The organism is Flavobacterium sp. AK-345, from assembly GCF_058310175.1.
In genome coordinates, this window is record NZ_JBZEER010000010.1 from 57,672 (window position 1) to 115,342 (window position 57,671).

Sequence of the window (57,671 nt, forward strand, 5' to 3'; positions counted from 1 at the left end):
TTGCAATGCTGCATTTGTGGTTTGTGCATTTTGCTGTTCTCCACGAAAGTTATAGCGGCCCTGAAAACTAAATTTAGCCGGCAGTTTAATCTGCGTACTTAAACGTCCTGTAAAAGTTTCTCCGTTATAATCAAGGTTTTTTTCCTGATAATTTCCTTTTTGTACAAAGCTGTAAAAGTTCATTTCTACATTTATCTGTAACCATTTTAATGGATTGTATAATGTAGAAAGTTCAAAACCAGTGCGCGTTTCGTAGTCAATATTAATTGGTGTTGTATAAAATATATCATTCTCACGGTAAGTAAAATCCTGAATATAATTTTTTTCTCTCTGATAATAAACGGAAGGATTCAGGGTTAGTTTTTTCCAGGTTTTAAGAAAACCCAGTTCAAATGCATCGGTATAAGAAGGATTAAGATCTGGATTTCCAATATATTGTGCGTTTAAATCCGTCAGTTCATTAAAAGGATATAAAGCATACAAAGCCGGGCGGTTAATGCGTTTGCTGTAATTAAGCTGCAAAGTCGAAGTCTCAAATTTATAACTCATATTAACAGTAGGGAATAGTTTTGCATAATTTTTCTTGTCGTCATATGTGTTTTTAATATCTGTAATAGAAATTTGGGTTAGTTCTGTACGCAAACCCAGCATGTAATTGAATTGGCCTGTTTTGTTGCTAAATTGAGCATATGTGCTGGAAATGGTCTCGGTATATTTCAAATTATTATCAATGTTTTGGTAAATTGTCCAGTCATTTTCTTGTTGCTGTTCGGCCAAAAAATCACTGGAGACTTTGCGAATCTCACTTTTTATACCAAATTCAAATACCGAAACACTATCAATAGGTTGTATAAAATCACTCTGAATAAGTAAATCTTTACTATTGCCTATTGATTTTGTTCTAATTCCAGGATAAGTTACTGGAGTTGGAAATAAACGCTCTGTTGAAAGATTCCAGTTTTTATCACTGTTCCACCAATCGTATTGAACGTTAATAGTCCATTTTTTTGCCTCTTGTTTAAATGTTTGTGTATAGTTAAATTCTAATTGATTGTAATCCCTTTTTTCCAATGATTTGCCTTGTCTTATTAAAGTGCTATCCAGGCTCGTATCGTTGCTGTAATCGTATTTTAGGTGAGTTTTATCATTATCATGTGTGGCATTCTTTAAAAAAGCTGCGGTAATAGTGTGGTGATCGTCAAAAAAATAATCAGCCCCAAGATACATCAGTTTTCCATCGTCGTGACGGTCTTCATTTTGCACACGGTTCATTAGACTTGGCGTGCCATTATTAATAGTGGACTGATTTGTTGTATACAAACCAACGTAATCAGATGAGCGAATGCTGAAATTTGAAAAAATATTGATTTTATCTGATTTGTAGTTGATACTTGGATTAAGACGGCTATCATTTGGTGAACCGGCCACCAATCGTACCTGACCATTAAAACCACTTTTTTTGTTTTTTTTCAATATAATATTAATAATTCCTGCAGAACCAGAAGCATCATATCTTGACGAAGGATTCGTAATAACTTCTATACGATCGATTTGGTCGGCAGCGATTTGATCAAGCGCGTTGGTTTGGGTAAGACCGGATTGTCGTCCATTAATAAGGACTAATACACTGCTGTTGCCACGAAGACTCACTCCGCCGGTTGGACTAACTGCAACAGACGGTACTCCATTTAAAACATCATTGGCAGAGCCATTTTGCGAAAGCACATCTTTACCAACTTCAAAAACCTTTTTATCCAGTTTTAAACTAATGTTTGGTTTTTGACCATTAATCTCTACGGCATTCAATTGAACTGCATCAGTAGCTAAACCAATAGTTCCTAATTCTATTTTTGCTTTACCCGAAATAATCTCCAATGGCTGCGTATAATTTTGATATCCCATAAAACTAAAAGAAATGGTCATTTTTCCTATTGGCAATTTTTCTAAACTAAAAACGCCATGCTCATCAGTAACACCAATTAGTACTGTTTTTAAGGCGCTGTCTTTTACCGCTATTGTTACATACGGCAATGCTTCTTTGGTGGTATTGTCCTGAACTTTTCCGGAAACAGTGGCTTGCTGCGCATTGGCCAAAAAGTGAAATAGTAAAATTAAAATACTGGTTATTAGGGTTTTCATGTTGATTGGTTATATAGTACAAGATTAGTTGATAAAATAAAATGAGACCTTTTAAAACATGCAAACGGCTCTAAGAGCTTTTGAAATGCATTTCTCAATTCGATATTTATTCTATCTTTATCTTATGTATCGACTGACCTTTTTTAGCGCTTTTTTACTGCTTTTGTTTACCTCGTGTAAACAGTATACTGATTATGTGAAATCGGATGCATCTTATTCTTATTATGTTAATGAAGATCGTGTACAAGATTATCTGGGTAAATCTGCAGAAGATCTTTTTAAAGTTCAAATACCGGTAAAGTTGATTAAACGTGATAATAATGCCGGACCATTAGGTTTACAGGTGAATGGTTTTGGTGCTTTTGATGTTTATTGGGATGGTATTTTTGTGGGAAGCAACGGTAAAATGGTCCAATCTGGTCAGCCCGAAGTAGCTGGCACTGAAACGACGTATTATGAAATACCCGAAAAAAGAGGCAATATTGGCTTGCACATGATCACTATTATTGGAACACAAACGCAATTGCGAGAAGCAAATCGTGGAATTGATATAAGACTCGAAAGCTTTTTAAGACTTCATCGCTCGCCGCTTATTGTAATGTCTTTTATGAATCTCATGGCAGGAGCTTTTCTTATTGCTGCTATTTATTATTTTTTTCTATACATAAACAGCACTCGTAAAGAAACAACTGTTTTGGTTTTTGGCATAATTTGTCTGCTTTTCTTCTGTCTTTTAATTATAGAATATGTCAAATTTTATGTAGACATTCCATATACTCAATTTTATACCCGTTTACAAATCGTGGGCTTGCTCACCTTTGCCATTTCAATTCTGGTTCCGTGGTATTTTATGCTGCAGTTTGACTTCAAAAAAAAGCGGTTGTTTTTGTTTCTTTTGTTTACCAGTCTTATTGTAATCTATATTACTAATTATGGACATTATGATATAACGGCGATTTATTTTAGCTATGCCATGTGTCTTATTTCTATTATTATAGCAGCAAATGCCACATTCCGAAAAATCAAAGGCGGATCGATTGTTGTCGCGGGCTTACTGGTAAGTGTTGTTGTTAATCGCTATATTTTCTATGATTTTGGATTGTTTATCGGTTTTACCATTATCGTACTTTCTATGTTGTATCTTCATACCATTCGGGCAAAAGCAATCGAAGAGGCTCATAATGCATCCTTATTACTTTCGTCAAGATTGCAGTTAGAACTGATCAAGAAAAATATTCAGCCGCATTTTCTTCGAAATACTTTAACCTCGTTGATCGATTGGGTTGAAGAATCACCACAGCAAGGCGTTGTATTTATTCGGGCACTGGCAGACGAATTTGATATTATGAATGCCATTTCCGAAGATACACTTATTCCTATTAGACAAGAAATTGAATTGTGTCGAAAACATCTGGAAGTAATGTCTTTTCGTAAAGAAGTTTGCTATGATTGGGAGGAAAAAAATATTGATGAAAATGAAGAAATTCCGCCTGCGATTATTCATACCATTATTGAAAACGGAATTACACACAGTTTACCACCCAAAAAAGGCTGTATTTGTTTTTGTTTAAGTTTTACAAAAGAAAAAAACTATAAAGAATATACATTACAAACGATTGCAAAAAACCGAAAAACTAGAAAAGAGAAAAGTAACGGAACAGGTTTTAAATATATCAGTGCCAGATTGAATGAAAGTTACGGTACCAACTGGCATTTTGATTCTCATGAAGTAGAGGAAGGCTGGATGACAACAATTAAAATTTTTGATAAAAGATGAAGATTCTGATTATTGAAGACGAGGCCAGAATTGCCAAACGAATAGAAAGAATGACGCGGGATTTTTTTGATAAGGAGACCGGGATTTTACTTTGTGATTCAGTTGAAAACGGATTAAGTATCATTGACCAAAATTCAATCGATTTGCTATTGCTGGATTTGAATTTAAACGGCGAAGATGGGTTTGATGTTCTGCAAAATGTGGTAGCAAGGTCATTTCAAACCATTATTATTTCGGCTTATACAGATAAGGCAATTACAGCATTTGGTTATGGAGTTCTGGACTTTGTAGGCAAACCCTTTGATGAAAACAGATTGACACAAGCTTTTAGACGTTTTACTTCACCAGAAAAACAACCCAATGGAGATCTTCAGTTTTTAGCAGTAAAAAAAGGGAAAACCATTAGACTGGTCTCCATTAAAGATATCCGATACATTAAAGGCGCGGGAATTTATACCGAATTGCATTTATCAGATAACCGTATTGAACTTCATGATAAATCTTTAGAATCTCTGGAAAAATTACTTCCCTCAACTTTCGAGCGAATACACAAATCGTTTATTGTCTGCTGGAACGAAGCCGATAAACTCATTGTAGAACCCGGAGGGAAATACAGCATGTTACTTAAAAATGCCGAACTTTTGCCTGTAGGCCGATCTAAGTACAAGGAAATTCGCCATAAAATGATTTGATTTTGTTATCTCAAAACAGGAATTTTCACAAAACTATCGGTATACCATTTTATTTGCAAAGGCACTTTTGCATCTTTAATAGTTTCATCGCTTACTTCTTTATCAGTTCCATAATTTAATTGAGAAAACGAATTTTTATTTACATCGATAACAATAAGCAATCTGCTTCCTTTGCTTAATTGCTTGCTTACCAAATGCGTATTCGAAAAAGAAATTGTTTCAATAGCATCAGGCTTTAGCAATTGTCTTTTTTCAATATTTTTTGCATAACTGGCGCGGCCAATGTAATAGGACAAATGAAAATATTCGCCATTTGGCAATACTTCATAAACAGTTACACCCAAATCAACATCTCTTTTATTGATACTTATTTTTAATTCTCCTAAAAAGGAACCGTTTACAATTACAGGTTCTTTTAATGGATCACTTATAAAACGAAATCCACTCGTTGTATCAATTTCTTTTTTAATTATCGGATCTGGATAATAATCGTTATTGCTGCTTTTCTGTCTGTCAGCAAGATCTATTTGTTGTAATAGAAAATCATTTTTACCGGATTTTTTAGAGTTTGCCGTATAAAAATTTCCGGACTTAGTATTTGTTAAATAAAAAGTCAGAAAGCCGTTGTGCATTTTATCTATTGAAGGAGCACTTCGCCATGAGTTTGCGCCCATAACTTCATAATTGATTTTATCTTTTAGCACTTCTGGTTTAGTTCCGTTCTTCAAAATAAAATCAAACCATTGATACGTAATTTTTTTGATATCGATTAATGCCAACGAATCAACTTTATAATCATTTATAACAGCCTCACCGCCAATTTGGGTTCCAAAATGCCCGTATGGACCAATAATTAAATAAGCCGGCGTATTGGGATTGTATTTTTGAAGTTCTCTTAAATAATATAAACTTGAATTTTGAGAATCGTTATAATAGCCATCAAAAGCTAAAACGGGAATATTTATTTGTGCAAAATCTAATTTGTACGGAGCCATTTTTTGCCAGTAATTATCAAATGCAGGATGACTTATCCATTTTTGAAACAATCTATTTGGTTCGCCATCAATACTGTCCAGTTTTTTGTAGGCCGTACCGGATTCCCACCATTTCGATTGCATTGTTCTAAAACGCTGCCTGTTATTTCCCGAAACCGTATCTAAATATTTATTATTGCTAACATAAAAAGCCCACTCGTAATTTGGATTAATAAAAATATTATTTTCCATTGGCAAACCCATTCCGGGTCTGTTAGCAACATAAGGAACAATTGTTTTTAATGCCGGATGAACTGTTTTGCAAGCCGCCCATTGCGTAAAACCATTGTAACTGCCACCAAACATTCCAACACTTCCGTTGCACCATTTTTGTTTGCTAATCCAGTCAATGGCGTCATACACATCGGTGTTTTCATTCTCGTACGGATTTATTTCATTTGGACTAAACCGTTTTCCTCTGCTATATATCATTATACCAACATAACCATGATCTGCAGATTCTTTTAAGGTTTTTAGATCTCTGCCTTTGTCTCTGACATAAATTGTATATTGAAGAATTACCGGTTTCGGAGTAGTATCTTCTTTTTTGCGAACAATTATGGCTGATAAAATCGCGCCATCACGGGTTTTTACCGAAACGCTATCCTGAATATCATAATCGCTTGTTTGGCTCGTCAATTTAGTAGCCTTTCTTTGCTGAGCCGATAAATTGAGAACAACTAAAAATAAACTTATAAATAATAGGATTCTTTTATTGCACATAATTAGAAAGTTAAATGAATTCTAATTAATAGACAACAATTATTGAAAAGTGTTACAATTAAAGCAGATGTTTAGCTATAATTAACTTTGATTTTAGAGCCGGTTTTTTGTTTTAAGCTGTTTTGACTATATTTACTTCATACAATAAATCTTCACAATGAAAATAAATCTTCTGCTATATATTCAATTCTCATTCATTTTTGGATTTTTTTTCTCTGCAATTTCCATGAATGCTCAACATGAAGCTTATTCAAGCCCGGTAAAACACGAGATTGCAGATACGACTTTTGTGAATTTAAAAGATTATAGCAAAGATTTTATCTACGACATGAAATATGCAACTGAAGATAATTTTCTGAAAGCCAAAGTATATGATTGCGCCGAATGTGTTTTACGATTAAAAACGGTGCAGGCGCTAATTGCTGCCAATAAAGATTTTATGAAAAAAGGTTATAAAATAAAGCTGTACGATTGTTACAGACCTTTATTTATACAAAAGAGAATGTGGGAAATTGTATCGAATCCGGAGTATGTCGCAGATCCAAAAAAAGGTTCTATCCATAATAGAGGAGGTGCGGTTGATATTTCTATTGTTGACGCCAATGGAAAAGAAGTTGATATGGGAACTCCTTTTGATTTCTTCGGAATTAAAGCAAGTCACAATTATACCAAACTTTCAAGCAAAATAAAATCAAATCGTGCTTATCTTAAAAAAATAATGATTGCCAATGGCTTTAATTCATTCGATTCAGAGTGGTGGCATTATAATTTAAAAACCGGTTTAAAAGATAAGGTTTCCAATCAAAAATGGGATTGCGAATAACTATTCCGCATATCCAGATATCCACAAAAGTATTTTTTGTTATTCATTTAAGAAGTTTATCGCTTCTTAGATACTATTATTAATATCAATAAAATATTCAACTCGCTTAATCGTAGCAGACAATTTTTAGTTCTTTAAAATTGTTTTCCATGCACATAAAATTTCTTTAATTACTCCGTATTCTATTTTTTGTCGTGATTTATATCTGTTTATAAAACTTGAAGATATAATAATTTGATTTTCACTTATATAGGATTAAACTTATGTATTGAGATGTAAAAAAAAGTTAATTCTAACAAATTATTATTTCGGATGTTAAAAAAGAGAGAATAATCTTATTTTATCTGTCAAAGTGCATAATAATATACTGAATTATATATTATTGATTAATTTTTTTTGGTTAATTTCATCATCCTAGTTTTTTAACTACCTATATATTAGATAGTTGTGATTTTATATCCTCCTTGGAAAGAATGCTTTGACTAGCTCCTTTAGTCAGATATGCTTCTGTTTTTGTATAAGCCTCATTATTAACAAAAGTTTTTTTAACCATTAAAAAAAATTATTATGAGACTAAAATTATGTTTATTGCTCGTTTTTATTATTACTTTTTCCTGGGCGCAGACCACGAAAACATTTGTCACCAATGGAGCATTTCCTGTTCCTAATGGTGTAACTTCTATTAATGTAAGTGCATGGGGCGGAGGAGGATCCGGTGGAGGTGCGAGCGGTGCCGGATTGCTTTTAGGAAGAGGTGCTGCCGGTGGAGGTGGAGGTGCCTTTGCAAGCTCCACACTTACAGTTACTCCCGGAGCTACCTTGAATGTAGTGGTGGCTGGTCAAACTTTGGGAGCTTCCGGAGCTAATGGCACAGCAGGAGGCAATTCTACCATTTCAGGTTATGAATCTTTATTTCTAGCCGCTGGTGGTTCAGGTGGAGGAGCAAACAATGCAGGTGGAACACCTGTTGGTGGCATTGGAGGAACAGTTGCCAATTCTAAAGGAACAGTTCGTTTTGCAGGAACTTCAGGAGGCAATGGCAGTACCTCACTATTATCATTATTGCTTTCTTCAGGAGCTGGTGGTGCGGGGGCCAACGCAGGAGGCGCGGGAGGTCCGGGGTTATCGAGTCTAATTTTGGGTACTGCACCCGGAAATGCTGGTTCATCTCCAGGTGGCGGTGGCGGTGGGGCAATAAATTCTGCATTAGGTGCCGCTCAAGTTGGAGGAACTGGTGCGGCAGGTCAGCTAACTATTTCTTATACGTGTCCCACTTATAATGTTACCAGTACAACAGCAACTAATGTGTGTGCTTCTAGTGGTACAACATCAACAGTAACGTTAACTTCTGGCGCATCATCATTACCGGTTGGTAATTACGTAGTGACTTATAACAGAAGTAATCCCAGTGCTACAGCATTAACAGCAAATTTAACAGTAAGCACAGCAGGCACCGGTGTTTTTACGGCAGTAGGATTAAATACCGTGGGTTCTAGTACCATAACAGTAACCAAAATTACTTCTGCGACTTGTTCTTCAACTATTACTTCTAATAATACAGCCACAGTAATTATTTCGCCTGCAACAGTTGGCGGAACAGTAACAGGCGGAACAACAATTAATGCAGGAAGCACAAGTGGTTTATTAACTTTATCCGGTCATACAGGATCTGTGGTTAAATGGCAGTCAGCTGTAAGTCCGTTTACGACATGGGTTGATATTGCTAATACAAATACAACTTATACTTCAGGAGTATTAACAGCAACTACGCAATTTAGAGCAGTTGTACAAAGTGGGACTTGTGCAGCAGCAAATTCTGCTGCAACAACGGTTACAGTAGTGCCTTTACCTACTATAACGGGATTAGCTGCAAGTAATGTATGTACAAGTGCTAATGCACAAAGTACGGCGTTAAGTTACAGTGCAACAACGGGATCTCCAATTACCTATAGTATTGTTTGGAATTCTTCTCCAACAAATAGTTTTGCAGCTGTTACAGATGCAGCATTGCCATCTAGTCCAATTACGATTGCAGTTCCTGCGGGAGCTGTTGCCGGAACTTATACCGGAACATTGACTGTGAAAAATGCAAATGGTGGTGTAAGTACAGGTTCAGTTTTTACTGTAACCGTAAATGCAACTCCAACAATTGAATTTGATGGAATATTTTCTGAAGTTTGTGCAAACAACACTTCGCAAATATCAACTTTATTTTATAGTGCTTCTTCCGGAAATCCTACAAGTTATGCTATTGATTGGGACAGCACAGCAAATGCAGCTTTCTTAGATGATATTCCTGATACTCCAAACATTTTTGATCCAACTGGTAGTAAAATCCAAATCGAAATACCAGCAAATGTTTTGCCGGGAACCTACGAAGGATTATTTATATTGAGAAATGAATTTTGCAGTTCTCAATATCCGGTAACTATAACAATAACTCCAGAAACTGTTGGCGGAACAGTAACTGGTGGCACAACAATTAATTCTGGTGAAACAAGTGGTTTGCTGACTTTATCAGGTCATACAGGATTCGTTCTTAAGTGGCAGTCAGCTGTAAGCCCGTTTACGACATGGGTTGATATCGCAAATGTAAGTTCTATTTATTTTTCAGAGGCATTAACAGAAACTACACAATTTAGAGCTGTTGTACGAAGTGGAAATTGTGAAATTGTAAATTCTGATCCCACAACTGTAACAGTTGAGGATTTACCAACTATAAGCGGATTAAGTTCAGATAACGTATGTTTTAGTTCTAATCCGCAAAGTATACTGTTAAATTATACTGAAACAACCGGATCACCAGTTACCTACAGCATAGCATGGGATTCTTTTGCTCTGGTACACTTTACAAATGTTACTGATGCAGTATTACCGCCTGGTGCAATTACGATTCCAGTTGCTGCCGGAACTCCTGTTGATGATTATTCCGGTTTGTTGACCGTAAAAAACGCAAATGGTGATGTTAGTATTGGTACGGCTTTTACTGTATTTGTAAATGAAAAACCTACAATTACAACAAATGGAACAATCTCTCCGGTTTTTACAAGTACCAGTTCACAAACAACATCATTGGCATATACTGCAGTTACAGGAAACCCTACAGGATATTCTATTAATTGGGACGTTTTTTCAACTAATAGTCCAATAGATAATCAAGGTTTAACTCCATTCACTTTTGCTCCGGGCGGGGGCGTAATCAATACAATTGAAATATCTCCAAATATTCCGGAGGGAAGCTATGTTGGACTACTGACTATTTATAGCGGAACTTGTAAAACGGATCTAGCAGTAACAATAATAGTTAATGATGCGGTTGTACCACCAACAATAACATTAGCAGAATCAACAAATACTGTTTGTTCAAGTAATGATCTGCAAGGAACAGCGTTAAGCTACAGTGCAACAACGGGATCTCCGGTCTCTTATAGTATTGTTTGGGATTCTTCTCCTGCAAATAGTTTTGCAGCCGTTACAGATGCAGAATTACCTGCCAGCCCAATCAAGATTCTGATTCCTGCGGGAACTGGTGGCGGAACTTATACCGGAACATTGACTGTAAAAGATGCGAACGGTGTGGTAAGTACAGGTTCGGTTTTTACAGTACCTATTAACCAATCACCGGAAGTTGCAATTACAACTACACCAGAAACATCTGGATCTTTGGGGAGTATTTTTGTAGAAAATTTACCTGAGGGTAATTCGTTGGTAGCGATTAGTCCAGGCGGAACAATTTACGAATCAAATACAGGTTCTTTACTTATTGATAATCTGTCATCCGGTACTTATCTTCTAAAAATAATTTCAGAGCAAGGTTGTGATCAGGACGTAACAGTTGGAGTTCCTTATCAATTTTTCGCACCAGAAGGCGCAAAATCGGCAAACAATACAATTTCAATAGCTTCTAAAAACAAAGTGATTAACGTTGAAACTTTCAATGAAAATATTGATGAGGTTCTTGTTTATGATATGTCAGGTAGTTTACTCTACAAAAAAGAGAAAATTGGCGATTCTAAATTGGTTATAGATAATTTAACCAACCGTCATCAGATTTTGATCGTCAAAGTTGTTTTAGATAATAATCGAACTGAGACAAAAAAAGTAAGTTATTAAATTGAATTCAGGTTAAAATTTAAAAACCATTCCGTTTTGCGGAATGGTTTTTTATGAGAAATAGCGAATAGTTATTCAACACATCGAATGTTTTCCATGAAGTAAGTATCCGGATGATATACTTTTTTGTTCATTTCAGAAGTTAATTCGCTTCTTACGATATAATCTTCAATATCAGTTAAATATTTAATTCGCATAATCGTAACAGGAGATTTTTTTAGTTCTTCAAAATTATCTTTCATAAACATGAAAATTCCGGTAGTTACCCTGTTATTATATTCTTTATCGCGAATAAGAGTTCCGCAGTTTTCCTGATCGATATGAATTAGCGTTACAATTTTACCGTTTTGTAATTGTAAAAATACTTTTGAGTTTTTGTCAAAACAATTTGCTTTTACAAAATCTTTGCTTTTTTGAATCAATTGCAGGTTTAAGGTTGGTAAACCATCAGTTTGTGCCAACGAAAAGAATACATAATTTGAAGTTCCGCCAAAGTTTTTTTCGCTTATCATGTATTCGTTTGTAACTTTATAAGTACCAATAGAATCAGATACATTTGCACTGTATTCACATGGTTTTTGGGCAAAAGCAGTAAAGGTTAATAGAAAAAAAGTTAATGTAATTAGTTGTTTCATTTTTCAGTTATTTTTCTGCAAATTAAAACTATTTTGTTATCATTTTTATCTGTTGTAAAAAAACAATACAAATTTCCTCCATTTTTTATTTTCCACTTTTTTCTAATGTTTTCTACCGTGTCCGGAAAATTTCTTGTGGTAATATTTGCCTGCTGATTTAAGAGTTCCGTTTTCATATCATTTTTGCTGTATGAAATCACTTTTTCAATTTCAAAAGCTCTTCCCGGAAAATCAATCAATTCATCAGAAGTATATAAATGAGAATGTTTATGCAGTTTATTTATTTGGAAAGAAGTACTAACTTCATCAAAACCACCTGATTTCATAATGGCAGAATTGGGTTCGTATAGAAATTTTTGCGGTAAATGATAAAAAGGCAAATCTAATTGGTCGCCCAAAATAAATTCAAAAGTTTCAGTTTTGTCTTTTAAAATGTTCGCTGTTTTGATGGTTATTTCGCCTGAATAATGATTGTGAATTTCAAAAAGCAATTCTTTTACTTCATTTTCCAAAGCAATAATATGAATGTTTTTTACGAATTTCAATTCAGATAAACCTGCCGAAATATCTAATAAAGGCGCTGTTTTAATTAAAATTGAATCACTTTTTTCGAAATAAAAATCTAAAGATTCCGGAACATTTGGCAAACAGTCTTTCAGCATAAAAACTTTGCCTTTTGCATCATTTCTTCGAGAAGGATCAATATAAATCCAATCCCACTTTTGCTCTAAATTATTTAAAATAGTTGAAGAATCATCCGCATAAAATGTACAATTATCAACTTGTAACTGCTCAAAATTGTGTTTTACAATAGCCGATAAATCTTCGTTTATTTCGCAATGTGCAACAGTTTTAAAGTTTTTAGAAAAATAATAATCATCAACACCAAAACCTCCTGTAAGATCAATTAAACTTTCACCCGAAATTAAAGAAGCTTTATAAGCCGCTGTTTTTTCTGATGAGGTTTGTTCTACAGAAATCTTGCTTGGATAAATGATATTTTCTGTTGAAAACCAAGTTGGTAATTTGTCTTTTGCTTTTGATTTGGCTTCAATTTGATTTAAAATTAAAATCCATTCTAGTTCCGGAAAAGGATTTTTCTGAAGCGCTAATTTTGTAATCGAAACACCGCTATTTTGGGTAATAAATTCTTGAATATTTTTGTTTAAAATAGAAGTGTTCAATGCTAAATTCTTTCGGTTAATACGGAGACAATTTTGTTGTCAGGAAAAAATTCTTTCAAAATTACTTTCACCATTGTAAAAACCGGAATTGCAATAATCATTCCTACGATTCCAAAAGTAATTCCGCTAATTAAAGTAATCAGGAATATTTCTAACGGATGCGAATTTACACTTTTTGATGAAATTATCGGCTGGCTAATATTATTATCAATTGCCTGAACAATCATAAAACCGATGATTACATAAATAGTTTTTGGTAAAATCTCTGTTTGAAAATCGCTTCCAATCATGCTAATCATTGTCAAAAGTCCTGCTAAAACAGTTCCAATAATTGGCCCTATGTACGGAATAATATTTAGTATAGCACATAGAAAAGCAATTACGAAGGCATTTCTGTTTCCAAAAATCATTAAAACAATTAAATACAAAATAAAAACAACCGTTAATTGAAGCAGTAAACCAATAAAGTAACGGGTTAAAAAGTGATTGATTTTAGTAACAGAATTGATGATTTTATCTTCATTATTATCTGGCAAAATTTTTCTGGCTGTCGATTTAAAATTATCCTGATCTTTAATAAAGAAAAAAGTAATAAAAAATACAGAGACTAATCCCATTCCCATATCAGCAACAAATCCTAAAATAGAATTGATAAATCCTGTAAAATAACTAAAACTAAGCATGGATGTTATCTTAGATTCTTTCAGTACTTTGTTTAAATCTACGTGAGGAATGTTAAAGTAAGTTTCAATGCTTCGTTCGGCTTCTAAAAATTGCGCCTGTAAATGATTTGTATCTAAAAGAGATAAATTATTGGCTTGTGAAATAATCAACGGAACAAACAAAAATATAAAACCAATCATTGTTAATATGAAAACAATTATGGTAGTTGTGGCAGCCAATGAGTTACTGAATTTTAATTTATTTTTTAAAAACTGAACTAACGGATTGGCTATCAAACATAATATCAATGAAATACATAAATAGACAATTACGGTTTGAATTTCGTATAAAAAATATAAAATTATACCAACAACCAGGATAGTGGTTAAAGCTCGTAATATTCCATTAGAAATAATTTTTGATGTGATCATGATTCAGTTTTAGATTATAAATATAGGAAAAAGCTTTTATATTTCAGGGCGAAAACAAAAAAAGCGAGATATATACTATCTCGCTTTTAGTGTATGAAATTGAATATCTTTTAGATACCAAATGCAGCTCTTGGACCTCCGGTTACAAAAATCGCAGCCATTCTGCTTTTTTGTCCGTTAGAGAACATGTACATTGCATTATCATCAACATAATCCATGTAGTTCATTGTCATTTCTACTGGAGTTCCAGAGCAAGTACTGTAGTGAGGATAAGCCGGTACACCATAGTTTTCTTCGTTATGAGTTGGAGTATCAGATACTAAATCGCTTCCGCAAGTTGCATCTCCCCAAATGTGACGTAAGTTCATCCAGTGACCTACTTCGTGAGTAGCTGTTCTTCCTAAATTGAAAGGAGCATTAGCAGAACCAGACAAACCAAAATATCTAGGATCAACTACAACTCCGTCAGTAGAAGAAGCTCCACCAGGAAATTGAGCATAACCTAAAATTCCGCCACCAATAGTACAAGACCATAAGTTAAGCTTTGTAGTTGGAGAAGTTGGTGCAAGACCTCCCTGAGCCGTTTTTTTCATGGCATCATTTGTTCCCCAAGATGTTTTTGTGGTTGATTTTCTAATTACCTGATCTAAAACAAATGAAATACCAACATTTGCTTTAACACCAGCAAATAATGCAGGAACGTTTCCGTAATCAGAGTTTAAGGCATTAAAATCTTTGTTTAATACATCGATTTGAGTTTGAATCTGTGCATTCGAAATGTTTTCTGCTGTTGTTCTGTATAAAACATTTACAACTACCGGAATTTGAACTTTACCATTTACAAGTTTGCCTGTAAGTAAAGCTTTGTTTGTAAAAGCTTCAATTTCATTCATTCTGATCGCCAACGTTGGATCAGCTTTTAATTGAGCTTCTAAAACTTGTTGAGAGGCACATCCTCTGTGGGCAATTGCACTTACATTTGAACCTGCTGATTCTGTTGAATCATTTTGACAAGAAAACAGCAATAGGGCTGTAACTGCGGATAAAAAAACTTTTTTCATAATAATAGGGGTTTTTGTTATAATATTGTTGATTAGTTAAACAATATCGCAATTTTATAACAAAAGTTTTAAGTAGCAAAATATTTACAAATAATTATTTGTGAGAATTTTACAATCCCTTATATAATCTAGTTCTTACAAAAATTTAACTAAATTTATTAAGAAGTAATTTCGTACAAAGCTATACTTGTGGCCTGTACGACATTCATCGAACTGTTCTTTCCGAACATATTTATGTGTACAATTTGGTTCGAAATTTTTAAAAGTTCATCTGATATTCCGTCAATTTCGCTTCCTACGATCAATGCAATTTTTTGATTGTCAGGAATTGCAACTTCTTTAAGAGGCTTGCTGCTGCTTGCAATTTCCAGAGCGATAATTTCGAAGTTATTTGAAGTTAAATAATCGACAACTTCAGCCGTTTGTTCGATTACAGTATGCGGCACATAAAGATGTGTGCTTCTTGACGTTTTATTAATTTTTCGGGGAGTCAGCGGAATATCTTTTCCTAAAAAAATAATATTTTCTACGCCAAAAGCTTCGGCAATTCTAAAAAGAGAACCAATATTTTGTTGAAAATAAATATGATCACAAACCAGCGTTATCGGAAACGTTTTTCGCTCAAATTGATTTTCTTCGTGAGTAAGCTGCACTTTGTAAAGAATTAAGAATTAAAAATTAAAAATTGAGAATTAAAAATGTGAAACCGCAATTTTTATGTTAGTTTGCTTTGTAAAAAAATTGATTTCTGAATATTTAAAATTCAATCAAAATTTTATTTTTCAATGAGTTATAATTAATTATGCCAATGAGTTTTAATTAATCCGTTGGGTGTAATGTCAAAAAAAAATAATTAAACACATAGAAACATAGATTTTATATTTAGAAATAAGTAAACCAAAAAGAAACTCGTTTCTTCACACATAGCTCTATGTTTGTTAATGCGAGTGAAAGGCCTTTTTGAGCTCAATAATCTATGTTTCTATGTGTTAAAACAATTGCACCCAACCGGTTTTAATTCGTAAAAATATAATTGATGATGTTAGCACCCATTTTTAGTGCTTTATCTCTCGCTGCAAGTGGATCGTTGTGTACTTCTGCATCTTCCCAGCCATCACCCAAATCGCATTCGTAAGTATATAATAAAACCAGTTTGTTTTCGATAAAAATGCCAAATGCCTGAGCACGTGTTCCATCGTGTTCGTGAATTTTTGGCAAACCATTCGGAAAAGGAAATGGCTTTTGAAAAATAGGATGATTTGCGGGAATTTCAATCAAATTATTATTTGGGAATATCTTTTTGATTTCTTTTCGAATATATTGATCCATTCCGTAATTATCATCAATATGAAGAAAACCTCCGCCAGTAAGGTAATTTCTTAAGTTTTCGACATCAGTATCGCTAAAAACCACATTTCCGTGACCTGTCATATGTACAAAAGGATACGAAAGCAAGTCAGGATTTCCCGGCTCAACCGTTGATGGTTTCGCTTTTATTCTCGTATTGATATTTGAATTACAAAACTGAATTAAGTTAGGCAAAGAGGTTGGATTTGCATACCAATCGCCTCCGCCGCTGTATTTTAATAAAGCTATTTCCTGAGAAAAAGAAGGAAGGGAAAGAAGGAATAATAAGTAAAATATTTTTTTCATTTAATTTATATTTTTTGTCTTTCGACAGAAATCTTTACAACAAACTCTGCAGTAACCTTTGTCAAAGTTCAAAACGTTGACAAAGGTTTTACGTAACCAATCAGCTAAACACTCTCATTAAAAAAAACCACACTATGACACGCCACAACAGCAGCAGTTTCAGTGCGTAAACGTGTATTTCCTAACATTACCGGCTGAAAATTATTCTCTATGGCCAATGCAATTTCTTTTTCAGAAAAATCGCCTTCGGGACCAATTAATAAGGTTACGTTTTCGTTTGGTTTTAAAACTTCTTTTAATGATTTTTTATCGGTTTCTTCGCAATGTGCGATCAATTGTAAACCTTCGTTTTTTTGTTTGATGAATTCCTTAAACGAAATGGCCTCGTTTAATTTTGGCAAATACGTTTCATTCGATTGTTTCATCGCCGAAAGGATAATTTTTTCAAAACGTTCTTTGTTAACCACTTTTCTTTCAGATCTGTCGCAAAAAATTGGCGTGATTTCCTGAATACCAATTTCTGTAGCTTTTTCTAAAAACCATTCAAAACGATCGTTCATTTTGGTTGGCGCAACCGCCAGATGCAAACGGAATTTTGGTTCCGGAGATTTTGTTATTGAAAGTACTTCAACAATACATTTATTGTCTGAAGCCAGTGTAATTTCTGTTTCAAAAACTAAACCTAAACCGTTTGTAACGTGTAGGATATCTGAATCTTTTTTGCGTAATACTTTTATAATGTGACGGCTTTCTTCTTTATCAAAAGAAAAAGTTTCGGTCGTTTCATCTATATTCGGATTGTAAAATAATTGCATAATTAAAATTGAATTCGTGCTTTTGAAACTACTGCCTGAGTTTCAAAGCGATTTGATAAATATTTTTGATATCCTACAATTCCAATCATGGCAGCATTATCTGTAGTGTATTCAAATTTTGGAACAAAAGTTTTCCAGCCGTATTTGCCTTCGCTTTCTTTCAAACGCGTTCTGATTCCGGAGTTTGCCGAAACACCGCCGCCAATGGCAATTTGCTTAATTCCGGTTTCTTTTACCGCTAATTTTAATTTGTCCATCAAAATTTCGATAATTGTATATTGAATAGAAGCACAAATATCATTGAGGTTTTCTTCGATGAAATTTGGGTTTTCTAATTTTTTCTTCTGAATAAAATATAAAATTGCTGTTTTTAAACCAGAGAAACTAAAATCCAGTCCGGGCACTTTTGGTTTTGTAAAAGCAAAAGCTTTTGGATTTCCTTCTTTCGCATATTTATCGATCAAAGGTCCGCCGGGATAGGGAAGTCCGAGAATTTTTGCACTCTTGTCAAAAGCTTCTCCAACTGCGTCATCAGTGGTTTCACCGATAATTTCCATGTCAAAAAAACCATTTACTTTTACAATTTGTGTGTGGCCGCCACTAATGGTCAGGGCCAAAAACGGAAATTCAGGCTTATCAAAACCTTCTTCATCAATAAAATGTGCTAAAATATGTGCATGCATGTGATTTACAGCAATTAGCGGAATATTTAATGCTAATGAAAGTGATTTGCTAAAAGAACTTCCTACCAATAAAGAACCCATCAAGCCAGGTCCTTGTGTAAAGGCAATGGCAGTTAATTGTTCTTTTTGTACATTTGCTTTGCGAAGTGCAGCATCAATCACAGGAACAATATTTTGCTGATGTGCTCTCGAAGCCAACTCAGGAACAACGCCGCCGTATTGATTATGAATTAGCTGGTTAGCCACAACATTTGAAAGTACTTTGTCGTTATGTAAAACTGCAGCCGCAGTATCATCGCAAGAACTTTCGATGGCAAGAATAAAAACCTCTGAATTTTGCATATAAAGGCACGAATTTTGGATTATATTTGACAAATCAAATTTTTAAATTTCTTTGATTGAAGTAGAAGCCAAAATTAAAGAATTTTTATCAAAAACAGTCGTTCTTTGTCTGTTCAAAGTAAATTTAAAAGAAAACTAAAATTAAAGAGCTATCAAAAAAGTAAAGAAAATAATATCACGAACCCTAATTGGGTTAATTTTACTTTTGTTGGCATTGGCTATAACACTTTCATTGCCTATTGTGCAAACTAAAATTGCACGATATGTTACAGATTCTTTAAATGAAGATTTTAAAACAGATATTACGGTAGATAAAGTTGCCATCAATATTTTTGGCGGAGTTAAACTAAAAACGGTCCTGATTCGTGACCATCATAAAAAGACTTTAATCTATTCAGACATTATTAGTACTGATATTTTGAGTATTAAAAGACTTCTTGATGGTGATTTGATTTTTGGCGATCTTCGTTTAACGGGTTTGATTTTTAATTTGAAAACCTACAAAGGCGAAAACGAAAACAATATCAATAAATTTATTCGCTTATTTGATTCTGATAAGCCTTCGAAAACCAATAAACATTTTTTACTGACGGCCAAAAATGCCTATATCTCAAAAGGTACTTTTTCGGTTGTGGATGAAAATAAGAAAAACCCACAATTCCTTGATTTTAAAAAACTTAACGCTTATATCAGTGATTTCAAATTATATGGACCGGATGTAAATACGACTATTCACAGGTTTTCTTTTCTGGATCATCGTGGTTTGTATGTTTCTAATTTGGCGGCAAAATTCAGTTATACCAAAAAACAAATTAAGCTTGAAAACTTAGCCATAAAAACCAAAAGATCATCAATTTATGGTAAAGCAATTTTAAATTATAAACCAGGAGATTTTCTTGCTTTTACAGATAAAGTTAAGTTCGATGTTGCGCTTGATTCTGCTTCAATTGCTACAAATGACATTCGTTATTTTTATGACGGATTGGGTAAAAATCAACATTTTAAACTTAGATCTAAGATAAAAGGAACCCTTAATAATCTTAATTTAAAAAAGCTTAGACTTTCTGATACAAACGGTTCAAGAATTATCGGAAACATTAATTTCAGAAATCTTTTAGGCACAAAAGAGCAAAAGTTTGCAATGGAGGGAAAGTTTGACAGACTAACTTCCAGCTATGATAATTTAGTGGTTTTGATGCCAATTGTTTTAGGAAAAAAACTTCCTAAAGAGCTTAAGCGAATTGGTAAATTTAATATTGTTGGAAAAGCAAAGGTTTCGACAACAGAATTAGAAAGTGATTTTAGAATTGCGACAGATTTAGGAAATGGTCAGGTAGATTTGCATCTGAACCACATGGATTTTATTGATAAAGCTTCTTATTCGGGTAATATTATTTTGGATAATTTCGATGTTGGCGCATTATTGCAGCGAAAGGATCTCGGTAAGACTACTTTAAATTTAGATGTTGATGGCATTGGTTTTACAGAGAAATATCTAAACACAATCATAAAAGGTGATATTACAAAACTGGATTATAATAAATACACGTATAATAATATTGTAGTAAATGGTAATTTTAAATTGCCTTATTATAAAGGACAAATTTCTGTCAATGATCCTAATTTGACTTTAACATTTGATGGTTTAGTTGATTTGAGCAAGCGTGAAAGTAAATATGATTTCCACATCAATATTGAAAATGCCGATTTGAAAAAACTGAAGTTTGTAAACGATTCCATTTCTCATTTTCAAGGCGATGCAGTTGTCGAGGTTACAGGAAATTCTATCGAAAATCTTCAGGGAAATATTTATATAAAAGATGCAGTATATCAAAATCCAAAGTCTACTTATGCTTTTGATGAACTAACAATCAATTCTAGTTTTGATGCTGATAAATTGCGTACCATAACTATAAATTCTACAGATGTAGTTAACGGAAAAATTGTTGGTAAATTTCAGTTTGCTCAGTTAGATAAATTGGTAATGAATTCCGTAGGAAGTCTTTATACTAATTATAAGCCTTATAAAATTAAAAAAGGACAGTTTTTGCGTTTCAATTTTCATGTTTATGATAAAGTTGTCGAAATGCTTTATCCTGAAATTAATATCGATTCATCAACTGTTGTACGCGGAAGAATTGATGCCGATTTAAATGAATTTAAGTTTCGATTTAAATCACAAAAAATTACAGCGGCAAAAAACACTTTTGATAATATCAGAATCAATATCGATAATAAAAACCCGCTTTATAATGCATTTATAGAGTTGGATAGCATTAAAACGCCTTATTATAAAATCCGAGATTTTAATTTAATTAATGTAACTTCAAAAGATACTTTATTTGTGCGCTCAGAGTTTAAAGGAGGCGAAAAGGGCAATGATTATTTTAATATGAACTTGTACCATACTATTGATAAAAACAAAAACAATATTGTTGGTATCAAAAAATCTGAAATGAAATTTAAAGATTATTTATGGTATTTAAATGAAGAAGACGGATCAGATAATCAAATTATTTTTGATAAAAACTTCAGCAACTTTAATATAGACAATATTGTTCTTTCGCATGAAGATCAGAAAATTGACTTAAACGGAGTTATAAAAGGCACCGATTATAAAGATTTAGTACTGAATTTTGAAGATGTTGATATCAATAAAATTACACCGCTCACTTCGAAGTTTGTCTTTAATGGTAATTTGAACGGAAGCGTCAATTTTAAACAAAACAAAGATGTATATCAGCCCACGGCGTCTATTGTCATTGACCATCTTAACTTAAATAAAACGGAACTTGGAACATTAAATTTTGATATTTCCGGAGATGAGAGCCTGAGAAAATTTACCATAAATTCGTCTATACAAAATGGTTTTACAGAATCGTTTAGTGCCAACGGAAATTTTTCGATAGAAAACAAAGAGACTTTTCTTGATTTAAAGCTAAAACTCGAAGGATTTAATCTGGCAACTTTAGGAACGGTTGGTGGAGATGTTTTGTCGAATGTGAGAGGAAGTGTTTCCGGAAATGCGGCTGTTGTTGGTAATCTTAAAAAACCTGAAATCAATGGTAGATTATATGTAGAAAAAGCAGGAATGACAATTCCGTACCTTAATACAGATTATGAATTAAGCGATCGAACAGTTATTGATTTAACTGATGAAAAGTTTTTGTTTAGAAATAATCAGTTAACAGATACTAAATATGGTACGAAAGGATTACTGAACGGAAGTATCGAACATCATAATTTTGGCGATTGGAAATTAGATTTAACTATAACCTCAAAAAGATTATTGGCACTTGATACAAAAGACAGTGACGATGCCGCTTATTTTGGTACAGCGTTTATTAATGGTACAGCAAGTATAAAAGGACCAACAGAAAGTTTATTTATTAAAGTAGATGCCAAGTCTGAAAAAGGAACAGAAGTTAAGATACCTATTAATAATGTACAAAGTGTAGGAGAGAGCAGTTGGATACATTTTGTGACACCAAAAGAAAAATACAATCTGGCAAATGGTATTGTTGAGCGAACCCGTAATTATAACGGACTTGAACTGGAATTTGATTTTGATATCACACCAGATGCCGAAGTAGAAGTAATTCTGGATCGAAATTCCGGTCATGGAATGAAAGGAAAAGGATACGGTTCGCTGTTGTTTAAGATCAATACGTTGGGTAAATTTAATATGTGGGGAGATTTCCAGGCATACGAAGGAACTTATAACTTTAAATACGGAGGTTTAATCGATAAAAAATTCGCCGTTAAAAAAGGTGGATCTATTATTTGGGAAGGTAACCCGATGAAAGCCCAGCTAAATTTAGAAGCCGTTTATAGAACAACGGCAAACCCGGCTGTATTATTGGATAATTCATCTTTTAATAAAAAAGTGCCGGTAGAAGTTGTTATTGGTCTGAGGGGAGATTTAACAAGCCCGGAGCCTAATTTTGATATTCAGTTTCCATCTGTCAGTAATGTTTTAAAATCAGAGATACAATATAAGTTAGATGATAAAGATGTGCGCCAAACGCAGGCATTGTATTTATTGTCAACAGGTTCGTTTATGAGTCCGGATGGATTTAACCAAAGTGATTTGTCGGGAACATTTGCAGAAACCGCCGCAAGTTTACTGGGTGGAATTATTAAATCAGATAATGATAAATTCAATATTGATTTAAATTTTGTATCGGCAGATAAACGAATTGGTCAGGAAGCCGACGGTCAGTTTGTGGCTAATATATCTTCTCAGATTAATGAAAAAATATCCATAAACGGAAAACTTGGAGTTCCGGTTGGAGGTGTTAACGAATCGGCAATTGTGGGAGATATTGAAATTCTTTACAGAGTTAACGAAGACGGATCTATGAATCTTCGTTTGTTTAATAAGGAAAATGATATTAATTACGTAGGGCAGGGAATTGGTTATACTCAGGGAGTTGGTATTTCGTATGAAGTAGATTTTGATACTTTTAGTGAACTGGTCAATAAAATTTTCAAAAGTCATAAATTAGAGAAAGCCTTAAAAACTTCTCCTGATGATTTGCCGGATTCTTATGCAAATCCCGATTATATGAATTTTTCAAGTTCAAAAGAGAAAGTGAAAGAGAAAGAGAAGGATAAAAAGAAACCGAATAAAAAAGATGAAGAAAAACCGAAGGTTCAGCCAGGAAATAATCAGGGATATATTCCCGACGATAACGATTATTAGTCTGTGAATTGTTAACTTTTCTAAAACCATTTTTATAATGGTTTTTTTTATGCTAAATTTATAAATTAATAGTTTTTTGAAAATCAGCTATATCCAGATTTTTATAACACTTCATTTATGTATTGTTAATTTTAAAGATTTAATTAAAATATGTGCCTTTTATTATTTTAAATGAATTTTTTCATATCAAAAAACTTATTAACGAAAACGTTTGAATTTAACATATTTTATTAATTTATGACAATTACCACCTGTAAAGTGGTGAATGTTTGCTAATTTTACACTTTAATACTTAAATAATGCCAAAAACAATAAAAAAAGTTGGTGTTCTAACTTCAGGGGGAGACTCACCAGGAATGAATGCCGCAATACGATCAGTTGTTCGAACATGTGCTTATCATAATATAGAATGCATAGGAATTTATAGAGGGTATCAGGGAATGATCGAAGGAGATTTCAAAGAAATGGGTCCCCGAAGTGTAAATAATATTGTAAACAAAGGAGGAACGATTTTAAAATCAGCTCGTTCTACTGAGTTTAGAACTCCGGAAGGTAGAAAAAAAGCACACGAAAACCTTTTAAAAGCAGGAGTTGATGCTCTTGTAGTAATTGGCGGAGACGGAAGTTTTACCGGAGGTTTGATTTTTAATTCAGAATTTGATTTTCCTGTAATGGGAATTCCGGGTACAATCGATAATGATATTTTTGGTACAAGTCATACTTTAGGATATGATACTGCTTTGAATACTGTGGTAGATTGTATTGATAAAATTAGAGATACTGCAAGTTCGCATAACCGACTATTTTTTGTAGAGGTTATGGGTAGAGATGCGGGGCATATTGCTCTAAATGCAGGTATTGGAGCTGGTGCCGAAGAAATCCTTATTCCTGAAGAAGATTTAGGTCTGGAAAGATTGCTGGACTCTCTTCAAAAAAGTAAAGCTTCAGGAAAATCATCAAGTATAGTAGTTATTGCTGAGGGAGATAAAATTGGTAAAAACGTATTCGAATTAAAAGATTATGTTGAAGCTAATTTACCGGAGTACGATGTAAGAGTTTCTGTTTTAGGACACATGCAGCGTGGTGGTTCTCCATCTTGTTTTGACCGTGTTCTTGCAAGCCGTTTAGGTGTAAAAGCAGTAGAATCTTTAATCGAAGGTAAATCTAATTATATGGTTGGTTTACAACAGGATAAAGTAGCTTTAACTCCGTTGGAACAAGCAATCAAAGGAAAATCTGAGATTGACAGAGAATTATTAAGAGTGTCTGATATCATGTCGACATAAGAACATAAAAGTTTAAAAAAGGAATGAAGTTTATTGTGAGGAAATTAGACTTTAAATTAGTGTAATAAAAACAAAAGCAAAAATTAAGTAAAATGTCAAAAGTAAAATTAGGAATAAACGGATTTGGACGTATTGGAAGAATCGTTTTTAGAGAATCATTCAATAGAGATAATGTAGAAGTAGTAGCAATCAACGATTTATTAGATGTAGATCACTTAGCTTACTTATTAAAATATGATTCAGTTCACGGTCGTTTTGACGGAACTGTAGAAGTAAAAGAAGGAAAACTTTATGTAAACGGAAGAAATATCCGTATCACTGCAGAAAGAAATCCAGCTGACTTAAAATGGAATGAAGTTGATGTTGATGTAGTTGCTGAATGTACTGGTATCTTCACAACTATCGAAACTGCAAATGAGCACATTAAAGGTGGTGCTAAAAAAGTAATTATTTCTGCTCCTTCTGCAGATGCTCCAATGTTTGTAATGGGAGTAAATCACGAAACTGCAAAAGCTTCTGATTTAGTTGTTTCTAACGCTTCTTGTACTACAAACTGTTTAGCTCCTTTAGCTAAAGTTATTCATGATAACTTCGGAATTGAAGAGGCTTTAATGACAACTGTACACGCTACAACTTCAACTCAAATGACAGCTGACGGACCTTCTAGAAAAGACTGGAGAGGTGGACGTGCTGCATCAATCAATATCATTCCTTCTTCAACAGGTGCTGCAAAAGCGGTTGGAAAAGTAATCCCTTCTTTGAATGGAAAATTAACTGGAATGTCTTTCCGTGTACCTACTGCTGACGTTTCTGTAGTAGATTTAACTGTAAAAGTTTCTAAAGAAACTTCATACGAAGAAATCTTAGCTGTGTTGAAAACGGCTTCTGAAACTACAATGAAAGGTATCTTAGGATATACTGAAGATGCAGTTGTATCTCAGGATTTCATTTCAGACAAAAGAACTTCAATCATTGATGCTACTGCAGGAATCGGTTTGAATTCAACTTTCTTTAAATTTGTATCTTGGTACGATAATGAGTACGGATACTCTTCTAAATTGATCGATTTATCTGTGCATATCGCAGGTTTAAAATAATATTGTATAAATTTGGCAAATCCCGTTATCTCAAGGTAACGGGATTTTCTTATTTTGTTTTGACTTTAATTAATGTAAAAAACACACTTTTAAATTGATGAAGAAAAACTAAATCCAAAAACTAAAAAAAAATGAAATTAATAGTTGATAGTGGATCTACAAAAGCAGATTGGATTGCAATTGATGATAATGGAAAAGTATTATTCACGACACAAACTTTGGGATTAAACCCTGAAATTCTTGACGGTCCTGAAATTGTTTCAAGATTAAATGATCGTTTTGATATTCTGCAAAATAAAAAAAATGCAACACATTTGTTCTTCTACGGAGCAGGTTGTGGAACAGAGAGAATGCAAACTGCACTTTCGCAAATATTCCAGGAATATTTTAATAACGCTATTGTTGAAGTTCACGAAGATACTTATGCAGCAGTTTACGCTACAACTCCAAAAGGAGAAGAAGCAATTGTTAGTATTTTAGGAACAGGTTCAAACTGCAGCTATTTTGATGGAAAAGTATTGCATCAAAAAGTACAGTCATTAGGTTATATTGCCATGGATGATTGTAGTGGAAATGTTTTCGGAAAAGAATTAATCAGAAAATATTATTTCAATAAAATGCCTAAGGAATTGGCAGTTGAATTTGAAAAAGAATATAATTTAGATGCTGATTATATCAAAAACAAATTATACAAAGAACCAAATCCAAATGCTTATTTGGCAACTTTTGCTAAGTTTTTAATCAAACATAAGGATACAGAATTCTGCAGAAAAATCATTTTCAAAGGAATGAAATCTTTCGTTAAAAACTATATCAAACAATTTGATAATTGTAAAGAAGTTCCTGTTCATTTTGTAGGTTCTATTGCTTTTTATCTTAAAGATGAATTACAAGAAACATTTGATAAATATGAACTTCAGTTAGGTAATGTTTTAAGACGTCCTATTGATGGTTTAATTGCATACCATGTTGCTAACCAATAGTTCCGGTTTTATGGAAATTGCTATTATTGCACATGATGGTAAAAAAGCAGATTTAATTGATTTTTTAATTAAAAACGAAGCAGTTTTACATCATGAAAAAATAAAGCTCATTGGTACAGGAACTACCGGAGGAAAAGCTGAAGCTGCGGGTTTTAAAACTCAAAGAATGCTTTCCGGGCCTTTAGGCGGAGATGCGCAAATTGCAGGAAGAGTGGCAGAAGGAATTACACAAATGGTTTTCTTTTTTAAAGATCCATTGTCAAGTCATCCACACGAAGCTGATATTAATATGTTAATTCGCGTTTGTGATGTACATAATGTGCCGCTGGCAACAAACGAAGCAACGGCACAATTACTATTAGATGCTATTGCACTGCAATTATAGAAATTTCAACATTTACATTTTTTGGCAAACAAGCCACTTGAACCGTTTCACGAGCTGGAGCGGTTTTTTCGTTAAAATAAGATCCGTAAACCGTATTAATAGCGCCAAAATTATTCATATCCATAATGAAAATAGTTGCTTTTACTACATTTTCAAAAGTCATATCTGCGGCTTCCAGAATAGCAGCAATATTTTGCATTACCTGATGTGTTTCATCATTTATATTGTCAGTTACAAGTTCTCCTGAAGCAGGGTTTATTGCGATTTGACCAGATGCATAAAGTGTATTTCCTGATAATACAGCCTGATTATAAGGTCCGATTGGAGCGGGTGCTTTTTCTGTAAAAATTATTTTTTTCATAGTAATTGATTGTTAAATACCAAAATAGATTATTCGGCCACTATAAATAATGGCTGAGAAAATTATTGATCTAAAATACGATTTTATTATCGATTAGAAGTACTTCGTTTATTCCATTTAATGTCGCTAAGAACACCGGATTTAATTCCGATAAAGAAATTCCAGTTAGAATTTGTTCCCAATGGACTCCAGTTAAAGGCCATTCTCCAGCTTAATAAATCTCTTTCAAAACGAAATTGCGTAAATGTAACTCCATTTTGTACAAAATCGTAACCTGTAGAAATTCCGCCTTTCCATTTTGGAGTAATATCCATATTGGCAGAGACCATGATGGAGTTTCCTGTGATTTTGTTTTCACGATTTACATTAGAGTAAGTCAATGAATAAGCCAATGTCATATCCCAGGGTAATTTTGAATTAAAGAACTCTGTTATTACATCTTCGTCATCGTCTTTTTCATTTGCAAACTGACTGTTTCGGCTATCGTTCAAATCGGTATTGGTACCAAATAAATCATCTTTACGACCTCCGTTCCGTTCACTTTGTTTGTTTTCTTCCTTGGTGCCTTTATTTGAAAAAGAATAATTCAAAGTTACGTTGGCGCTTGTCATTCGAAACAAACTTCCACCATTATCAATGTTATAAGTATTCATTCTTGTTCCTGAGTTGTCTATGGCATAAGGATCTAAAGTTGCACCAAAATTGACATTCATTTTATTGTCAAAAAACTGAGTTCCACCACTTACAAGAACAGGCTGCCATGCTAAAGTTTCTTTACCGTTAGCATTAAAATTATAACTTGTACTGAAGTTTAAATTGTTCAGTAACATTATTTTTTTAGGTTCAGTTTTTGTACTGTCGCTGTCTCTTACTTTTGCTTCAAAGGTGTTGCTTAAAGCAAATGCCACGATATTAGAGTTTTCCTTGCTTGGAACACCATAAACACCACCTTCAAATCGTGTATATTGACTCGTAATTCTGCCTGAAGCATCTACTGCATAAGTGTCATAATATTTTTCAAAACTAGGCGTATATGCATACGTAATAGTTGGTCGCATTACGTGGCGAATAGACTGGATTTTTTTATCATTACCAAAATTAAAAGTACCGTAAATAGTAGTACCTAAATTTGTACTCAAATTATACGTTCTAAACGCATCAAAACCATTTACAGTTGTTGTGTCAACTCTGCTTAGATTTGTATCGTAATGCCTGTCTATTGTTTTGGTAACCCATGTTTCCTGGTAATTTGTAGAAGCTCCGGCACTAAAATATTTAAATATCTTGAAATTGGTACTAATCGGAATCGAATGCTGCATTCCAATTTGTGCATCTTTAAACATTTGTGGCTTAAAGAACAATGAATCTGTAGTTACAATATTGTTTTTACCGCTTAAATTATATTGTAAGTTGATGTTTTTTATAAAACCTTTTTTCACACCATCTTTACCAACAAAAGGATAAACACGATCGACACTTGCCTGTAAAGTAGGTAAAGTCATGTTGATTACTTCAGTTTGTGTATTTTGAGAGTGTGTCGCCGTTAACGATATTCTCGCCTGCGGAATCGTATTAAACGTTTTATTATAGGAAATAGAAGAACTTAAGGTATTGTTCAAATTAGATCCAACGTTGGCCTGATTGATAGATTGTTTAAAGTATTTACTGCTACCCATATTTACAGAGGCAGAAAAAGTGGAATTCGGATTCGATTTTGTATCTTTCGAATGCGACCACTGAATGTTGTAAATATTCTGTTTAGAATAATCCGGATAACCTCTTTCACTGTTTATCAGGTTTTCAAAACGAATATTGACATTTCCTCGATACTTATATCGGGTTGCATATGCCGATTCAAATCGCATGGCATAACTTCCGTTTGTGTAATAATCTCCCAACACGGTTAAATCGTAATTATCGCTCAAAGCGAAATAATAGCCCATATTTTGAAGGGAGAATCCACGTGTATTTGAGTCATTATAACTAGGTATAATGATTCCGGAAACACTTTTTTCTTCACTCATCGGAAAATAAGCAAAAGGTAAAGCCAGAGGAGTAGGTACATCGGCAATAACCATGTTGGTTAAACCGGTAATTACTTTTTTGCCCGGAATAAATTTTACTTTATTGGTCTGAAAATAATATTCAGGATTGTCAATGTCTTTAGAAGTCGTAAATCTGGCGCCTTTTAAAAAGTAAACCGAGTCGTTTTCTTTCTTGGTAACGGCTGCTTTGATTTTAAATTCGCCTTGTTCCGTTCGTGAATTATAAATTAAAGCTTTTTTTGTTTTAAAGTTAAAACGAATTGAGTCAGGCTGAACTTCGCTTGCTCCTTGTTTAAAATTAGGATATTGAGTTAATACGCCTGCGGAATCTTTTATCCTTCCGGCATATACTTCATCTTTCTCATAATCAAGTACAATTATACCAGATTTTAATTCAACATCTTTATAGTATAGTTCACCTTCATTATAAAGAGTGATTCTTTTCTTTTTCTGATCGATTTTTGCGTAGTCCTTTGCCCTGTATTTTACTTTTCCATCCAGAAAAGTCTTTGTTGGCCTAACAGTATCCAGCTTTATGGTGTCTGCAACAACAATTTCAGGTTTATCTGTTTGTTTTTCAGTTGATAAAGGAGCTTTTTTAGATTTTATCTCTTGCGAATATAATTTACCACAACCTAGTGTTAGGAAAAATGATAATAAAACGATATTAAATAAGTTTGTATGCAAAGGTTTAAATGCTATTTTTGTAAAAGTATGGCTTGTTTTTTGACATGTCAAACTTACATATAATTTTTTGTCAAAAATAATCAATTGTAAAAATTATAGCTGTTGCATTTTATTAAAATTAACTTTTAGATTTATGAACATATTTAACAAAACTAGACTAATCTTTAGTTTTTTTCTAACGATAACAACTTTTTGTGCTTACAGTCAAACAAATGTATTTAAAGTAACTCTTGATGCAGGACACGGTGATCATGATTTTGGTGCCGTTTATAGTGGAAGGATCGAAAAGAATATTGCGCTGGCTATTGTGTTAAAAGTTGGAAAATTACTGGAAGCTAGTCCTAATATTGATGTTATTTATACTCGTAAAACAGATGTTTTTATAGATCTTGTGGAAAGAGCCAATATTGCCAACCGTGCAAATTCGAATATTTTTGTCTCTATTCACTGTAATGCAAATAAAAATACTGCCGCAGACGGAACTGAAACTTATGTAATGGGTTTGAGTAAAGTTGCGTCGAATCTTGAAGCTGCGAAAAAAGAGAACTCGGTAATTACATTAGAAAAAGATTATAAACGTAAATATGAAGGTTTCGATCCTAATTCTCCTGAATCAATGATCGGAATGACCTTAATGCAGGAAGAATATTTGGATAACAGTATTTCATTAGCCAGTAAAATTGAAGATAATTTTGATAAATTAGGGAAAAAATTACGTCAGGGCGGAGTAAAGCAAGCACCATTTATGGTACTTCATAAAGCATATATGCCCAGAGTATTGGTAGAAACAGGATTCGTTTCTAATCCTACAGAAGGAAATATTTTAAATTCTGAAGAAGGACAAGATGATATTGCTAAAGCTATTGCTGAGGCAATTATAAGCTATAAAAGAGAATATTTTGGCTCTGGAGTTCCGGAACCAGATACAAGACCGGTAAAAGATACTTCTACAGCAAAGCCTAAAACTGTTGAAGCACCCGCAGTAGTGAAAAATGCTCCAAAAGGTACATTTTTCAAGGTACAGCTTATTGCCAGCATTAAAAAAACACCATTAGAACCTAAAAACTTTAAAGGACTTAAAAATGTAACGATGTTATTTGAAAACAATATATATAAGTATTTTTATCAGGAAACCTCAGATTACGAAACTGCAAAGAAATATCTGCAAGAGGCTAAAGGTAAAGGATATGGAGCAGCTTTTTTAATTGCTTATAAAGACGGAGAAAAAATCAATATTCAGGACGCAATTAAATAATAGCAACAAGTTCGGATATTTATATTAATTTTGTATTAAACACTTAGAATTTTGAAAATAACTAGAGAAATTAAAACGGCTATATTAGTCATCGCGTCAATATTATTATTTATTTGGGGTTATAGTTTTTTAAAAGGCAGAGACCTTTTTACAAATTATCAAACATTATATGTTGAATATGATAATGTTGAAGATTTACCACAATCTGCTCCCGTAACTTTAAACGGACTTGGAATTGGTAAAGTACATAAAATTACAATCAATGAAACTACAGGTAAATTATTAGTAGAACTTCAGTTAAAGACTGATTTTCCAATTTCTAAAACCAGTAAAGCTGCATTATATTCTCCAAGTTTAATTGGAGGAAAACAAATCAAAATTATTCCGAATCTTGCAGATAAAGATCCCGCAGTTGATGGACAAAATTTAGAAGCTGCTGTAGAATTAGGATTAACAGAATCTTTAGGAGGTAAAATTGAGCCAATCCAGGCAAAATTAAATTTAATGCTTGAGAACATTAATACACTGGTTGTAGGATTGAATAATGTTCTGGATAAAAAAGGGCAGGAAGATCTTAAAAAATCTTTGTCAGAATTGAGCGAGACTATGGAGCAATTTCATAGAGCTTCCGGAAGTTTAAATTCTATTTTGGATACAAACAAAGGTCAGATTAACGGAGTTGTGACAAACTTCAATAAAATGTCAAGTAACTTCAATAAAATATCAGATTCTTTAAACAAAGCAGATTTAGGTAAAACAGTGAGAAACCTAAACCAAACTTTGGCTAAAGTTGATGGAATTATGAGTAACCTAAACTCAGGAAAAGGTACAGCAGGTAAATTATTAAACGATGATGCTTTGTATAACAATCTTTCTAAAACTTCAAAAGAATTAGAATTGTTATTGCAAGATGTTCGTCTTTACCCAACACGTTACGTAAATGTTTCTCTTTTTGGAAAGAAGAACAAACCATACGTTGCGCCTGCAGATGATGCAAAAACGACTGACAAAAAATAATTAAGAATAATAAAGAATGAGTTATTTAGACAATATTTTATTCGCTATACTTCTGATAGCTGGTTTTGGTTTTTTTGCGACGAGTGTAAAAAAAATTATCCGAAACATTAATTTAGGAGGTGATGTAGATCGAAAAGACAATCCTAAGGCACGTTGGGCAAACATGGCTTTGATTGCGCTTGGACAATCTAAAATGGTGAAACGTCCGGTAGCGGGTGCATTACATATTGTTGTCTATGTAGGTTTTATTATTATTAATATCGAATTACTGGAAATCATCATTGATGGATTAATTGGAACTCATAGAGTTTTTGCCCCTTTTTTGGGTGTAGTTTATGATGTTTTAATTGCTTCTTTCGAAGTATTGGCTTTCCTTGTAATTTTTGCAGTGACTGTTTTTTGGATAAGAAGAAACCTGATCCGATTAAAACGTTTTGTACATTCAGATTTAAAGGGATTCCCTAAAAGTGATGCGAATTACATTTTGTACTTTGAAACAGTTTTAATGATTTTGTTTTTATTGATGAATGCATCTGATTATCATTTGCAAAATGTACCGGGTGGAGTTTTTCATAAAGCGGGAAGTTTCCCAGTAAGTCAATTCATTGCGCCTATTTTTAACGGGATGTCAAATGAATTAGTAGTGATTTTATTTGAAGTATTTTGGTGGTTGCACATTGCGGGTATTTTAGTTTTTATGAACTATTTGTACTTCTCAAAACACTTGCATATCCTTTTAGCGTTCCCAAATACTTATTTTGCAGATTTAAATCCGAAAGGGAAATTTGATAATTTAGAGTCAGTTACAAAAGAGGTGAAATTAATGATGGATCCTAATGCTGACCCATTTGCTGCTGCTCCGGTTGATGAAAATGCTGCGCCGAGTAAATTTGGTGCCAGTGATGTTCAGGATTTAAACTGGGTTCAGTTATTAAATGCATATACTTGTACTGAATGTGGACGTTGTACATCTGCATGTCCGGCAAATCAAACCGGTAAAAAATTGTCTCCTCGTAAAATTATGATGGATACAAGAGACCGTTTACAGGAAGTAGGAAAAAATATAGATGCCAATAAAGGTGTTTTTGTTCCTGATAATAAAACATTATTAAACGATTATATTACTCCGGAAGAATTGTGGGCATGTACTTCATGCAATGCCTGTGTTGAAGAATGTCCGGTAAATATTAGTCCGTTATCTATTATTATGGATATGCGTCGTTATTTGGTGATGGAACAAAGTGCTGCTCCTATGTCGTTGAATGCCATGATGACCAATATCGAAAATAATGGTGCTCCTTGGCAATACAATCAACAAGACAGATTGAATTGGAAAAACGAAAATTAAAATTATAGTTTAATCGTTGAATTGGTTATTTGTTTAACCGTTTAATTGATGAATAAAATATTTAAGGTTTTTTAGTGGAGGTTATAGTAAAGAGTACGATTAACCAAATAAGCGATTAACCGATTAAAACAAAAAAAGGAAGATGTCAGAAAGTTTAGTAGTACCAACAATGGCAGAAATGCTTGCCGAAGGAAAACAGCCAGAAGTTTTGTTTTGGGTGGGTTGTGCAGGAAGTTTTGATGATAGAGCAAAAAAAATCACAAAAGCATTTGTACGTATTTTAAATCGTACAAACGTTTCTTTTGCTGTACTTGGTACTGAAGAAAGCTGTACTGGAGATCCGGCAAAAAGAGCAGGAAATGAGTTTTTGTTTCAAATGCAGGCTATGATGAACATTGAAGTTCTAAATGCTTATGAAGCAAAAAAAATTGTTACAGCTTGTCCACATTGTTTTAATACTTTAAAGAATGAATATCCTGAATTAGGAGGTCAATACGACGTAATTCACCATACAGAGTTTTTAAAGTCATTAATTGATGATGGAAGATTAACTGTTGAAGGCGGACAGTTTAAAGGAAAAAAAATCACGTTTCACGATCCTTGTTATTTAGGAAGAGCAAATAAAGTATACGAAGCGCCAAGAGATTTAATTCAGAAATTAGATGTTGAATTAGTCGAAATGAAACGCTCAAAAGCAAACGGATTATGTTGTGGAGCCGGTGGAGCACAAATGTTTAAAGATGCTGAGCCAGGAAATAAAGAAGTAAACGTATTGCGTACAGAAGATGCTCTGGAAGTAAAACCGGATATTATTGCCGCAGGTTGCCCTTTCTGTAACACAATGTTAACCGATGGTATTAAACATCAGGAAAAAGAAGGACAAGTGAAAGTAATGGATATTGCAGAGTTAATTGCTAATGCACAGGATTTATAAATAAAGGTTCAAAGTTCCAAAGGTTCAAAGGAACAAAGGCGTTAACTTGAAACTTGAAACAAATTAAACTAAAGAAGAATTAAAATGTATATACCTTTTGAAAATTTACCTGGTGAATCCAGAATCTGGATTTATCAATCGAACAGAAAATTTTCTGAGGAAGAATTTTCTGAAATAGAAACTGATCTAAAAGCTTTTGTAGAAGAATGGGCAGCACACGGAACAAGTTTGGAAGCTTCATATCTTCTAAAATATAACCGATTTATTATATTGGCTGTAAATCAGGATGTACAAGCAGCTACAGGTTGTTCTATTGATAGTTCTGTTGAATTTATTCAAAGTTTAGAGAAAAAATACAGCGTTGATTTATTGGATAAAATGAACGTAACTTTTAAACTTGGTGAACATATCGCGCACAAACCTTTAATCGATTTCAAGAAAATGGTTAAGGATAAATCAGTTTCTGAAAATACAATTGTTTTTAATAATCTCGTAAACAATATTGAAGAATTCAACGAATCTTGGGAAGTTCCTGCCGCTGATAGCTGGCATAGCAGGTTTTTCTAAAAGAGAAATTTATAATATATTTAAAAGGCATGGGACTTAGGTTTCGTGCCTTTTTTTGTGGAACTAAGTTGTTTGTTTTTTTTAAAGTTTGCGCGTGTTGTTTATGTATTCCCTACGGGAAATTGTATTTAACTTAATTATATTTTTCTACCAATATTTAACCTCTACGAGGTAATCGCTTCTTTTTGGTTAAATATGTTTGTTACTTGTTTTATTTGTTAAAAAAAAATCTTTAAATACTCCGTTAGAAGCTAAATATTGGTAGAAAAAAAGACACACACATGATAATATTCCCCGTAGAGACTATTAATATTTAACTTCTACGAGGTAACCACTTCTTTGCGGTTTAAATATTTTGTTGCCTGTTCTGTTTATTAAAAAGCAAATCTTTAAATACTCCGTTAGGAGTTACATATTGGTAGCAAAAAAAATGCACACATAATAATATTGTCCCGTAGGGACTACATATTTTGTATAATCACCAATATTTGTAGAGTTTCGTGCAGTTTATTGTTTATACGATGACAAGATTGAGGAAATCTTTGTCAAAGTTTAAAACTTTGACAAAGATAAATCGCAGTAAACCCGACAGGTTTTTATCCCGAGGTCTTCGGGACTGTCGGGTCTAGAATGAGGGCCTTATGAAAGCCAAAACCTCTAATTTAGCCCCGATGGGAGCGGCATCCTTTTTTGCCGGTCCCGAAGCCTCGGGACGGCAGAAAAGATATAGTGGACAGCGGGACAACTGGTTCTTTTGAAAACGAAATTTTCTGCTCCTGATAAAAATTATGGATTATAAGCTATGAATTATGAGTGGTAAGTCCTTCGACTTCGCTCAGGATAACAGTAAAATCTTAATCTATAAAAAAGTCGATAATCTAACATTCTAATAATCTGATCAATCTATAATTCACAAAAATCTAACAATTTAAACGATCAATTAAAAGCTATTTTTGAGTACTTTCGTAGTTATTAAATTTAATACATGAAAATAGCTATAGTTTGTTATCCGACATTTGGCGGTAGTGGGGTTGTAGCCACAGAATTGGGCCTTGAACTAGCCAGACGCGGACACGAAATCCATTTTATTACTTATAGTCAGCCCGTTCGGTTGGCACTTTTAAATCCTAATGTTCATTATCACGAAGTAAACGTTCCTGAATATCCTCTTTTTCATTATCAGCCTTATGAGTTGGCTTTATCGAGCAAATTGGTTGATATGGTGAAATTATACAAGATTGAATTACTGCATGTACATTATGCTATTCCGCATGCGTATGCGGGCTATATGGCGAAGCAAATGTTGAAAAATGAAGGAATTAATCTTCCGATGATTACGACACTTCACGGTACTGATATTACACTGGTAGGGAATCACCCTTTTTATAAACCGGCGGTGACTTTTAGTATTAATAAATCAGATTATGTAACTTCGGTTTCGCAGAGTTTGAAAGATGATACTTTGAAATTATTCAAAATCAAGAATAAAATAAAAGTGATTCCGAATTTTATTGAACTGGATAAAGTTAAAAAAGATCCGTTAGCGCCTTGTCATCGTTCTGTTATGGCAAAGGAAAATGAGCGTATTATTACGCATATCAGTAACTTTAGAAAGGTAAAACGTATTCCGGATATTATTAAAATTTTCTACAATATTCAAAAAGTAATGCCAGCTAAATTAATGATGGTTGGTGATGGTCCTGAAAAAGAAAAAGCAGAAGCTTTATGTATGGAATTAGGAATTCACGACAAGGTTATTTTCTTTGGTAATAGTAATGAAATTGATAAAATTTTACTTTTAACCGATTTGTTTTTACTTCCATCAGAAACAGAAAGTTTTGGTTTGGCAGCTTTGGAAGCTATGGCATGCGGCGTTCCGGTTATTTCGAGTAATTCCGGTGGTTTGCCTGAAGTAAATTTTGATGGTTACTCTGGTTACTTGAGCAATGTTGGAGATGTCGATGAAATGGCTGCAAACGCTATTAAAATCTTAAAAGATGATGCTGTTTTGAATGAATTTAAAGCAAATGCTTTAGAGGTTGCGAAAAAATTTGATATTAAAAATATATTGCCAAAATACGAAGCACTTTACCAAAGAGCAATTGATGATTATAAATATGAAAAACAGTAATTAAAAAATAAACAGATGAAAAAAGTTATTTCGGTTTTAGCAGTTTTTGTCTTAATTTCCTGCGGAGCAAAAAAAGGATCTGATTCAAAAGCACTTTATGAAGTTTTAACAGAACAATCTGATGGTGGCGGAAATATTAAGTTTTTTGAAATCTTAACAGAGCCAAATGAAATTAAAATGCTCGAGAATGACCCACTTTTGGCTGATAAAATGAAACAGGCCGATATAAATAATTCTAATTATGTTATTCTGAATATGGGAGAAAAGAACACTGGCGGTTATTCGATTAGTGTTGAAAAAGTAGAAGAAACGGATAAAAATATCATTATTACAGTGAAAGAAAAAGGTCCGGCTGCAGACGCTATGACGATGCAGGTAATTACTTATCCTTATACAGTTGTGAGAGTTCATTCTAAGAAAGAAATTATTGTTAAATAATTTTTTGAGGTAAAACGCTATTGTTGTCACAGGCTGAGCGGAGTCGAAGTCAACGCAACAAAGGCTTCGACTCCGCTCAGCCTGACAATTAGCAGAACCTGAAATTTGAAACAAAATTAAAGCATAAAAAAAACCTGTCGTTTTAAAGCGACAGGTTTCTTTTTTACAATTATTTTTTACTTTAATATTTTAGAATCTGAATTTAACTCCTAAACCTACATCAAATCCAAAATTGTCATCATCATAATATCCAGAACCAATTTCAGGTCTTGCGTCTAATGATAATGTAATTGGCACTTCAGAAAATCTATATTCTATACCAATATCTCCAGCTGCAAAAACATAAGTTCCGCTATCATTATATCTTCCGTTGTCGTAGTAATAATCATGATCCCAAGCGGCAACACCTCCACCGACACCTGCGTACCAGTTAAAACCTCCATCGATATTCCAAACCCATTGATAAAGTGCAACAGCCTTAATAGCATCTACATCGCTGCTGTTTCTCCAGCCTAAATCAAATTCAAGCCTGTTCTTTTGGTTTAATCCCAATTGATAAGATACTTCGCCTCCAAAACCGTTGTTGTCGCCCAGACGTAATCCCAGTGCATTTTTTGAAATTTCTTGTGATTGCGCTGTAAACGCTAAACCTAACAGCATAAAGGCAGATAAAATGATTTTTTTCATGATTGTTATTAATTTTTATTCAAACTTACAATTACTCTAAAAGTCAAAACGTATAAGATTCTATAAAATTGTTATATAATTTACATTTTGACTTATTTGCAAGTCTGTTTAAAAATCAATTTGCTATTTAAGTCCGAAACAATTTTTTAATTGAGCGTTATTTTTGTTTTAGAATAGAGGTAATTAAATGGTTGCTCAGAATGTCTTCCATTTCAAAAAGATTTTCTTCTTCTGTGAAGTTAGTTTGAGAATACGAAAATAATTTCCAGCGTTTTTTGTGGTATTCTAAAGCTGTTAAATTCTCGACCCAATCCCCTGAATTTAAATATAATGTAGAGCCGTGTTTGTTTTCTTTTTTGATAATTTTAGGTTCATGAATATGTCCGCAAATTACATAATCGTAGTTTTTTTCTATAGCTAAATCAGTAGCTGTAGTTTCGAAATCAGAAATAAATTTAACTGCTTTTTTTACGCTTGCTTTTATTTTTTTAGAAAATGAATAAGGTTCGCGGCCCAGTTTAGATAATACCCAATTGACAAAACGGTTCGTAAGAATTAGGTAATCATAACCTAAACCACCCAATTTTGCGATCCATTTTGAATGTTGTACAGAGGCATCAAAAACGTCTCCATGAAAAATCCACGCTTTTTTATCGTCTAATTCTAAAACTAATTTATCGACAAGAGCAAAATTACCCATATTCATATCTGTAAATTTTCTCAGAATTTCATCGTGGTTTCCGGTAATGTAATACACTTTTGTGCCTTTGGAAGCCATTCCGATTACTTTTTGAATAACTCTTAAATGAGCTTTTGGAAAGTATGATTTTCTAAATTGCCAGGCATCAATTATGTCGCCATTTAAAACTAATGTTTTGGGTTTTATACTTGACAGATAGTTGTTTAGTTCTTTGGCGTGGCTACCGTAAGTTCCTAAATGGACATCTGATAGAATGACCAACTCGACATTTCTCTTTTTCAATTTTTCTTATTTTGAAGTTTAACAAATAAAAGAATCTAACGCGAGATTTATTTTATCAAAAGGTTACCAATTTGACCACAATTTTAATAAATTGTGATTTTTAAACAACTTAACCTTTATTTAATAATACCAATTTTAAATTTTTTAATTTAATTCATAAAACTTACATTTGCTCAAAACAAATTACAATGGCAGGAAATAGCTACGGCACACTATATAAAGTAACCACATTTGGAGAATCACACGGAGAAGCTTTAGGCGGAATTATAGACGGTTGCCCGTCGGGAATACAACTTGACTTAGAAGCGATTGAAGTTGAAATGTCACGCAGAAAACCGGGACAATCTGCAATCGTAACCCAACGTAAAGAACCGGATGCGGTTCAGTTTTTATCAGGAATATTTGAAGGTAAAACTACGGGAACTCCAATAGGTTTTATTATTCCGAATACCAATCAAAAATCAGACGATTACTCTCATATAAAAGACAATTACAGACCAAGCCATGCAGACTATGTGTATGATCAAAAGTATGGTTTTCGTGATTATCGCGGTGGCGGAAGAAGCTCAGCCAGAGAAACAGCAAGCAGAGTAGTTGCAGGTGCAATTGCTAAGCAAATGTTACCGGAAATTAAAATTAATGCTTACGTTTCTTCTGTTGGACCTATTCATTTAGATACACCTTATCAGGAATTGGATTTTTCGAAAATAGAAAGTAACCCTGTTCGTTGTCCTGACGAAGAATCAGCAGCGATTATGGAAGAATATATTCGTGATATTCGCAAACAGGGAGATACTGTTGGCGGTGTTGTTTCCTGTGTGATTCAAAATGTTCCGGTTGGTTTAGGCGAACCTGTTTTTGATAAACTTCATGCTGAATTAGGAAAAGCAATGCTTTCTATAAATGCCGTAAAAGGTTTTGAATACGGAAGCGGATTTTCTGGTTCTGAAATGAAAGGAAGCGAACACAATGATTTATACAATCCTGACGGAACTACAAAAACAAATCTTTCCGGAGGAATTCAGGGAGGAATAAGCAATGGAATGGATATTTATTTCAGAGTAGCTTTTAAACCCGTTGCTACTATCATGCAAACTCAGGATTCACTTGATAATAAAGGAAATATCACACCAATGACCGGTAAAGGCCGTCATGATCCGTGTGTTGTGCCTCGCGCAGTGCCTATTGTTGAAGCAATGGCAGCGATTGTTTTGGCTGATTTTTATTTGATCAACAAAACATATTAATAAAAATTAAGACAGTGAGGGTCTTAATGTTTTAATCTAAAAAACTATTTAATGCAAGTTACAGAAACCAAAAAAAAATCATTTCTTTCAGGATTAACGGGTCAAATTATAGTAGCAATGGTTCTTGGGGCTATTCTCGGAATTATATTGCACAATTCGATTTCACCTGAGGCAGCGCAATCATTTAGCAGTAAAATAAAAATGTTAGCAACCATTTTTATCCGATTGGTACAAATGATCATTTCGCCTTTAGTATTTACTACTTTGGTAGTTGGTATTGCAAAACTGGGAGATATAAAAACAGTTGGAAGAGTTGGAGGAAAAGCATTAGCATGGTTTTTTACTGCTTCGTTTATATCATTACTAATCGGGTTATTTTATGTAAATGTATTAGAGCCGGGGGTTGGTATAAAATTAGAGCATATTGATATGGCTTCAGCTTCAGAAGTAACCGGTAAAACAAAAACATTATCTTTTGATAACTTCGTAGAACATATTGTTCCCAAAAGTATTTTTGAAGCATTGGCAACAAATGAAATCTTGCAGATAGTAATATTTTCTATCTTTTTTGGATTAGCCGCTGCATCTTTAGGAAATACCGTAAAACCGGTTATAAATGCTTTGGATAAAGTTTCGCATATTGTTTTAAAAATGGTAAATTATGTAATGAACTTTGCTCCAATAGGGGTTTTTGGTGCCATTGCAGGAGTTTTTGCCATTAGAGATACAGAAGAATTAGTGATTACGTACTTTAAATTTTTCGGATCATTTTTAATAGGTATAAGTACTTTATGGGCTGTTTTAATTGCTGTGGGATATATTTTCCTAAAAGGAAGAATGACAGAACTATTAAAACGTATTATTGGTCCGTTGGCAATTGCCTTTGGAACAACAAGCAGCGAGGCTGTTTTTCCAAAATTAACTGAAGAATTAGAAAATTTTGGCGTAAAAGACAGAATTGTATCTTTTATGTTACCACTTGGATATTCATTTAACCTTGACGGAAGTATGATGTACATGACTTTTGCCAGTATATTCATTGCGCAATTTTATGGTGTTCATTTAGATCTGGGAACTCAAATGGTTATGCTTTTGGTTTTAATGTTAACCAGTAAAGGTATTGCAGGTGTGCCAAGAGCAAGTTTGGTCGTAGTAGCGGCAACTTGTGGTATGTTTGATATTCCTATTGAAGGAATTGCATTAATATTGCCAATTGATCACTTTTGTGATATGTTTAGAAGTGCAACCAATGTTTTAGGAAATGCTTTGGCAACTTCAGTTGTGGGACAATGGGAGAGCGATAAAGAATCTGATATTGTTTCTGAAAACTAAAATTTTCTTCACGAGAAAAACGTTGTAGTTTTCTTTGAAATATTTAAAATAAGAAAAAAGCTGTATTTTTATTTGAAATACAGCTTTTTTTTATTTTTAAACGTATATTTGAATGAAACTAGCCTATTTATGCCCCAAATACGCATTTTTTTAACCCTCCTTTTAATTCTGAATTGTGCTGACAATTTGGCGATTGCACAATCTGAAATTATTTCTGAAGACAAGATAAATAAACTTGTAAAACAGGCCTGGTTCGATTATAAAGATTCTAATTTCGAAAAATCCTTAATTACTTCCCGTGTAGCTTTAAATTATGCAACAGCTCTTAAAAACGACTACTTAATAGCGCGTTCGTATAAAATCATAGCAGGAAATTATAGCGAATTATCAGAGTTTGATAAAGCTATTTTTTTCTACAACAAAAGTTTGTTTTACGCTAATAAAACCAATAACGATTCTATAAAATACAGTCTTTACAATAACTTAGGGAATATATATTGTTTTGAAAGAAAACAATTTGATAAAGGAATTCGGTATTATAAAAAATCAATTGCATATGGTTTAAAAATCAATGATTTGAATCAGGTATATTTTACAAACGTAAATATTGCCTGGGCTAATTTTGATTATGGTAATTTTAAAGAAGGATATCCGTATTTGAAATATATCGACGCTAATAAAAAAAAATACGGCGACGAATCTACAGATGTGGTTGTAAATATGCTTAACGGCATGTATTCCAGTTATAAGGAAGATAATGATACTGCAAATGCCTACTTTTTAAAAGCGATCGAAGCGGGTAAAAATAGTGTAGAAAAATCAGATTTGTCATATAGTCATTTAGAATATTCTAAGTTCTTAACCAAAATTGAAAAATACAAGGAAGCTTATGAAAATCTTTCTGCATTTAATAAAATTACCGAAGAATTATATAATGAAGAGAAATTAAAAAAGGCTTCTATTGCCGGATTTAATCTCGAATTGGACGAATACAAAAGACAGATTGATAAAATTGAAAACGAAAAAATATCACAATATCAGAGCCTGAAAAAATCGAGACTTATTGTTATTTTGTTTATCGTAATTTCGTTTATTCTCCTTTTACTGATTATTACGCTGATCAAAAATATCCGATACAAGAAAAAACATAATTTAGAGCTTTTACAAGCCAAAGAAATCGCCGAAGAAGCATCTTTACTTAAAACACAATTTATTTCTACTATAAGCCACGAATTGCGTACGCCTTTGTATGGAGTTGTGGGAATAACAAATATGCTGCTCGAAGAACATAAAGAATTATCAAACAGTCAGCACCTCAGTTCCTTAAAATTCTCTGCCAGATATTTATTATCGTTAGTAAATGATATTCTTCAAATTAATAAAATAGAAGAAAATAAAGTCGTTCTGGAAAACCTGACATTTAATATTTCTGATGAAATTGCAATGATCAAAAACTCACTTTCGTTTTTATCGCAAAAAAACAATAATAAAATTTCAGTCAGCATTGACCGGGATATTCCGGAATATTTAATTGGAGATAAATTAAGATTGGCTCAAATACTGATGAATTTAGTTAGTAATGCCTTGAAATTTACTAAAGATGGTGAAGTTGAAATTATCGTAAACCTTAAAAAAACAGAAGGAAAATACCATTATTTAGAATTTCATATAAAAGATAATGGAGTAGGAATAGCCATTGCTGATCAGGGCAAGATTTTTGAAAAATTTGTTCAGGTTGGAAGAAAGGACGAAGATTATCAGGGAACAGGATTAGGTTTAAGTATTGTAAAAAGATTATTAGGACTTTTTGGAACAACGATACTTTTGCAAAGTGATATAGGTGAAGGTACTGCATTTTCGTTCACCATTCCTTTTGAATGTAATCCGGCAAAAACAAAGGATATTATTGATGAAATTCAGGTTGATTTAACTTCTGATGAAATATATAAAATTTTAATTGTCGAAGATAATCTTATCAATCAATTAGTGACCAGAAAAATTATTGAAAAAAATAATTATATATGCAAAGTGGTTGATGATGGTTTTGGCGCTTTGCAAATACTCGAAAACGAAGATTTTGATCTTATTTTGATGGATATAAACATGCCATTAATGAATGGATTTGAAACCACAAAAAGAATCCGCCAATTAGGGATCAAGACTCCTATTGTTGCCTTAACAGCTTTTGATAAAGATGAAATAACAGATGAAGCAATATCTTCGGGCATGAATGATATTATCATAAAACCTTTTGAGCCTGTAAAACTCTTTAAGATTATGAATTACTTAATCTATGAAACAAAAAACGTAGGATGTTAAACACGAATTTCACGAATTTACACTAATTGTTACTTTGTGAAATTAATTTCACAAAGTAACTTAACTATTAGAATTTGTGTAAATTAGTGAAATTCGTGTTTGAATTTTATCTCCTAATACCAGCGCTTTTTATTTTGTTTGGATGCGTTTGACTTTCTAGATTTATGAGCGCCACCACTGCGGTTTGAGTTTTTAGGTTTCTCAGCAGTTGCTTCAGGACTTCCTGCATGCCATTGATAAGGATGATCGGTAATTGTTTTTACATCAACTTTTATCAATTTCTGAATATCTTTCCAATAAGGATGTTCATCTTTACTGCAAAATGAAATTGCGATTCCGCCATTTCCTGCACGTCCTGTTCTACCAATTCGGTGTACGTAAGTTTCAGGAATATTCGGCAAATCAAAATTAATTACAAAAGGCAATTGATCAATATCGATTCCTCTTGCGGCGATATCTGTAGCAACAAGAACACCAACTTCTTTATTTTTAAAAGCATCCAAAACACGTTGTCTTGCATTTTGAGATTTATCGCCGTGAATTGCTTCTGCAGGGATATCTTTTTTGCGCAATGCTTTTACAACATTATCAGCTCCGTGTTTGGTTCTCGAAAAAACCAAAACATTCGATAAGTTTTCGTTTTTTATTAAATGATAAAGTAAATTTCTTTTCTCTGTTTTTTCAACAAAATATACACGTTGCTCTACATTTTCTGCTGTTGATGAAACAGGCGAAACTTCTACTTTTGCAGGATCCTGCAAAAACATTTCGGCCAATTCTCTAATTGCGATAGGCATTGTAGCCGAGAATAATAAAGTCTGACGATTTTTAGGCGTTAGTTTTACAATCTTTTTTACATCGTTAATAAAACCCATATCAAGCATTTGATCGGCTTCATCCAAAACTAAAGTATGCAAGTGATCAAGATCAAGAAAACCTTGTTTTTGTAAATCCAGTAATCTTCCCGGAGTGGCAACCAAAATATCAACACCTTTTTTCAAAGTATCAACTTGGGGATTTTGAGAAACTCCACCAAAAATGGTCAGTTGGGTCAGGTTGGTATATTTGGCATAAGTATCAAAACTTTGCCCAATCTGAACAGCAAGTTCACGGGTTGGCGTAACTATAAGGGCACGAATGACCTTGGCTTTTTTTGATGAACCTACAATTCGGTGTAATTGGTGTATGATTGGAATAGCAAATGCTGCTGTTTTTCCTGTTCCTGTTTGTGCACAGCCAATAAGGTCTCTTCCTGCTAAAACGATCGGAATAGATTGCTCCTGAATAGGTGTGGGGTTTAAATAGCCTTCTTCAAATACGGCTTTTTGTATACTTTTGGAAAGTGATAAATCTTCAAATAACATATCTTAGGTATTAAGAAATTTAGTTTTAAGTACTAAAAATCTGTGCAAAGATAGGTTTATTCAGCCAATGGTCCGTTTGAATTGGGGTTTATTTGGCAAATGATCTAATTTTCAGCTGGTATAAGTTAAATTTTTTCGTTGTTTGCTTTTATGAAATCAGTAATTAAATAACCAATTAATTTTCCAATAAGATGATTGTTTGGCGATTGATCTAAGTCTGGCGCGCCTTCGCAAATGTGTAAATAAGCAGCATTTCTGTGCTGTCCGAAAAACGAAACAAACTGACGTAATTCTTCTATCGAAAACCCGCTAATTGTCATGGCACTGCTTGCAATATTCGGAATTGCATCCAGATCTATTTCGATGCCAAATGAATCTGTTTTGATAAATTCTAAAGCCAAAGCCATTTCTCTGTCGAAATCTTTTTCTTTGCGAATATTTACACTATCATAAGTATTGTAGCGTACACGATCTTCTAATTTTTTAATTATATCGAGAACACTTTTTGAAGTATAATTTTCGTGAAGTCCAAAAATGAAATATTTTTTCAGGAAACCTTCTTCGTACGCATAAGAAAATCCATTTCCGCTATGACGGCCTTCAAGAATCCTGAAATCTGAATGGGCATCAAAATTAATAGCATTTATTGGTTTTCCTTTGGCTAAAGCCGAACCTTTAATATTTCCGTAAGCATTATTGTGGCCTCCTCCAATTATAATTGGTGTTTTTCCTGCCTTTATTATAGTAAAAATAATATGAGAAACTTCTTTATCAACTTTTTCAACAAGCTGACTTAATTTTGAACGGTCATCAATATCATTAAAATCAAGATTTTCAACATCACGCATTTCTGCAGAAACATTAATTTGTCCTAAAACAATAATCTGGCTGCCTTTGGCAAAACGGTTATGCTGAATGTTTGCAATGCTTTTTATGGCACTTTCCCATGCAGATGCCGTTCCCGGTCTTCCGTAATTAGCACGCACGCCAATGTCTTCAGGAATTCCTAAAAGTACATATTTAGCTTCGCTTTCTTTCAGGAAATTGACCTTATCAACTCCATTTGGAATGATAATCATCTTTTCTCCAAACTTAATTTCACCACTTCGATGGTTGGTTACTTTAGCTAAATCATTAATAGTAAATGGGATTAGTTTCTCCATAAAAAAAAATATTGTTCAAAAATAATATAATTGTAGTAACTTACGTTATAACGATATATTAATTATTAAATTTGTTTTTAAGAAAATTATTAAAATATGGAAAACCCAAACAAAAACAACTCAAGTCTAAAGGCGGTAATCGCTGTTTTAGCAGTACTACTAATTGGAAGTTTAGTGTATATTTTTAAATTATCATCTGATACAGATGTAGTTAAAACTGAACTTACCACAACTCTAACAGAGAAAGAATCTGTTATGAAAGATTTGCAGGAATTAAAAGCGACTTACGATGCTGCAATTGCAGAAAACACTTCAATGTCTGATGAATTAATTCAGGAAAGAGATAAAGTAGTAGCTTTGATGGATGATTTAAATAAATCTAAAGGAGATGTATCTAAATACAGAAATCAAGTTGTAGGCATGCAGGCTAAAATGAAAACTTTAGTTGCTGAAAACGATGAATTGAAAAAACAAAATGGTGTTTTAACAGTTCAGAGAGATAGTACTATTGTAGTTTTAGGAGAATCTAAGAAATTCAACGAAGTTTTAGTTGGTCAAAACGAAGAATTGGCTAAAACAGTTGAAAAAGGGTCTAAATTATCAATTTTGAATACAAAAACTGCAGCTTACAAATTGAAAAGCTCAGGAAAACAAATTGAAACTGATAAAGCAAGCCGTGCTGACGTTTTAAAAGTAAGTTTTACTATTGCTGAAAATCAAATTGCAAAATCTGGAGATAAAACGTACTATATTCAGGTTATCGATGCTAAAAACAATGTTTTAGGAGATAAGAAAACAGAAAGTTTTGGAGACAATACTTTAACTTACAGCTTCAAGAAAACAATTCAGTACGAAAACAAAACTGTACAGGTTTCTGAAGATTTACCAGGTAAAGACTTCGAAAAAGGAACTTATTTTATCAATGTTTTTGATAATGACGAATTAGTTTCTAAAACTAGTTTTTCTTTAAGATAAGAATTATTTGAAATAAAAGTAAAAGGTCTGTGAAGAAATTCACAGACCTTTTTTATTAAATTAAAAATCACAATAATTTAATATCTATTTTCTTTTTCTGGTTTGCTGTTCTTCCAGCTTTTTTAAAATTTTCTCTTGTTTTTTTGCTTTTAAATCTGTCGACGGAGTTTTTAAATTATTAACCTTTGCCATGATCTTCTTGTTTTAATTATTAAAAAATAGTGTAAAGCCGATCCTATAATTTATTCGTAATAAAAAAACTTTATAGCGAGTAGCCATTATCCAATAAAGATTGGAATAGCATATTTAAAAAAGTTTTATAGGATTTTATTAAGCACACTCGCTGTGCTTAACAATTCGGGAAGATTTTTAATTTATAAGAAGATAATACAGAAATGCTCTTGTTCGAATACAAGCTTATTTTGGTATTTAAAACACTATGTTTTAAACCAAATTTGCCTAAATCTATTATGTGAACTAACATTTCCATATTTAAAAAATCTGATTTGTAAATATAGACAATTCTTTTACTTAAAATTTTTATTGTAAGATTTTTATGTATTTTTTAACTTATGAATTGCCTTTACAAAATTTCACCTTCCACAAAAACACTTTCTATTAAATTACTGCCAAACGCATATGGAATCTGATAATAAGATGAAATAGGTTTAGTGAGGATAAGATTGGCTTTTTTTCCTTTTGTAATACTTCCATGAGTTTCAGAAATTCCCATCGCGTAGGCGCCATTTATTGTTGCTGCGTTAATCGCTTCTTCGGGAGTCATTTTCATTTTGATACACGCTGTTGCCACCACAAAATTCATATTTCCCGATGGAGTGGAGCCGGGGTTGAAATCAGTTGCCAATGCAAGTGGCAAACCGGCTTTTATCATTTCGCGGGCAGGAGTGTAAGGGATGCTTAAAAAATAAGAACAGGATGGCAAAGCCACAGGCATCGTTTCTGTGTTTTTTAAGGCTTCAATATCTTCCGGATTCATAACTTCAAGATGATCGACGGAAAGTGCATTAAATTTAATTCCGGCCTGAATTCCGCCAATAGAATTAAATTGATTCACATGAATTTTTGGCTTTAAGCCGAATTGAATTCCGGCTTCCATAATTTTCTCTGTTTCTTCAACAGAAAAATAACCGGTTTCGCAAAATACATCAATATAATCTGCCAGTTTATTTTGAGCGATTTCCGGAAGCATTTTGGTTATAATTTCATCAATATAGCCTTGTTTGTTTTCTTTGTAATATAAAGGAAATGCATGAGCGCCCAAAAATGTTGCTTTTATTGAAATAGGATAATTTGCTGCCAGTTTTTTGATAACGCGAAGCATTTTTAATTCGCCTTCAATAGTAAGTCCGTAACCGGATTTTATTTCAACCGCTCCGGTTCCTAAATGCATCACTTCTTCCAAACGAACTTTTGATTGCTCGTAAATTTCTTCTTCAGAAGTTTCGTTTAATTTTTTAGCAGAGTTTAAAATTCCGCCACCACGATTGGCAATTTCTTCATAAGAGAATCCATTGATTCGGTCTACAAATTCCTGCTCGCGATTTCCAGCATATACAATATGCGTGTGGCTGTCGCACCACGAAGGCAAAACGATTTTTCCGGTAGCATCAATAACTTCATCTGCATTGATTTCGGGAAGATTTTCCATCAAACCAAAATCTGCAATTAGATTATTTTCAATTACTAAATAAGCATTTTTTATAGTGGGAAGAACCGCCATTTCAGCCCCAGAAACCTTAGAAACAGACGTTTCACGAACCTGAAGCAATTCTTTTATGTTTTTGATTAAAGTAATCATTATTAAGAAATTTAATTAGTGTAGTAATTATATAAAAACACAAATTTGCTTCGCCAGTTCGTCCTACGGTCTCGGGTCACAAATTAACACTAATCAATTCGTGAAAATTTGTGAAATTCGTGTTTGTCTCTATGTGTAATCCTATTCTGAAACTGTTATTTCGAACAATTTTTCCCAATATTTACCTGTTACAAAAATGGTTTTTGTTGCAGGATTATAAGCAATTCCGTTTAAAACTTCTGCTTCAGGATGTTTGATAAATTTGCGTAAACCAGACATGTCCAGAATTCCTTCAACAGCTCCCGAAGTTGGGTTTACAACCGCAATCGCATCTTTTTGCCAAACATTTGCATAGAATTTTCCGTCGATTAATTCTAGTTCATTCAAAACTTTAATTTTTGAAGTTCCGGAATAAACATTAATGTAATCAATCATTTTTTGGGTTTCAGGATCCATTTTCCAGATTTTCTCCGTTCCGTCAGAGCGATAAATATATTTGTCATCGTGCGTCATTCCCCAGCCTTCAATATCTTTATCGTATTTAAAGGTTTTTTCAAGTTTAAGCGTTTTTGCATCGTATATAAAACCAGTTTTTTCCTGCCATGTTAATTGAAACAATTTACCATTTATAAAAGTAATTCCTTCACCAAAATATTCTTTTGGAAGATCTACTTGCTGAATCACTTTTCCGGTTTTGTAATCAACAGATCTAAAGTAAGAATCTGCTTTTTGCCCTGTACTTTCAAATAAAACACCGTCGTGAAATTCTAAACCTTCTGTAAAAGCTTTTGTATCGTGCGGATATGTATTTACGATTTTATATTTCAATAATTTTGGTTCAACATTCGAAACCAATTCGATTCTTTTTGTAGCATCAGATGAATCTCCGCCAAAATAAACGGTAGCTTTTAGATATTGATATCCTAATTTTTGATCTTTTAATTCAAATTTAAATTTTTCATTTCCTTTTTTGCTACCCACTTTTTTGTCATTTACAAAGTAAGAGATACTATCAATTTCTTTTGATTTTGGGTTTAAAATTCCAATAGAAACTGATTCCTGAGACGAAAAATGAGCAGGAAAAGCGGAATCATCGATGTTAAATAAAGAATTTTCACCTTTTTTTGTATCTCCACATCCAATTAATGTGATTCCTAATAAAATGAAAGTTAGGAAGTTATATTTTTTCATAGTTAAAAATTTGAATAAGCCAATATACGACGATATTTTTATAGCAACAAAGGTCTTGCAAAAATATAAAAAGATTGTATATTTGCACCGGCAAGTCCTACACGACCAGCTCCTGCAGACTCCCCCAGGATGGGAACATAGCAAGGGTACGTGGTTGAGCGGTGCGATGTAGGTCGCTTGCCATTTTTTATTTTATATGTCCTGAAATGTTTCAGGATTTTTTTTTAGAATTAATTTAAAAGTAGTCTTCCTTCTGGAGGATTTTTTTATTTTTGGGACTTCGTAAAGTTAAAAGTTATTAGTTAGAGGTTAAAAGTTTACCTCAATGAACCAACTCATAACTTATAACTAAAAACTCATAACTTTTCAAAATGAATAAAGTCGTTTTAATTACCGGAGGATCTTCAGGGATCGGGAAATCTATTGGAGAATTTTTGCATCAAAAAGGTTTCGTTGTTTATGGAACAAGTCGAAACCCTGAAAAAGTGTTGAATTCTGTTTTTCCACTCGTGGCTTTAGATGTTCGAAATACCGAATCTATTAAATCGGCGGTAGCCAAAATTATTCAAACTTCCGGGCGATTGGATATTGTAATTAATAATGCCGGAGTTGGAATTACAGGGCCTTTGGAAGAAATTCCGACAGAAGAAATCAAGAATAACTTCGAAACCAATTTTTTTGGACCAATAGAAGTGATGAAAGCTGTTTTGCCGCAAATGCGTGAACAAAAATCGGGTTTGATTATTAATATTACTTCAATTGCCGGTTATATGGGATTGCCGTACAGAAGTGTTTATTCTGCATCAAAAGGAGCTTTAGAATTAATTACTGAAGCTTTAAGAATGGAAGTAAAGTCTTTTGGAATTGAGATCACCAACGTAGCACCTGGAGATTTTGCTACTAATATTGCTTCAGGACGTTATCATGCGCCGGTTATTTCAGGTTCTGCTTATGAAAAAGTTTACGGAGATGTGCTTGCTACTATGAATGAACATGTTGATGCGGGAAGTAATCCGAATGAAATGGCTGAGGCAGTTTACAAAATTATTCAGCAAAAAAAGCCAAAAGTGCATTATAAAGTGGGTGTTTTTATGCAGAAATTCTCGATCGTTTTAAAACGTGTACTTCCGGATAAAATGTATGAAAAAATGCTAATGAACCATTATAAACTATAATTATTCAATTGTAATGAAAAAAAATTAACCGCAAAGTTCGCAAGGATTTTTTACAGTTAGTTTTTATTAGAATAAATAAAAAGTTCGCAAAGCTTTGTGTTTACTTAGCTTTGCGAACTTTGTGTTTTTGGAAAGTATAATTAGATAAAAACCTTTGCGTTCTTTGCGGTAAAAAAAGCTATCTTATTCACTCTAAAGGAATAAAAATATCAAATTTTGCTCCTTGATTTAAAATTCCTTCAGCTCTAATAAAGCCGTTATGGTTTTCTACAATTCTTTTGACTATCGTAAGTCCTATTCCGGTACTTTTTATCGGTTTTGTGTGTAAAGCCTGAAAAAGTCCAAATATTTTTTCGTTATAAGATTGATCAAACCCAATGCCATTGTCTGCAATGGTTATTTGGTAATATTTGGTAAGAGGAGAAAGTTTCTCAAGTATTCCATTTGTGATTTTTGATGAGATTGTGATGATTAAATTTCGATCAGGACTTGCAAATTTCATCGAATTATTAATCAAATTATAAAGAAGCTGTCTGAATTGAAATTCTATTACAGAAAGTTTTCCTAAACCGTGTATATCAAAAACTACATTTTTATTTTCAAACTCATCTGTAAGATCTTCGATAACGTCTCTGGTAATTTCATTTAAGTCTTTAAGTACAAACTTTCTATCGTCAAATTTTGTTTTAGAATAAATTAAAAGGTCGTTAATTAGATTTTGCATTCTAAAAGCCGAAGTCTTAATTTTATTGAATGCAGTTTTGCCTTTTTCAGATAAATTATTTAGTTCTTCACGTTCAATAGTATCTGTAAAAAGCTGAATTTTTCGCAAAGGTTCCTGTAAATCATGACTCGAAATGTAATTAAATGCCTCGAGTTCATTGTTCATTTTTTCAAGAGAGATGTTTTTCTCAATAAGTTTTTTCTCAATGTCTGATTTTGATTTTACAGCTTTTTGTTTTTCAATTTCGGTTTTTTCCAGAAGATTGTCTTTCTCTTTTAAAATCGTTTTGCTTTCGTTTGCTTCTTCAATACTTGTGATGTGGAATGAAATTAAATCAGCAAACAAATTAAACATTTCTCGGACTTTGAATGTTTTTAAGCTATTTGGTTTCGGATCGATGGCACAAAGTGTTCCAAAAAAACTTCCGTCTTTAAGCATAATCGGAACCGAAATATAACTTTGAAGTCCGTACATTGCGGGAGTATGATGATAACGAAATTCAGGATCTTCACTAACATTGTCAATTATTACTGCTTTCCTGTCCTGGCGAATTTCGTCGCAAATTGTGGTTTTTACTTGTAATTCATCTCCGGGTTTTAGACCAAATGTAACATTGTCCTGAACACTGCAGGTTATCCATCGATCTTCTGTAACTCTTGCTACGGCTGCAAAACCCATTCCGGTCGTTTGGCATATTACATTTAGTAAAGTTGGTACAATTGTAATATTCTGGATATTAGTAATGTCTTGTTGAAAATTCTCTTCTAGCACTTTTGGACTTATTTTGACTTTAAAAATACGCTTTTTTAATGAAGGTATTATAACGAGGAATATCGAAATGTAGAATTATTTTTAAGATTTTAATTTTGGGAAAATTATAAGTTGTAATTTTGCACCGAAATTTATGTAAGGTGAGCAGGCTCATTCTTTGTGAATTAAAAAGAATAAAAGATAACGGCAAAAACCGGATTACGGTTGCCGAAGACATCAAATAGAATCAACACAATTAAATAGATATAATTATGAAATTTTTTATTGACACAGCTAATTTAGCTCAAATTAAAGAAGCACAGGCTTTAGGTGTTTTGGATGGTGTAACGACTAACCCGTCATTGATGGCGAAAGAAGGAATTACAGGAAAAAACAATATCCTGAAACATTATGTTGACATCTGCAATCTTGTAGAAGGCGATGTAAGTGCTGAGGTAAATGCGTTGGATTATGATGGAATGATTAAGGAAGGTGAAGAATTAGCTGAATTACATGATCAAATCGTAGTTAAATTGCCAATGACAAAAGAAGGCGTTATGGCTGCGAAATATTTCTCAGATAAAGGAATCAAAACAAATGTAACACTTGTATTTTCTGTTGGTCAGGCTCTTTTGGCTGCAAAAGCTGGAGCTACTTATGTTTCTCCATTTATTGGTCGTCTTGATGATGTTTCTACAGACGGTTTAAACCTGATCGAAGAAATTAGACTGGTTTATGATAACTACGGATACGAAACTCAAATTTTAGCTGCTTCTGTGCGCCATACAATGCATATTGTAAACTGCGCTAAAATTGGAGCTGATGTTATGACTGGACCACTTTCTGCAATTTACGGATTGTTGAAACACCCTTTAACGGATATTGGATTAGCTCAGTTTGTTGCTGATTTTGAGAAAGGAAACAAATAGTTTACTTTAAATAAATAATTAAAAATCACCATTTTTTGTAAGAAAGATGGTGATTTTTTTTTATCTTTATGTGTCTCAAAAAGAATGACATATGAAAAAACTTATTCTGATTTTCGCATTTTTGGCAGTAAATATCACTGCAAATTCCCAGGCAAAAGTATTAACATCTGTAAACGAAGCCGGAGATGTGGCTACTTTTGAATTAGATTGTACTTCAAAATTCCAGACTTTGGCAAAAGGTTTACGTTATAATATTACACGTCACGAGTTTAGAGGTCCTGAAATGAAAAATTCATACCGATTATTGTTGGTAATGGATGGTTTTTATTCAAGCACATTAAACAGTACAATGACAATTTCGGCTGTTTTAAGTGATGGAACTGTTCTGGCTGCCAAAAAAACAATCGAAGAGGATGGTTATTTTGATGGTGCCTGTACATTAAAAATTAAGGATCCAAAAGCGCTTTTAGCGACGAATATAGATAAAGTGATTATTCATGCCGATAAAGATGTCGTATATACTTTATCGGAACAAAATAAAGCTGTTTTTAAAAAGAATTTAAGCAATATTATTAATGCGAAGTAAAAAAAATAAATTCCAAAAAATAAATTCCAAATTCCAATTTCGGCTGGAATTTTTTATCGACAAACCCGGCGATAAACCAGACAGGTTTTAAAACCTGTTGGGTTTGCTTACAAGACGTAAATCATAAAACTAAAAAATCCCAAATTCCAATCTATAAAATTGGAATTTGGGATTTTTTATATTGTTATTTAAAGAAGTTTAGTGCCCTCCTGAAAGTTTTTTGTCAAAGTTAATTCCTTGTTTTCTAAGAATTCCGCTCACGCTCCATGCGTAAAACGCAAGGTAAGCAAAACATAAGATACCTACAATGTAACTTGCTTGAATACCAATGAATTCAGAAACAAAACCTTGTAACCAGCTGATAACTCCACCACCCATAATCATCATGATTAGGAAGCTGCTTCCCTGGCTTGTATTTTTTCCTAGTCCGCTTACTGCTAATGTAAAGATACATGGCCAAAGCGTACTACAGAATAAACCAACACTTGTAAAAGCATAAACACTCACAATACCGCTAGTCGACATTCCGATAGCTAAAGCAACAATTCCTAAAACAGAGAAGATTAATAACATTCTCGCAGGATTTCCTTTACTTGCAATATCAGCAGCAATTAATACTAAGATAATTAATCCGTAGATGTAAAACGGTGTTAAATCGTGTTTTGCAATTGCATTTACAGCCAGGAATACTCCAAACGCTAAATATGGTGCTACAAAACGTAATATTTGTTGTAAACTGGCTTTATCAGTAAAAGCTTCGATAGCTCCTGTCCAACGGCCAATCATTAAACTTGCCCAATATAAAGAGATATAAGGAGCAACTTCCTGAGTTAAAAACCCTAATTTGCTTTCCATGTATGCAGGTAAATTACTTGCAGTAGAAACTTCAACACCAACATAAAGAAATATAGCAATCATTCCCATTACCAATTGTGGATATTGTAATGCAGATTTTTTTGCTGTTGTACCATCGTGTGCGATTTCTTCTTCGATTAGAGCCGGTCTGTCTGGCAATGAAGAGAATTTTAATAAAATAGCCACTAATAAAAAGGCTAAACCAAGTATTAAATAAGGAATTTTTACACTCTCGATACTTAAAGTAGATGATCCTGTGCTTGATCCGAAGATTGCAAAACTCACGATAAGCGGTCCGATTGTAGTCCCCAAATTGTTAATTCCACCTGCTAATGTCAAACGCTGAGATCCTGTTGCGATTGGTCCTAAAGCAATTGCTAAAGGGTTTGCAACTGTTTGCTGTAATGAAAAGCCAAGTGCTACAATGAATAATCCAGATAACATTAAAGGAAAAGATCCTGTGTTTGCAGCCGGATAAAATAATAATGTTCCAAGAGCAGAAATAAGTAAACCTAATGAAAGACCGTTTTTATATCCTATTCTGTTAACTAAATCTTCTTTGATTAAAGCGGAGATTCCCATATATATTAGCGATCCTACGGTGTAAGCGATATAAAAAGCTAAAGATACTAATTGACTTTCTCCTTGAGATAAGTTGAAGGCTGTTTTAAAAACAGGAATCAAGATGTCGTTACTTGCAGCGACAAAACCCCAAAAGAAGAATACGATAACTAGAGGAATAAACTGTCCCCACTTAGTTTGCACATTTTCTGAACTCATAATTGTGATAAGGTTAATTTTTTAATTTTATTGTTTTTTGAAGACCGTAAATATATTTGTTAAGTGTTTCAAAAAAAAATAAAAAGGCACAAATAATGTTAAATTTAAACCAACGGCATCATTTTTTCAACAATGTGTTAATTTTAACCTACTTAGAAAATGAAAAATGAAATTGTATTTACTCTAAAATTTTGTTTTTAACATCTTTACTGTAATTTCTACCAATAGGAATGGTGTAAGATTGGATCTGTATGCGGTTTCCTTCGATAGATTTTACCTTATTTAGGGCGATAACGTATGATTTATGAATTCTCAAAAAACGATCTGCCGGCAATTCTTCAGACAAAGAAGTGAGGGATTTGTGTGTAATATAGGTTTTATCAGGCGTAACAACTTTAATATATTCTTTCATTCCTTCGATAAAAAGGATTTCTTCAATATTGATTTTCATCATTTTTTTATCAACCTTAATAAAAATATGAGAATCACCTTTTGTGGTTTCGACCTTAATATTGTTTTTTAAATTGTATTCGGTAGTAATCTTGTTAATACACTTTATAAATCTGGGCAGCGGAATGGGTTTTACTAAATAATCAAGAACATCAAGATCATAACTTTCGGCTGCAAACTCCCTAAAAGCTGTTGTGATAATGACTTTGGTTTTGTTTTCGATTAAACTAATTAATTCAAATCCTGTCATCATTGGCATATTGATATCTAAAAAGACAGCATCAACAGTTGTGCTGTTGATAAAATCAAGTGCTTCAAGAGAATTATTGAATGTAC

The 57,671-nt window shown here is 33.2% G+C and carries 44 protein-coding genes and 1 other RNA gene (2 of these 45 cut by a window edge); 24 read left to right on the top strand and 21 right to left on the bottom strand.

Annotated elements, in window-relative coordinates; genetic code table 11:
- Positions 1-2,139: the 5' portion of a TonB-dependent receptor gene (locus AC4FQ3_RS17215; RefSeq protein WP_491182663.1), read on the bottom strand. 234 nt of this gene lie to the left of the window's left edge; 2,139 of the gene's 2,373 nt are visible here — the first part of the coding sequence; the start codon lies at positions 2,137-2,139; the stop codon falls past the left edge of the window.
- Positions 2,140-2,197: 58 nt separating this feature from the next.
- Between AC4FQ3_RS17215 and AC4FQ3_RS17220 the strand changes: the two genes are divergently transcribed.
- A complete protein-coding gene (locus AC4FQ3_RS17220) occupies positions 2,198-3,916 on the top strand; it encodes a histidine kinase (protein WP_042565069.1) in 1,719 nt (572 codons plus the stop codon).
- Positions 3,913-4,608, top strand: a complete 696-nt coding sequence (locus AC4FQ3_RS17225; protein ID WP_042565068.1) for a LytR/AlgR family response regulator transcription factor — start codon at positions 3,913-3,915, stop codon at positions 4,606-4,608. The genes AC4FQ3_RS17220 and AC4FQ3_RS17225 overlap by 4 nt, the downstream gene beginning before the upstream one ends.
- A 5-nt stretch (positions 4,609-4,613) precedes the next feature.
- Here AC4FQ3_RS17225 and AC4FQ3_RS17230 read toward each other — a convergent pair whose 3' ends face one another.
- Positions 4,614-6,365, bottom strand: a complete 1,752-nt coding sequence (locus AC4FQ3_RS17230) for a CocE/NonD family hydrolase (RefSeq protein WP_042565067.1) — start codon at positions 6,363-6,365, stop codon at positions 4,614-4,616.
- Between the two features lie 157 nt (positions 6,366-6,522).
- Between AC4FQ3_RS17230 and AC4FQ3_RS17235 the strand changes: the two genes are divergently transcribed.
- Complete coding sequence (locus tag AC4FQ3_RS17235; RefSeq protein WP_042565066.1) at positions 6,523-7,188, top strand: M15 family metallopeptidase; 666 nt, start codon at positions 6,523-6,525, stop codon at positions 7,186-7,188.
- A 567-nt stretch (positions 7,189-7,755) separates the two neighbouring features.
- Positions 7,756-11,301 carry a DUF8696 domain-containing protein gene (locus AC4FQ3_RS17240; RefSeq protein ID WP_491182664.1) on the top strand — a complete coding sequence of 1,182 codons (3,546 nt, stop codon included), beginning with the start codon at positions 7,756-7,758 and terminating at the stop codon, positions 11,299-11,301.
- 71 nt (positions 11,302-11,372) lie between these two features.
- On the opposite strand, the gene AC4FQ3_RS17245 is transcribed toward AC4FQ3_RS17240, so the two are convergent.
- The 8 genes from AC4FQ3_RS17245 to tsaD form a co-directional block, all read right to left on the bottom strand.
- On the bottom strand, positions 11,373-11,936 hold the full coding sequence (locus AC4FQ3_RS17245) for a hypothetical protein (RefSeq protein WP_042565064.1): 564 nt from the start codon (positions 11,934-11,936) through the stop codon (positions 11,373-11,375).
- Positions 11,933-13,120 carry a THUMP-like domain-containing protein gene (locus AC4FQ3_RS17250; protein WP_491182665.1) on the bottom strand — a complete coding sequence of 396 codons (1,188 nt, stop codon included), beginning with the start codon at positions 13,118-13,120 and terminating at the stop codon, positions 11,933-11,935. Before AC4FQ3_RS17250 ends, AC4FQ3_RS17245 begins: the two co-directional genes overlap by 4 nt.
- Positions 13,121-13,122: 2 nt before the next feature.
- Positions 13,123-14,214, bottom strand: coding sequence for an AI-2E family transporter (locus AC4FQ3_RS17255; RefSeq protein WP_042565062.1), 1,092 nt, complete (start codon positions 14,212-14,214; stop codon positions 13,123-13,125).
- Positions 14,215-14,324: 110 nt separating this feature from the next.
- The gene (locus AC4FQ3_RS17260; protein WP_491182666.1) at positions 14,325-15,275 is read right to left on the bottom strand and encodes a zinc metalloprotease; all 951 of its coding nucleotides are present in this window, start codon (positions 15,273-15,275) and stop codon (positions 14,325-14,327) included.
- Between the two features lie 158 nt (positions 15,276-15,433).
- Positions 15,434-15,928, bottom strand: a complete 495-nt coding sequence (locus AC4FQ3_RS17265) for a TrmH family RNA methyltransferase (RefSeq protein WP_491182667.1) — start codon at positions 15,926-15,928, stop codon at positions 15,434-15,436.
- A gap of 361 nt (positions 15,929-16,289) precedes the next feature.
- Complete coding sequence (locus AC4FQ3_RS17270) at positions 16,290-16,928, bottom strand: DUF4159 domain-containing protein (RefSeq protein WP_042565059.1); 639 nt, start codon at positions 16,926-16,928, stop codon at positions 16,290-16,292.
- 104 nt (positions 16,929-17,032) lie between these two features.
- Positions 17,033-17,743, bottom strand: coding sequence for a 16S rRNA (uracil(1498)-N(3))-methyltransferase (locus AC4FQ3_RS17275; RefSeq protein ID WP_463460398.1), 711 nt, complete (start codon positions 17,741-17,743; stop codon positions 17,033-17,035).
- A gap of 2 nt (positions 17,744-17,745) precedes the next feature.
- Positions 17,746-18,768, bottom strand: coding sequence for a tRNA (adenosine(37)-N6)-threonylcarbamoyltransferase complex transferase subunit TsaD (gene tsaD / locus AC4FQ3_RS17280; protein ID WP_042565057.1), 1,023 nt, complete (start codon positions 18,766-18,768; stop codon positions 17,746-17,748).
- Between the two features lie 205 nt (positions 18,769-18,973).
- On the opposite strand from tsaD, the gene AC4FQ3_RS17285 reads away from it, so the two are divergent.
- The 5 genes from AC4FQ3_RS17285 (at position 18,974) to AC4FQ3_RS17305 (ending at position 27,224) form a co-directional block, all read left to right on the top strand.
- Positions 18,974-23,473 (top strand): translocation/assembly module TamB domain-containing protein, encoded by a 4,500-nt coding sequence (locus AC4FQ3_RS17285; RefSeq protein ID WP_491182668.1) that lies wholly within the window; start codon positions 18,974-18,976, stop codon positions 23,471-23,473.
- A gap of 299 nt (positions 23,474-23,772) precedes the next feature.
- Positions 23,773-24,759 carry a 6-phosphofructokinase gene (gene pfkA, locus AC4FQ3_RS17290; RefSeq protein WP_042565055.1) on the top strand — a complete coding sequence of 329 codons (987 nt, stop codon included), beginning with the start codon at positions 23,773-23,775 and terminating at the stop codon, positions 24,757-24,759.
- Positions 24,760-24,851: 92 nt separating this feature from the next.
- Positions 24,852-25,856, top strand: a complete 1,005-nt coding sequence (gene gap / locus AC4FQ3_RS17295) for a type I glyceraldehyde-3-phosphate dehydrogenase (protein ID WP_042565054.1) — start codon at positions 24,852-24,854, stop codon at positions 25,854-25,856.
- A gap of 131 nt (positions 25,857-25,987) precedes the next feature.
- On the top strand, positions 25,988-26,839 hold the full coding sequence (locus AC4FQ3_RS17300; RefSeq protein ID WP_073395115.1) for an N-acetylglucosamine kinase: 852 nt from the start codon (positions 25,988-25,990) through the stop codon (positions 26,837-26,839).
- 10 nt (positions 26,840-26,849) lie between these two features.
- Positions 26,850-27,224, top strand: coding sequence for a methylglyoxal synthase (locus AC4FQ3_RS17305; protein WP_029273108.1), 375 nt, complete (start codon positions 26,850-26,852; stop codon positions 27,222-27,224).
- On the opposite strand, the gene AC4FQ3_RS17310 is transcribed toward AC4FQ3_RS17305, so the two are convergent.
- Both AC4FQ3_RS17310 and AC4FQ3_RS17315 read right to left on the bottom strand, forming a co-directional pair.
- Positions 27,205-27,585: a RidA family protein gene (locus AC4FQ3_RS17310; RefSeq protein ID WP_073395114.1), complete on the bottom strand. Its 381-nt coding sequence runs from the start codon at positions 27,583-27,585 to the stop codon at positions 27,205-27,207. The two genes, AC4FQ3_RS17305 and AC4FQ3_RS17310, sit on opposite strands and share 20 nt — an antisense overlap.
- Positions 27,586-27,671: 86 nt before the next feature.
- Entirely contained in the window at positions 27,672-30,368 is a 2,697-nt protein-coding gene (locus AC4FQ3_RS17315) for a putative LPS assembly protein LptD (RefSeq protein ID WP_042565110.1), read from the bottom strand.
- Positions 30,369-30,450: 82 nt separating this feature from the next.
- Between AC4FQ3_RS17315 and AC4FQ3_RS17320 the strand changes: the two genes are divergently transcribed.
- From AC4FQ3_RS17320 to AC4FQ3_RS17350, 7 genes are all read left to right on the top strand, one after another.
- The gene (locus AC4FQ3_RS17320) at positions 30,451-31,572 is read left to right on the top strand and encodes an N-acetylmuramoyl-L-alanine amidase family protein (protein WP_042565109.1); all 1,122 of its coding nucleotides are present in this window, start codon (positions 30,451-30,453) and stop codon (positions 31,570-31,572) included.
- Positions 31,573-31,623: 51 nt separating this feature from the next.
- Entirely contained in the window at positions 31,624-32,589 is a 966-nt protein-coding gene (locus AC4FQ3_RS17325) for an MlaD family protein (RefSeq protein WP_042565051.1), read from the top strand.
- Positions 32,590-32,605: 16 nt separating this feature from the next.
- Entirely contained in the window at positions 32,606-33,937 is a 1,332-nt protein-coding gene (locus AC4FQ3_RS17330; RefSeq protein WP_073395113.1) for a 4Fe-4S dicluster domain-containing protein, read from the top strand.
- 142 nt (positions 33,938-34,079) lie between these two features.
- Complete coding sequence (locus AC4FQ3_RS17335; protein ID WP_042565049.1) at positions 34,080-34,871, top strand: (Fe-S)-binding protein; 792 nt, start codon at positions 34,080-34,082, stop codon at positions 34,869-34,871.
- 84 nt (positions 34,872-34,955) lie between these two features.
- Complete coding sequence (locus tag AC4FQ3_RS17340) at positions 34,956-35,438, top strand: ABC transporter ATPase (protein ID WP_491182669.1); 483 nt, start codon at positions 34,956-34,958, stop codon at positions 35,436-35,438.
- A 985-nt stretch (positions 35,439-36,423) separates the two neighbouring features.
- On the top strand, positions 36,424-37,569 hold the full coding sequence (bshA, locus tag AC4FQ3_RS17345; protein WP_042565047.1) for an N-acetyl-alpha-D-glucosaminyl L-malate synthase BshA: 1,146 nt from the start codon (positions 36,424-36,426) through the stop codon (positions 37,567-37,569).
- Positions 37,570-37,584: 15 nt separating this feature from the next.
- Positions 37,585-38,007, top strand: coding sequence for a protease complex subunit PrcB family protein (locus tag AC4FQ3_RS17350; protein ID WP_042565046.1), 423 nt, complete (start codon positions 37,585-37,587; stop codon positions 38,005-38,007).
- A 189-nt stretch (positions 38,008-38,196) separates the two neighbouring features.
- Here AC4FQ3_RS17350 and AC4FQ3_RS17355 read toward each other — a convergent pair whose 3' ends face one another.
- Positions 38,197-38,694, bottom strand: a complete 498-nt coding sequence (locus AC4FQ3_RS17355; RefSeq protein WP_042565045.1) for a hypothetical protein — start codon at positions 38,692-38,694, stop codon at positions 38,197-38,199.
- 157 nt (positions 38,695-38,851) lie between these two features.
- Positions 38,852-39,676, bottom strand: a complete 825-nt coding sequence (locus AC4FQ3_RS17360) for a UDP-2,3-diacylglucosamine diphosphatase (protein ID WP_491182670.1) — start codon at positions 39,674-39,676, stop codon at positions 38,852-38,854.
- Positions 39,677-39,864: 188 nt separating this feature from the next.
- Here AC4FQ3_RS17360 and aroC point away from each other — a divergent pair, with 188 nt between their 5' ends.
- The 3 genes from aroC (at position 39,865) to AC4FQ3_RS17375 (ending at position 44,574) form a co-directional block, all read left to right on the top strand.
- Positions 39,865-40,923 carry a chorismate synthase gene (aroC, locus tag AC4FQ3_RS17365; protein ID WP_491182671.1) on the top strand — a complete coding sequence of 353 codons (1,059 nt, stop codon included), beginning with the start codon at positions 39,865-39,867 and terminating at the stop codon, positions 40,921-40,923.
- Positions 40,924-40,974: 51 nt separating this feature from the next.
- Entirely contained in the window at positions 40,975-42,255 is a 1,281-nt protein-coding gene (locus AC4FQ3_RS17370) for a dicarboxylate/amino acid:cation symporter (RefSeq protein WP_491182672.1), read from the top strand.
- A 129-nt stretch (positions 42,256-42,384) separates the two neighbouring features.
- Entirely contained in the window at positions 42,385-44,574 is a 2,190-nt protein-coding gene (locus AC4FQ3_RS17375; RefSeq protein ID WP_042565041.1) for a response regulator, read from the top strand.
- Between the two features lie 113 nt (positions 44,575-44,687).
- Here AC4FQ3_RS17375 and AC4FQ3_RS17380 read toward each other — a convergent pair whose 3' ends face one another.
- The gene (locus AC4FQ3_RS17380; protein ID WP_042565040.1) at positions 44,688-45,938 is read right to left on the bottom strand and encodes a DEAD/DEAH box helicase; all 1,251 of its coding nucleotides are present in this window, start codon (positions 45,936-45,938) and stop codon (positions 44,688-44,690) included.
- A gap of 125 nt (positions 45,939-46,063) precedes the next feature.
- Positions 46,064-47,101: a formimidoylglutamase gene (locus AC4FQ3_RS17385; protein ID WP_042565039.1), complete on the bottom strand. Its 1,038-nt coding sequence runs from the start codon at positions 47,099-47,101 to the stop codon at positions 46,064-46,066.
- A gap of 96 nt (positions 47,102-47,197) precedes the next feature.
- On the opposite strand from AC4FQ3_RS17385, the gene AC4FQ3_RS17390 reads away from it, so the two are divergent.
- Positions 47,198-48,076, top strand: a complete 879-nt coding sequence (locus tag AC4FQ3_RS17390; protein ID WP_042565038.1) for a DUF8428 domain-containing protein — start codon at positions 47,198-47,200, stop codon at positions 48,074-48,076.
- A gap of 583 nt (positions 48,077-48,659) precedes the next feature.
- Here the strand turns inward: AC4FQ3_RS17390 and hutI are convergent.
- Positions 48,660-49,895 (bottom strand): imidazolonepropionase, encoded by a 1,236-nt coding sequence (gene hutI, locus AC4FQ3_RS17395; protein ID WP_491182673.1) that lies wholly within the window; start codon positions 49,893-49,895, stop codon positions 48,660-48,662.
- Between the two features lie 141 nt (positions 49,896-50,036).
- The gene (locus tag AC4FQ3_RS17400) at positions 50,037-51,086 is read right to left on the bottom strand and encodes a glutaminyl-peptide cyclotransferase (RefSeq protein WP_491182674.1); all 1,050 of its coding nucleotides are present in this window, start codon (positions 51,084-51,086) and stop codon (positions 50,037-50,039) included.
- An 88-nt stretch (positions 51,087-51,174) separates the two neighbouring features.
- Here AC4FQ3_RS17400 and ffs point away from each other — a divergent pair.
- Positions 51,175-51,272: signal recognition particle sRNA small type (gene ffs / locus AC4FQ3_RS17405), an RNA gene on the top strand.
- Between the two features lie 185 nt (positions 51,273-51,457).
- Complete coding sequence (locus AC4FQ3_RS17410; RefSeq protein WP_073395103.1) at positions 51,458-52,261, top strand: SDR family oxidoreductase; 804 nt, start codon at positions 51,458-51,460, stop codon at positions 52,259-52,261.
- A 187-nt stretch (positions 52,262-52,448) separates the two neighbouring features.
- Here the strand turns inward: AC4FQ3_RS17410 and AC4FQ3_RS17415 are convergent, their stop codons facing one another.
- The gene (locus AC4FQ3_RS17415; protein WP_491182675.1) at positions 52,449-53,756 is read right to left on the bottom strand and encodes a GAF domain-containing sensor histidine kinase; all 1,308 of its coding nucleotides are present in this window, start codon (positions 53,754-53,756) and stop codon (positions 52,449-52,451) included.
- 251 nt (positions 53,757-54,007) lie between these two features.
- On the opposite strand from AC4FQ3_RS17415, the gene fsa reads away from it, so the two are divergent.
- Both fsa and AC4FQ3_RS17425 read left to right on the top strand, forming a co-directional pair.
- A complete protein-coding gene (gene fsa, locus AC4FQ3_RS17420) occupies positions 54,008-54,664 on the top strand; it encodes a fructose-6-phosphate aldolase (protein ID WP_042565033.1) in 657 nt (218 codons plus the stop codon).
- Positions 54,665-54,755: 91 nt separating this feature from the next.
- Positions 54,756-55,250, top strand: a complete 495-nt coding sequence (locus AC4FQ3_RS17425; protein WP_491182676.1) for a hypothetical protein — start codon at positions 54,756-54,758, stop codon at positions 55,248-55,250.
- Positions 55,251-55,448: 198 nt separating this feature from the next.
- Here AC4FQ3_RS17425 and AC4FQ3_RS17430 read toward each other — a convergent pair whose 3' ends face one another.
- Both AC4FQ3_RS17430 and AC4FQ3_RS17435 read right to left on the bottom strand, forming a co-directional pair.
- Complete coding sequence (locus tag AC4FQ3_RS17430) at positions 55,449-56,885, bottom strand: MFS transporter (RefSeq protein ID WP_302096850.1); 1,437 nt, start codon at positions 56,883-56,885, stop codon at positions 55,449-55,451.
- Between the two features lie 178 nt (positions 56,886-57,063).
- Positions 57,064-57,671 carry the 3' portion of a LytR/AlgR family response regulator transcription factor gene (locus tag AC4FQ3_RS17435; RefSeq protein WP_042565030.1) on the bottom strand. It continues 94 nt past the right edge of the window, so the window shows 608 of its 702 coding nt (coding positions 95-702); its start codon lies beyond the right edge, outside the window — the gene reads right to left on this strand; the stop codon is at positions 57,064-57,066.

Excerpts from the sequence above, each read along its gene's own strand:
- AC4FQ3_RS17220 (WP_042565069.1), top strand. The coding sequence starts at position 2,198 with ATGCAAACGGCTCTAAGAGCTTTTGAAATGCATTTCTCAATTCGATAT.
- AC4FQ3_RS17225 (WP_042565068.1), top strand. The coding sequence starts at position 3,913 with ATGAAGATTCTGATTATTGAAGACGAGGCCAGAATTGCCAAACGAATA.
- AC4FQ3_RS17230 (WP_042565067.1), bottom strand. The coding sequence starts at position 6,365 with ATGTGCAATAAAAGAATCCTATTATTTATAAGTTTATTTTTAGTTGTT.
- AC4FQ3_RS17235 (WP_042565066.1), top strand. The coding sequence starts at position 6,523 with ATGAAAATAAATCTTCTGCTATATATTCAATTCTCATTCATTTTTGGA.
- AC4FQ3_RS17240 (WP_491182664.1), top strand. The coding sequence starts at position 7,756 with ATGAGACTAAAATTATGTTTATTGCTCGTTTTTATTATTACTTTTTCC.
- AC4FQ3_RS17245 (WP_042565064.1), bottom strand. The coding sequence starts at position 11,936 with ATGAAACAACTAATTACATTAACTTTTTTTCTATTAACCTTTACTGCT.
- AC4FQ3_RS17255 (WP_042565062.1), bottom strand. The coding sequence starts at position 14,214 with ATGATCACATCAAAAATTATTTCTAATGGAATATTACGAGCTTTAACC.
- AC4FQ3_RS17260 (WP_491182666.1), bottom strand. The coding sequence starts at position 15,275 with ATGAAAAAAGTTTTTTTATCCGCAGTTACAGCCCTATTGCTGTTTTCT.
- AC4FQ3_RS17270 (WP_042565059.1), bottom strand. The coding sequence starts at position 16,928 with ATGAAAAAAATATTTTACTTATTATTCCTTCTTTCCCTTCCTTCTTTT.
- AC4FQ3_RS17275 (WP_463460398.1), bottom strand. The coding sequence starts at position 17,743 with ATGCAATTATTTTACAATCCGAATATAGATGAAACGACCGAAACTTTT.
- tsaD (WP_042565057.1), bottom strand. The coding sequence starts at position 18,768 with ATGCAAAATTCAGAGGTTTTTATTCTTGCCATCGAAAGTTCTTGCGAT.
- pfkA (WP_042565055.1), top strand. The coding sequence starts at position 23,773 with ATGCCAAAAACAATAAAAAAAGTTGGTGTTCTAACTTCAGGGGGAGAC.
- gap (WP_042565054.1), top strand. The coding sequence starts at position 24,852 with ATGTCAAAAGTAAAATTAGGAATAAACGGATTTGGACGTATTGGAAGA.
- AC4FQ3_RS17300 (WP_073395115.1), top strand. The coding sequence starts at position 25,988 with ATGAAATTAATAGTTGATAGTGGATCTACAAAAGCAGATTGGATTGCA.
- AC4FQ3_RS17305 (WP_029273108.1), top strand. The coding sequence starts at position 26,850 with ATGGAAATTGCTATTATTGCACATGATGGTAAAAAAGCAGATTTAATT.
- AC4FQ3_RS17310 (WP_073395114.1), bottom strand. The coding sequence starts at position 27,585 with ATGAAAAAAATAATTTTTACAGAAAAAGCACCCGCTCCAATCGGACCT.
- AC4FQ3_RS17320 (WP_042565109.1), top strand. The coding sequence starts at position 30,451 with ATGAACATATTTAACAAAACTAGACTAATCTTTAGTTTTTTTCTAACG.
- AC4FQ3_RS17330 (WP_073395113.1), top strand. The coding sequence starts at position 32,606 with ATGAGTTATTTAGACAATATTTTATTCGCTATACTTCTGATAGCTGGT.
- AC4FQ3_RS17335 (WP_042565049.1), top strand. The coding sequence starts at position 34,080 with ATGTCAGAAAGTTTAGTAGTACCAACAATGGCAGAAATGCTTGCCGAA.
- AC4FQ3_RS17340 (WP_491182669.1), top strand. The coding sequence starts at position 34,956 with ATGTATATACCTTTTGAAAATTTACCTGGTGAATCCAGAATCTGGATT.
- bshA (WP_042565047.1), top strand. The coding sequence starts at position 36,424 with ATGAAAATAGCTATAGTTTGTTATCCGACATTTGGCGGTAGTGGGGTT.
- AC4FQ3_RS17350 (WP_042565046.1), top strand. The coding sequence starts at position 37,585 with ATGAAAAAAGTTATTTCGGTTTTAGCAGTTTTTGTCTTAATTTCCTGC.
- AC4FQ3_RS17355 (WP_042565045.1), bottom strand. The coding sequence starts at position 38,694 with ATGAAAAAAATCATTTTATCTGCCTTTATGCTGTTAGGTTTAGCGTTT.
- aroC (WP_491182671.1), top strand. The coding sequence starts at position 39,865 with ATGGCAGGAAATAGCTACGGCACACTATATAAAGTAACCACATTTGGA.
- AC4FQ3_RS17370 (WP_491182672.1), top strand. The coding sequence starts at position 40,975 with ATGCAAGTTACAGAAACCAAAAAAAAATCATTTCTTTCAGGATTAACG.
- AC4FQ3_RS17375 (WP_042565041.1), top strand. The coding sequence starts at position 42,385 with ATGCCCCAAATACGCATTTTTTTAACCCTCCTTTTAATTCTGAATTGT.
- AC4FQ3_RS17380 (WP_042565040.1), bottom strand. The coding sequence starts at position 45,938 with ATGTTATTTGAAGATTTATCACTTTCCAAAAGTATACAAAAAGCCGTA.
- AC4FQ3_RS17385 (WP_042565039.1), bottom strand. The coding sequence starts at position 47,101 with ATGGAGAAACTAATCCCATTTACTATTAATGATTTAGCTAAAGTAACC.
- AC4FQ3_RS17390 (WP_042565038.1), top strand. The coding sequence starts at position 47,198 with ATGGAAAACCCAAACAAAAACAACTCAAGTCTAAAGGCGGTAATCGCT.
- hutI (WP_491182673.1), bottom strand. The coding sequence starts at position 49,895 with ATGATTACTTTAATCAAAAACATAAAAGAATTGCTTCAGGTTCGTGAA.
- AC4FQ3_RS17400 (WP_491182674.1), bottom strand. The coding sequence starts at position 51,086 with ATGAAAAAATATAACTTCCTAACTTTCATTTTATTAGGAATCACATTA.
- AC4FQ3_RS17410 (WP_073395103.1), top strand. The coding sequence starts at position 51,458 with ATGAATAAAGTCGTTTTAATTACCGGAGGATCTTCAGGGATCGGGAAA.
- fsa (WP_042565033.1), top strand. The coding sequence starts at position 54,008 with ATGAAATTTTTTATTGACACAGCTAATTTAGCTCAAATTAAAGAAGCA.
- AC4FQ3_RS17425 (WP_491182676.1), top strand. The coding sequence starts at position 54,756 with ATGAAAAAACTTATTCTGATTTTCGCATTTTTGGCAGTAAATATCACT.
- AC4FQ3_RS17430 (WP_302096850.1), bottom strand. The coding sequence starts at position 56,885 with ATGAGTTCAGAAAATGTGCAAACTAAGTGGGGACAGTTTATTCCTCTA.